This is a genomic window from Paenibacillus sp. LjRoot153 (assembly GCF_964253085.1).
Taxonomy (GTDB): Bacteria; Bacillota; Bacilli; order Paenibacillales; family NBRC-103111; genus Paenibacillus_E.
The window spans coordinates 2,363,529-2,421,199 of record NZ_CAXUQH020000001.1 but is presented as its reverse complement, the minus strand read 5'-3'; the positions used below and the strand labels follow the sequence as shown (position 1 = coordinate 2,421,199).

Genomic DNA, 57,671 nt, shown 5'->3' with positions numbered 1-57,671 from the left:
CGTTACACGATCCTCTGATTTATTAACTAGTATCTGCGACCGTAACATATTCATGCCTGGTATTACTTCGATTCGACATAATCGACTGCACAGCGAAAGCCCGTATTGCCCGACGAGCTATCCGGCGTATTGGCCGTTCTCGCAGCCACACGATACCGGTTGCAGTACGACTTATGGCACAGGTACGACCCGCCCCGCATCACTCTCGCCTGTCCGCTCGCTGGCCCCTTAGGGTTGACCGGCCTCTCTGTTAAGTGGAAATCCTTGTTGAACCAATCCGCACACCATTCCCACACATTGCCTGCGGTTTGGTACAAGCCATAGCCGTTCGGCGGAAAAGCATGCACCGGCGCTGTTCCGATGTAGCCGTCGCTGGCATTATTTTTTTCTGGGAATTTCCCCTGCCAAATATTGCACATATGTTTGCCGTCCGGCTTGAGCAAGTCTCCCCAAGCATACTTCTTCTGCACAAGTCCGCCTCGTGCGGCATACTCCCATTCCGCCTCCGTCAGAAGGCGCTTGCCTGACCACTTGCAGTAGGTCATTGCATCATTCCAAGAGACATGCACCACGGGATGGTCCAGCCGATCCTCGATGGTCGAATCCGATCCCTCCGGATGCCGCCAATCGGCGCCTTCTACGTACCACCACCATGGGGTCTTCTGCACCACTTGTGTAACCTTTTGGGCCGTTTCTTTTGAAAGCAATAGATGGAAGACAAAGGACCAGCCGTACTGCTCAGCCTCTGTTTTATACCCAGTAGTATCAACAAATTCCTTATACTCGGCATTCGTTACCGTATATGGCGACACATAAAACGGACTAACGGTTACACTGCGAATTGGCCCCTCGCCATCCGAAGGAAACCCATCCTTATCATCCGTGCCCATCAGAAAGGTGCCGCCTTCCAGTAAAATCATCCCTTCGTTTGGATTGGCTGTACGCTTCTTCGGTTCGGAAAACGAAGCTTCAATCGGGATGATTGGCCCTGAGGAAGCAGATCTTGAAGCCCCACAGCATGATGATTTTATCTCCATGAACAAAGTCCTCCCATATAAGCTAACTGTAGATTACGACGCTCGATAGTCCCGATATGACAATAACGTAAAAAGGATGCATGCGAAACCGGAGAAGGGCCACGAGGGACGCACCAAAAAATAGCATAGCCCCTAGCGTATCCATGCTCAGGTCGCCGAAAATATGGTTGCTTATCGCGAAGCGGATCGCACCGTAGAAAATAAGACCCGTAATAATAGGCCTTAGCCCGTAAAAAGCGGATTGTACCCACGGGTTTTTATCCAGCCTGCTGAAAAAGTTCCCGACGAGGACGACAATTATCAAGGAAGGAAGCACCATGCCTGCTGCCGCGAACACGGCTCCAGACAATCCGGCTACCTGGTAGCCGACAAAGATTGCGCTATTCGTCCCGATCGGCCCCGGCGACATGCCGGCTACCGCAATGACATCCGTAAAATCTTGAATGCCCATCCACCCGTGCTCGGTCACCTGGCGCTCGATGACGGGGATCATAGCGTAGCCGCCGCCGAAGGAGACAAAACCTATCATAAGAAAAGTAATAAATATGTCCCAATATATCATGTGTTTGCTAGCACCCTCTCCTAAATACCATCCCCTATATAATAATCCGTGTATTTATACCGAGGGACCTCCGATTCCTCATGATCCATATTCACCTGCATCCCGAGCTTTTTCTTCAGCCGGATGAGACCTATTCCCAAGGCAGCCCCAGCAACTATGATTACTATCGGATTCATATGACCAACCAACATTGTGATAACCGTCCCCATGACGACGAACAGGGTCGTTTTATCCAGTACGGCGGTTTTACCGATTTTAATACCTGCGTAGACGATCAGCGCTACCGTTGTCGCCCGTATCCCGCGAAAGGCAGCCTCAATCTTCGGATTGTGCTGAACCTCTAAGAAGGCTATGCAGAGGCCGATGACGATGGCGAAGGTCGGAAGGAGCACCCCGGTCAGCGCAGCGAGAGCTCCCCAGAAGCCAGCGATACGAAAACCGACGAAAGCTGCGGAGTTAATCGCAATCGCCCCCGGTATCGATTCGGAAATGGCGAAGATGTCGGCGATATCTTTATTTTTCACCCACTTACGCTTGTCTACGACTTCACGTTCAATTAACGGGATCATGGCATAGCCGCCGCCGAACGTCACCGGACCGATTTTGAAAAATGACCAAAAGATTTGTCCCAGCAGCGTCCAGGAAATGGATTTCATCTTAGCACCTCTATTCTATTCAACGACAGGCAGCCTAGTAGCCGATTCCGGCACCGGCCATCTCTCGTACTCCTTTACATCCGTGGCCAGTCCCCACTCCGCCAATAATCGATGATGCTCTACTCTTACTTGATGCTTCTCAATGATCGAGGGAATATCCCACGATACATCGAGCTCCGCTTGGAACTGCTTAGCGATGTCTGCTCTTTCGTGAATCACATTGTGCATCTCCAACGGATCGGAACTCAGATCGAATAATTGATTGTGCTCATCATGAAACGCATAGGCAACATACTTCCAGCTTCCCTCCCGCAGCATGCGCCCAGGAACGTGGCAACCTTCCAGCGTGGCTACATACTCACAGACAATGATGCGCTCCTCATCTTCCGCTCCTCCGCTCAGCAGCGGCTTCAAGCTGATACCATCCTGCCTCGGCGGCGTTTTCGCTCCGGCATACGCACAAAGCGTTGGTCCCAGATCCATGATGCTAACCGGCTGAGAAATGGTACGTCCTTGAGCGACTCCCTCTCCTTCAACAATCATAGGTATCTTCGCCGATCCCTCGTAAAAGGTGTTCTTCCCGATCAGTCCATGCTCCCCGGCTTGCTCGCCGTGATCAGACATGTAGACGAACACGCCAGGTCTGCCGCTGCGCTGCAGGTACTGGTTCCAAGCTCCTCGCACTTCCCCAACCTGACTGTCAATCGTTTCGATCATCCCCAGATAGGCTGCACGAAGCTTCTTGACATTTTCCTCCGTCAGCTGATGCTGTTGACGAAGCTTTCGCAGGAAGGGATGACCGTCATCGTGCAAGAACGACTCCGGAATGTCCACCTGCTCTTTGTAGTACGTGTAGCGTTCCGGCGGTGCAACAAAAGTATGGTGCGGGCCGTATGTCCCGACGACGATACATTGCGGCTTGCCATGGTCCTGCTGTAAATAGTCCAATGCCGCCTTGATGACGGCTTTATCGTATTCGAGCACAGGCGATGTCCCGCCGCCGATAATTTTCAAGCTTTGATTCGCCATCGTACCGACATATGGACCGAGGTCTGACCTTGCCGGGCCATAGCGTCCCCAGAACAACGGTGTCAGCTCCCCCATAATTCTGCGCGTAAACCCGTGCCGCTGATCCTCACCGAGAAAATGCATGCGCCCACACAGCACGGTCTCATAGCCTTGCGCAGCGATGCCGTGCAGAAAGGTTGTTTGATCGCTGCCAAGCGCTCCTTCATTCGTGTAAATGCCCGTTTTCTCCGGCAGCTGTCCGGTTAGCATGGACATTCTCGAAGGAACACAAATCGGGCATGAAGTATATGCCGAGCTCAACACAGTACCTTCCTTAGCCAATTGATCCAAGTGCGGCGTGCGCACCAGCGTATGTCCCTCATAACCAACGTACTGCGCGTGATGCTGATCACTTAAAAATACTAACATGTCTGGTTTACTGCTCATAATAATCTCACCTCATTGTTTAGCCCTTTACCGAGCCCATCAACATGCCTTTATTGAAATACTTTTGCATAAACGGATATACAGCCAGCAGCGGAGCTGCCGTAATCAGGACTGCCGCCATCTTAACGGCCGGGGTGTAAGCAAAGCCCCCTGCACCGTCTTCCATACTGGAATCTGACTCAAGCAGCATTTGTCGCAAAAACACTTGCAGCGGCATATCCGACGAGTTGTTAAGGAAAAGAACCGCGTGAAAGTAAGTGTTCCAGTTTTGAACCGCGTAGAACAGCGTAAATGTAGCGACAGCAGGCATCGACAACGGAATCACGATTTGCCAGAACAAGCGGAATTCGGAGCAGCCATCGATACGAGCCGATTCCTCCAGTTCGGAAGGAATATTTTGAAAGAAGCTGCGCATGACGATCAGGTTGAACGGTGCAATGGCTGTTGTCAGATACAGCGCCCAATAGCTATTGAGAAGCCCAAGCTCCTTTACAACGAGATACGTCGGAATCATACCTCCGGCGAAAATCATCGAGAACAGAATCATGAAATTCATGGTTCGGCGGCCCTTCAGCCAGCTTTTCGATAAGCCGTAAGCCATCAAGCTTGTAAGCAGGATGTTGATGGAAGTGCCGGTTACCGTAATGGTGACGGCATTTCCGAAGGCCCTCATAAAGTTTTCGTTGTTGAATAAATAACCGTAGGCTTCTATGGTCCATTCATGTGGTACGATGAAAAATCCACGGGACACAAATTCATGCTCTGTTGCAAAGGAGCTGGCAACCACATACACGAATGGCACTAGAATGGCTAATAGCGAAATGATAAGCAGGCTATAAATTAATCCGGTAAAAACGGGGTCCTTCCCACGCGAATCAAATGTATTCATTTTAGTAAACCCCCTCTTCTCCTGCTTTTTTGGAAAGCTTGTTAGCCAGCAAAATCAAGACTAAGCCTACGACCGATTTGAAAAGCCCCACAGCCGTTGTATAGCTGAATTCGCCTTGCAGAACGCCAGAGCGGTATACATACGTATCGAACACATCAGAAACCGACAGGTTAAGCGAATTTTGCATCAAGTAAATATGCTCGAAGCCAATGTCCATGATATGACCCAATCTTAGAATAAACAGGATGATAATCGTCCCTTTTAATGCAGGAAGGGTAATGTGCCAAAGCTGCTTCCAGCGGTTAGCACCGTCGACAACGGCTGCCTCATACAACGTAGGATCGATGGAGGCAAGCGCGGCCAGGAAGATCACCGCATTCCATCCAGCTTCCTTCCAAATGCTCTGCAAAATGTACACGATTCGGAAATAATTCGGGTCTGTCATAATCTCGATCCGTTCAAAGCCAGCTCCAGCTAATCCTTTGTTTATAGCTCCTTCTTGTGTCGCGAACAAAATCACGGTAATCCCCACGACGACAACCCATGACAGAAAGTGCGGCATGTAGATAGCCGTTTGCACAAATTTCTTAAACCATTTCATCCGCACCTCATTCAAGAAAACGGCGATCAGCACGGGAGCCGGGAAAAACAGGAACAAATTTAATGCACTTAAGATAAGGGTGTTCTTTAACAACGTCCAAAAATCCGGCTCTCCGAACAGCCGTTCAAAGTGGGCGAAGCCTACCCACTCGCTTCCCAAGAAACCGCCGAACGGATTGTACTCCTGAAAAGCAATAACGATTCCTCCCATCGGCAAATAGCGGAAAATGAGGAAAAATAACAATCCCGGCATAATCATCAGATATAACGGAAGACCTCTCTTCCATTCCTTTAACTGCGACTTTCTGAGCGCTGTCGCCTTAGGCTTCACAAGCTTTACTGTGGAATCCCCCTGCATGTTGTTTCCCTCCTGCATGAAGCATGTTATTTGATATAGCAACATCATAATAGTTCCGCTTTCATTCGTCGTTACACGATCCTCTGATTTCTAAACCACGCGACGATAAATCGGACAAGAAAAAGGCCGCCCTCCGGGTACATCCGGTGGAGCAGCCTTAGAATCAGCTCTGCAGTTGTGGGAATGTTGTTCGTCCTGAATCTAGCTCAAATCACTGATCTTTTCACAATGGCTGGCACCTTTATAGGTGAGAGGAATGCGAATCGAAATAACGGTGCCGCGGTCAGGAAAGGATGACAAGCTTAGACCGTAGCCTTCCCCGTATTTTAAATATAAGCGGGTGTGTACGTTGCGGATGCCAAGCGATTCCGTCTGTATGAACTCCTGATTGTTCACATGCTCCGATATTTTCTCCAGTTCTTGGGCAAGCTCGGCCATTTTCTCCTCCGAAATGCCTTGCCCATTGTCAGCAATTTCAATCACTAAGTCATCCTTATCGTCATACGCGCTGACCAAAATTGCAGCATCCCCTGCCCTCGGTTCAACCGCATATTTCACGGCATTTTCGACGAGCGGCTGGGCCGTGAGCTTCACAATCCGGCAATCATGGAATTTCGGATGCACCGTGATTTGGCTGAAAAACTTTTTCGGAAAGCGGATATGGGTAATCTCAAGGTACTTTTCCAAGATCATGAGCTCTTCCTTCAAGGTCACTTCATGATCCGAAATTTTGGCCGTATAGCGGTAAACATCTGCAAGATTGGCGGCCATATTCACGACGAGGTCATCCCCGTGGAGATACCCAATACTCTTGATGACATCCAGCGAATTATACAGCAGATGTGGATTGATTTGATTTTGGAGAGCCTTAATATAAGCCTCCTTCTGGCGCAGACGCGTATGCACATCCTGCAGCTTTAGGTCGGAAATCGTATTCAACTGTTCGTCCAGCTGCTCGACCATTTTATTAAAGCTGTAATTGAGCTTCTGGAATTCATTCTTCCCCTGCAAGAATTCAGCCCTTGTCTTATAATCGCCTTGAGACACCCGGTTCATATTCTGCTTAAGATGAAGTACCGGTCTAACGAATAGATTGGAGACGAGCGGTACCAGAAAAATGACCATAACCGCTATGAGCGCAAACGCAAGGAAGGTGGAATTGCGCGCCGCATAAAGACCGCTGGCCATCTCATCAAACGGCATGATAGCCATAACACGCCAACCTAACACTGTGGAGTTGCTTGTTGAGACGAGCACCTTTTCCCCGTTGTAAACTTGAGTGCTCACCCCGCCTTCGGACGGTGTGGCGATTTGACGCAAGGGCGTATCGACAAGCTTGCGGCCGCGCCATTCCTTTACAGGATGATAAACGATCGTATCGTCATGCGATAGCAGCATAAACTGTCCCGACTCACCTAATTTTGAGCGCTCAAAGGTAGCTTCTATTTCTTGAAGCCCTATATCCATAACGATAAAACCGAGCGGAGCCAGACTGGAGCTGCTGTAGACCGGATTCATCAGAGAAATGACAGACATGCCGGTTTGCTGCGGGTACGTAATGGTATGGGTCGGAATAAGGACGCGCTGCTCGGAAAAAGGGACGGAATACCAAGGCTCAGCACTAAAAACTACCGTTGATGACTGGAAGCTGCGCATAGCAAGTACCCGCTTGTCCGTCGACAGGAGGAACATCCCAGCCACTTCAGTGTAATTCAACGTTACATGACGCCGTAGCATGGCTTCAATTTCATCGGTCTCAAATATAGTGATGGGCCGGCTCCCTTCAAACCAGCTCTGAATGAGTTCCTCCTTCACTAGTGTCTTTGTTGTCTTGGACAGCTGCTCAATATAAAATTCGATATGATGATTCAGACGTTTCGTCGCTTCGTCCGTGACCGTATGGAAATCCTTCTTCACTGTGTTGCTGTAGTTGATGTGGGAGATGATCCCCATTAGAATCATTGACAACAGACTGATCGCCAAAAATAATACGACCATGCTCACTTTGATTGGAAAGCGAATCCAAAATTGTCTCATAGGAACCATACCTTTACTATTTTTCATTTAATACACGTCTATCTGTACATGTTCTTTCTACAACAAGCATATCCCTCTTTACACAATTGATTAACATTTATCCAATTTTCTGATAAGTTATCCCTGAAAAAATAAAAGATGTCATCGGTTAGGATAACATCCTTTCTGTCTATGAAGGGTTAGATCAGCCCTCCCCCCATTTACTCACGGTATCTTGAATCGGAGGCTTGGATAATCCTCCTGTCGCTTCCCACCAAGCATCAACGACTTGGCGAAGTGAACGGCGCGCCTCCTCCGCTTCCGGCCTTCCTGCCACGTTAACTAATTCGTCCGGATCCTGCTTAAGGTTGTACATCTCTTCTATATCCTCTTCATAGTAGTACACATACTTCCACTCCGGCGTTTGCGCGCCACGGAAAGGATGATATCCCCAATAGGCCTTATAATGCTCGAAGAAGACGAGCTGCTCTGACGGGGGCTGAGCCAGCGCAAGATGTGGCATCAGCGAGCCACCTTCGCATTCGGCTGGCACCTCAATGCCGACAGCATCCAGCAGCGTTCCGGTCACGGCGCTACTTGACACGAGATCTGGGATGACCTTGCGAGCAGGGTTAGCCCAGGGAACATGCAGAATAACAGGTACGTTATAAAGCTCTTTATACGGGAGAACACCCTTCAGCCTTAGCTTATGCGCTCCCTGCATATCGCCATGATCCGTTGTAAACAGAATAGCGGTGCTATCGAGCAGCCCCTTCGCTTCTAACTTTTCCATGATGCGGCCAAGGTTCTCATCCATCAGCTTCAGCATGGAACGATAATGCTGAGCGTCACGCCGCACCAACTCCTCCGTAAGATCGGACTCGCCAGTCCGGGAGCGTTCCTGCTGAAAGGCAGGCTTGGTCGACAGGTCATCCAGATAATAGCTGGTCGGGACGGGCATAACCTCCAGCGGGAACTGTTCCGCATATGGATCAATCCGCTCAAAAGGTCCGTCAACCGGTACGTTCGGATGCGGCATAAACCAGTTCAGTGCCATAAAGAACGGCTTACAGCCATCATAGTCCTCCAAATAATTCAGCGCCTTCGCAGTTGTCATCGCATCCTTATGGCTGTGATACCGGGGGTTCTTGTTCGCCACGCCCAGCTCAAAGCCGTCCAACCCGTAATCTGTTATTTGGAATTCGTGATCCGCCGGAGACAACCCCAAATGCCACTTGCCTAGGTAAACGGTCTCATAACCGGCCTGATTAAAGTCTTTCGCGATGCCCCATTCCTTAGGATCTAGCACATGACCTATATTATTGACGCCAACCTGATGTGGGTATTTCCCCGTCATCCACGTGGCCCGTGACGGCGAGCACTGTGCAGAGGTAGAAATTACGCCCGTGAATCGTACGCTGCGATCTACAAATCTATCCAGATTTGGGGTATAGTAACTGGGATTGACACAGCCCATAGCATCTAAATTTTGTTGATCTGTCGTGATCATCATGACATTTTTCATAAACGGTTCCTCTTTTCTTCGAAAGTAGTAATAACTGCAGCTTGCTCTGACTTCATGATATTGATTCCGCTTCCATATGTCGTTACACAATCCTCTGATTTGCGATACCGGGATAATCCAAAAAGGCTGCTCCGCCAGCCCTGAGCCGGTTGAACAGCCCGCCTTTTCATCACTCTTTCAGGATGGTCGTACGGCCAGCCTCTCCTTCGAAGAGCGCCCCTTCATTTGATCGTAAGCTTTTCGCTCATCTCGTTTGCCGCAGCGGCATCTTCAACTACCTTGCAGGCGCTTTCGATACTAATTTGATAGCGTGTACCAAGAAACAAGGGATGCCAGCAGCAGTAAAGCGCAACATACCTGCCATCTCTTCTTCATAGGTGTCATATCCCCATGCCTTTTCTATATTCATTCGGCGATAAGCCTGTTAAATTTTTGAATACCCGATTAAAATAAGGCATTGACGAAAAGCCGACCATATCTGCCACCTGGTATACTTTCAGATCCGGCTCAAGCAGCAGCTGCTTTGCCTTCTCGATGCGGAATTTGTTCATATAGCTGACGAACGAATCCCCTGTATGCTGCTTGAACAAAGCGCTGAAATGCGACACGCTAAGGCCGGAGTAGTCCGCGATCTGCGTTAGACTGATCTCCTGCATGTAGCTCCTCTCTGCGTAATCACTTGCCTTCTTAATCACGAGCCGGAAGGATCGTTTATGATGCTGATGCTGGTCGAATTGGCACCAAGTCTCTGTTAGATGCTGAATAAGCTTTTTCAGCGTTTCCTCCGTGCGCTCTTCGTGCACAGCCGATTTCTGATATTCAGGATACGTGTACTCTAGCAAATCATTCAGCTTACCGGCCAAGATGCTAAGCAAGCCGAGCTTAGAGCTGGGATGATAACTTTTATTTTTCAAAATGGATTGCACCAGCTGCCCCTGCTCCGCCATCATCTGCTGAACATCCATCGTTGGAATCCGGTCCATAAACGTGTTAATGCCCATCAGTTGATCATGGACAGGATGCATCCACTCCAGCCGCTGCAGAGATCTCTCCAGCGCTTCCTTTAGCACGTCTTCCCGTACCGGCTTTAGCAAATATTCCGATACACCGTAACGAATGCCCTGCTGAGCATAAGAGAAGTTATCGTAGCCACTAATAATAATACTAATTATAGGGAATTTGATTTCATCGATTTGTTTGATCAAAGACAGCCCATCCATCTTCGGCATCATAATATCGGTAATAAGGACTGTTGGACACAACTCATGAATCATGTTCCAAGCCTCTACTCCATCTCCTGCCTCACCGATTACCTTAAAGCCCCCGCCGATCCGGTCCACCATCTCGACGATACCGCTGCGGATCCAATGCTCATCCTCTGCCACAAGCACATTGTACATTTGAGAGCCTCCTCTCACCTTTTTTCTATGAATTATATCTTCGTTCCCCGAGGAGCATTTCCTTTCAAACTAGCGAGTTGAAAATTATCCAATTCTCTGAAAGCTTACCCTTGCAGAAGTAACAAACAATGTTAATTTGAGCAATCTTCTTGCCAACCAAAAAGTCTTTAACCTAAATTTCTCAATAACGAGCTACGACCATTTTTTTCCTTGTATAAAATTCAACGCCGTCTCTTCCATTTGCATGTAAATCACCGTAGAACGATTTCTTATAGCCCGAGAACGGGAAAAATGCCATCGGAGCTGGAACGCCTACGTTCAAACCAAGCATACCCGCATCCATGTTTTCCCTGAAGTAACGGATTGCTTTGGCACTATTGGAATAAAGACAAGCCCCATTTGCAAATTCAGAACGGTTTGCCAAATCAACCGCCTCTTCTATACTTTCCACCCGAACAACGGATAAAACAGGTGCAAAAATTTCATCCTGCCATATCGTCATCTCTGGCTTCACATGATCGAAAATGGTCGGTCCCACAAAATAACCCACTCTATTCGCTTCGTTGGCGGTACGTCCGTCCAAAATCAATGCCGCATTTTCGTTTTCCCCTTGTTCAATGTAGGAAATGGTTTTTTCCTTATGTGACTGTCTGATGACTGGACCCAAAAACACATTGGGTTCTAATCCGTTACCGATTAGGATTTGACTTGCCGCTTCTTTCAAACCTTGAACAAGCGATTCGGCAACTTCACCCACGGCTACTACGACCGAACATGCCATACAGCGTTCACCCGCAGACCCGAAGGCAGCACTAGTAATTTCTTTAATCGTAAGCCCCAGATCAGCATCCGGCAATACAATTGAATGGTTCTTGGCTCCTCCGAGCGCCTGCACCCTTTTGCCAGATGCCGCAGCGGTTTTATATACGTATTCCGCCACAGATTGGGAACCAACAAAAGAAATCGCGCTAATCCCGGAATTGCTCAATAGTTCGTTGACTACGTCCTTCCCGCCATTAATGATATTCAGTACGCCATCCGGCAGGCCAGCAGCTGTAAATAATTCAGCAAGACGGGCGGCGAGTAGCGGTGTCCGTTCCGAAGGCTTCAAAATAAATGTATTGCCGCATGCAATAGCTAAAGGAAACATCCAACACGGAACCATCATTGGGAAATTGAAAGGTGTGATTCCGCCAACAACGCCAATCGGATAACGATACATGCTCGATTCTATACCTGTCGCGATATCAGGCAGCACGCTGCCCATCATGAGTGTAGGGACGCCGCATGCGAATTCAACACATTCAATCCCCCTCTGAACCTCACCGTATGCTTCACTATAGCTTTTTCCGTTCTCTTGGGTTATTAACCGAGCGAGTTCATCCCAATGCTGGATGAGTATATTTTGATATTTAAATAAGATTCTGGCACGACGAGGAACAGGCACTTTGCTCCATTCAAGAAAAGCCTCATTTGCTGCACATACTGCCAACTGCACATCTTCAGCTGATGAAAGAGGGACATATGCCAATGGCTCTTCCGTAGCAGGGTTGGTAACGAGTTCATGTTGTTCGGAGGAAGAAGGAATCCATTTGCCTCCGATATAATTGGCCAGCCTATTTATTTTTGTCATTAGAGCACCATCCTATATGTTAGAATTTGTAATCATAGCAAATGTGATAAAGATCAATAATTTCTTCAATCAACGGGATGCGCGGATTGTTTCTGGGGCTTCCACTTGCCAACGCATCCGCTGCCATTTTGTAAACGGATTCTTGGAATATCCCCTTATCGATACCCCAGTTTTCCAAATTAGGTATTTGCAAGTCCTTGCATAGCCGTTTCACTGCTTGGACCGCAACATCTGCCATTACTTGATCAGACAGCTGCGATTGCTCTGGACAGAATAAACGACCGATAACAGCCAATTTTTCCAGTGCAAATTCTTTGCTAAATGCTAATACTGCTGGAAGAAGCATCGCGTTGGAGATGCCATGCGGCACATGGAATAGTGCTCCAATGGGTCGGGACATCCCATGAACTAAAGTGACTGACGCGTTCGAGAAAGCAGCTCCCGCCTGCATGGAAGCAAGTGTCATTTTTTCTCTGGCATCCAGGTCTGAGCCTTCCATATAAGCTTTAAGTAAATTCCGGGAAATCAATTCTATTGCAGATAGGGCAAGGTTATCTGTCATAGGCTGCGCTTTGCGGGAGATGTAGGCTTCTATCGCATGGCAAAGTGCATCTATACCAGTGGCAGCGGTTATGCTTGGCGGTGTTGAAACAGTTAGCGTTGGATCCACTATAGCTACGCTAGGAAGAAAAGCCGCGTGTTTCACCATCATTTTCACATCGTTTCGAGTGTTGATGATGACCGTTACATCGGTCATTTCCGACCCGGTTCCAGCCGTCGTCGGAATCGCAATCAGCGGTATTGGTGCTGCTGAAAGCAATGCTTCGCCACCCATATAATCTCCAATGTCTCCACCGTTCGCGGCGATGACGGAGACTGCCTTAGCAGTATCTATACAACTCCCTCCTCCAACCGCAATAATAACATCGCATTGGTGCTCCAAGCATATAGCAAGAGCTTCGGATACATGAACATCATTCGGTTCAGAATTAACATCCAAATAGCATGCAGAGACAATCCCAGCTTCCTCCAAATACTGTCGGCAAAGCAAAACATTCCCGATTTGCTCCATGATGCGATCACTTATTAACAAAGCCTTCTTACCAAGCCTTCTGGTTTGGCATCCTAGTTGGGTTAGAGCATCCCGACCATAAATAACATTTTGTGGCAGATGGAACGTGGAAAAAGTTTTCATTACAGACACCTCTTTTTAATTTTTTTCCCAGGCATTCATGTAAATACGCGTAATATCGTTCAAAGTATACGGCATAGGACTTCGATCTAATAACCGGGTTTGTTTGATTGCGTCCTTTGCCAGAAGCTCGATATCTTCCCTTCGAATGCCGTAATCCTGAAGTGAAAGCGACAGCCCTACATCCCGAACCATTTCTTGAAAGCAGGTAACCGTTGCAAGCGCTACTTTTCTTTTCGTTAATCCTTCGGTCGGAACACCCAGCGCTTCCGCCATCATTTGCATTTTGTCCAGACATGCCGGCCATATGAAGTCGAACACATAAGGTAGTAAAACAGCGTTGGATTCACCATGAGAAATTTTGAAATGTCCACCCAAAGGGTACGCTAGAGCATGAACTCCGGAAACTCCCGCATTGTAAAAGCTAAGTCCTGCAAGCAAACTCCCATATGACATTTCTGACCTGGCAGCTTTATTAGCACCATGCCATACGGCTGTACGAATACTTGAACTTATCTTTCTGATTGCCTCCAAAGCAAGCAAATCTGTTAAAGGGGAGGCATTTACGGAAATGAAGGCTTCAACTGCATGCGTCAATGCGTCAATTCCGGTTGATGCCGTAATTTTAGGAGGGAGTGAATAAGTCAGTTCAGGATCTAAGATAGCTGTATCTGCCAATAAATAAGGGTGTGTCAAAACATCTTTCGTCGCTTCCAAAGAGAATACGGCGATATCGGTAACTTCCGCTCCTGTCCCGGATGTAGTCGGAATTAATATTTTTGGAATACCTTTATCCGTTAGCCTCATGGTTCCCGTCAAGTTCAAATAGTCTGCAGTGGTTCCATCGTGTCTACAAAGAACAGCCGCAGCTTTTGCAATATCCAAACAACTGCCTCCGCCTATCCCTATTACGAGTTCTGCTTGGCTGTCCCTCAGTGCTGCAACAGCCCGATCGGCTGTATGTAGAGGCGGCTCCGGTTGTATTTCACTGTAAATTGTATAATCCAAATTGATGTCGTTTAGTATGCGGGTTAATGAATCTAGAATTCCTGTTTTGAGTACTCCAGGATCGGCAAACACCATCACTCTCGACGCATTGAAGGATTTAATCTCATCAGGAAGGCGCGACAAGCTTCCCACACCCATTATTATTTTCACAGGAGATATAAATGTTCTTATTTCATGATTCAAAAGCATTCGCCCCCTAAATGATTACGTATTCATTTTTCACAGTAAAATTCCTCTGTCGAACTATATTTGATAACGAAGACTGATCAATTTCAATTCGGTCATTTCTTCGACCGCATATTTGACGCCCTCAAGGCCATAACCAGAATCTTTCAACCCGCCGTAAGGCATATGATCGAAACGGATACTTGGAATATCGTTGACCAAAACTTGACCGACCTCCAAGTCTGTGCCCATTTGCATCGCTTGTATCAGATCATTCGTAAATACACCGGCATTTAACCCATATCGGCTGCGGTTCATCAAGGAAACTGCTTCACGACTGTCAGTAACGCTATGAACGATGACCACCGGACCAAATACCTCTTGGCACGATACTTTCATTCTCGGTGAAACGCTGGTCAATAGGGTTGGGAGCATGATCCCGTCTTTAACGTAGCCACCCGTGAGTACCTCGGCACCTTCAGCTTTCGCTTCTTCCACCCATGAAATAATGCGACTTTGCGATCTTGTATTAATTAAGGAGCTTACAACCGTCTGTTCATCTAATGGATCACCGACTGGAATGCAATTAATTTCCTCGCTAAGCATTTGAATAAACTCGGGATAAAGTTCCTGATGAACATATATTCGCTGTGTGCTAATGCATACTTGACCGCTGTAACCGAAAGCTCCGAGTGCTGCTTGCTTCGCAATCGATAACAGATGATCACGCACGGACTTGTCAATGTACATGGCGGAGTTGCTTCCAAGTTCTAACGTTATTTTTTTCAACCCAGCCATGCTTTTTATTGCAATCCCGACTTCGGGGCTTCCTGTAAATGATATTTTTCGGATTCTGTCATCACTAAGCAGCACCTTGCCAAGAACAGGACCTTCGCCTGACACGATGCTTATCGCACCTCGTGGCGCACCCGATTCCGTGAGCAGTTCCGCTAGATAAAAAGCGGAAAGCGGAGTTTGCTCTGCCGGCTTAACGACAATGCTATTTCCGGCGGCAAGGGCTGGCCCGACTTTATGAACCAAGAGATTCAGAGGGAAGTTAAAAGGTGTAATGGCACCTACAACACCGATCGGTTGACGTATCGTAAACGCATAGCGCCCTTCACCGCCAACAGCGGCATCCATGGGTACGTTCTCACCGCAGACTCGCTTTGCTTCTTCTGCCGAAAAAAGAAGTGTTTGAATTGCCCGATCTATTTCCACTCTTGCAGCGCTTATTGGTTTTGCTGCTTCCTCACTTAAGATGCGCGCGGCTTCCTCTCTTTTCTGCCTATACAACTCCGCGGTCCGATATAAAATTTCTGCCCTTCGATGTGCAGGAAGGCTCCTCATGCGATAGAAACCTTCTTGAGCGGAGGCAATTGCGCCGGTCATCTCCACTGGCGATGATAACGCTACGTCCGCTAACTTCGCTCCGGAATATGGATTGAACAGCTCATAGTATCGTTTTGCCTCAACATAATGTCCGTCTATAAAAATTCCCTTGTTCATCTCTCCCCATCAACCTTCCTTTTTATCTATGCAATTTTCGGAATTTTTCCAGATGCCGGTTTGTATAGCTGATTAGTTATGAATACGTATTCATTTAAGATCAAAAAAATTATGTCAAACTCGATGTACTTTTTCTTTTAATTAATACTGGTTCTAATGTATATTGTTTAGGTGTTTGACGGGACTCCTCCTGTTCAATCATTTCAATGAGGCGTTCAATCGCAAGTTCACCCATGCTTATTTGGGATTGGCCACCGACTGTTGTCAATTGTATGGCGTTATGAGCAGAAATTTTTATATTATCAATCCCGCAAAGGCTCATCTGGTCTGGGACACGGATCCCGAGCTGAAGCAGATGATCCAGACATTCGAGCGCAATTGCATCCGTTGCCGCAACAATCGCTGTAGGTCTTTCCATATCCTGAAGATTGACTAAATCATCTAAAGCCTCTTTGATAGCATCCTCTCTCGTATCGGTAATCTTGACCCACTCATTCAAAACCTCTAGAGAATGACGGCTCATTGCTTCCAAATAACCTTCTTGCCGGCCAAAAAAAGTGGATGCGTACTGTGACCCACCTATGTAAGCGATCCTCTGATGGTCCAGCGAAACAAGGTGATCGACAGCAATGCCTGAAGCTTTCCCATTATTCAACTCAATGTAATTACCGCCCTCTCGATGCTTTCGATTGAATGTGACAACCGGAATGCCCAGATCTTCAAGCTCTGAATAGATCGGGTCATCGATGAGAATGGAGGACATGACAATCCCATCCACACGATGGCTTAAAACCGAATGATACAAGCTGGCGTCATCGCCAATATGGTGAAAATAAACAGACACGTTGTAACCTTTCTCGGTAGCAATGTTTACGATCTTGGTAGTCGTCTCCACATAGAAAGGGTTATTTAAGTGCTCAGAGATCAAAGCAATTGTATTGGTTTTATTCTTAACAAGACTTCGAGCAACAAGGTTCGGACGAAATTGAAGTTCTTTCATTGCTCTTTCCACTTTTTCCACTGTTGCTGATTTCACTAAACTAGACCCATTTAGTACTCTGGAAACCGTGGATTGTGATACACCTGCTAATTTTGCAACATCATGAGAAGAAACCACTATATCACCTACTTTAATTTTGAATACGTATTCATATGTTCATCATAATTTGAACCAGTTTTCTTGTCAATGAAGTTTTTTTATTGCTCTAACGGGGAAATTCATGCTACTGTGAGATCGGAGAACAAAATCAGACTCGTTACAGGGACGTAACGGAAGCGAGGGAATGGATATGCTATATGAGCTGCGCATTTATACGATGCATGAGGGGAAAATGGACGCAATTCAACAGCGTTTCGACCAGCACACGCTCGTAATTTTCGAGCGGTTGGGGATGAAAGTGAACGATTTCTGGATCGATCAGACTGGCCTTTCGAAGCTGTATTACGTAATGGAATATAGAAATAAGGAAGAACGGCAACGGCAGTGGGATACATTTCGGCAAGACCCGGAGTGGATCAAGGTGAAACGCAAGTCAGAGGAAAATGGGCCGATTGTGGAGAAAATCGAAGAGATTCTCATGAATCGGGCAGCATTTTTTAAGCGTTAGCCTTGATTTGGTAGTTTCTCCTCAAAGCTGGTATATACAGGAAAGGAGCCTCGCTAGACTAGTTACGGGGATCCTTTTCGTTTGCGAATAGATGCCACCGACCTTTTGGCAACCTTCTGGTGTTTACAATTACATTCCTTCATAGTCAATTTGCACTTCTACTTTGTCATCTATAGCACTATAATGGATAATTGTCTGACGACGACTAGAGAAAATCTTTGACGACTTTTATGTCAGTTCTCTAAACTCTTGTGTTCCTCTGGTCTCCGTGTTAATTTCACCTTTGGAGAAATTCCTATACAGAATATCCTTATGAAACAGATTAACAACCTCCCCGAAACCCTTTATTTCTCAAGGAGTCCCTGTCTTATAAATCACCAATTAATCATCTTTATATAACCGCTCATCCCGAAACCTCACAATCCGCTTCGCCTGCTGCGCAATCAATAATTCATGCGTAATCAAAATGATCGTCCGACCTTGTACATTTAATCTCTTTAAAATGTTTAAAATCTCCACACCTGTTTTTGAATCTAACGCTCCCGTAGGCTCATCCACCAAAATAATCGATGGATCTCCCGCCAACGCCTGTGCAATAGCAATACGTTGCTGCTGCCCTCCTAATAACTCCGCAGGAAAGTGCTTCCTCCGATCAAGCAAATCTACTGCTTCCAACGCTTACAAAACAAGTGGCTCCCGCTGCTTTTTAGTCAACCCGCGATAAATCAACGGTAACTCCAGGATGTCTCTTGGCCCACGATGCCTTAAACAACCATAAGAATGGCGCCGATCAGGGAACCTCCACAAAGCAAGCTATTTATATTTCTTCCGCTATGCGCCCCATATCTGGTCCGCGAACTCATTAGCCACGTTCTTAGTTAACTCATTAATTTATTGTTTATAGAATTAACTTTGCAGTACTATTTCATAATACTTAGCTCTTTTCCATTAGGGTCTCGTCGTAAATTTTGTTGTATCCTAAGTGGGCGCCAAATCTCCCTCTCGTTTTTTGTTAGGGAGACTTGTTCACTCGGTTTCCTTTCAATCACTATATTTTAACTACCAATATACATTAAAAATAAACCCGCGCAATTTGCACGGGTTTTACAGTGTAAGAACGTATTATTATGTTTTAATGAGTCTCTAACCAAACAATCGATCAAGAAGTACTTGCCCGATATCTTTTCATTCCGAACTCAATGAACCAATCTTCCATCCCGAAACCTTACAACCCGCTTCGCCTGCTCTGCTACCTGCCAATCATGCGTAATCACAATAATCGTCCGTCCCTGCTCGTTCAATCGCCTGAAAATATCCATGATCTCCGCGCCCATCTTCGAATCCAGTGCACCTGTAGGCTCATCCGCCAAAATGATCGGCGGATCGCCAGCCAATGTACGTGCAATTGCGACACGCTGTTGTTGTCCGCCAGATAGCTCCGAAGGAAAGTGCTTCTTTCGATCCAACAAATCCACCGCTTCCAGTGCCTGTAAAACTAACGGCTCTCGCTGTTTTCTCGATAATCCCCTATAAATCAAAGGTAACTCCACATTCTCATAAGCGTTTAATCTCGGCAGCAGATTGAAGCTCTGGAAAACGAACCCTATTTTCCGATTCCGTATCTCGGCCAGCTGTGAATCACTCATGGCGTGAATTTGCTTCCCATCGAGGGTGTAGATACCTTCGTCCGATACGTCCAAGCAGCCGATGATATTCATCAGCGTGGACTTTCCGGATCCCGACGGCCCCATTATGGCGACATATTCACCCTGAACAATGTCTAACGTAATATCATCCAACGCACGGATCGTTTCGCCGCCCATATGATAAAATTTACTAACATGCTCAATTTGGATTAAGGCTGTCATTGTCTTCGCCTCCATTATTTGATGCCAAATGAATGAAGAATGCGATTCAATTCCCCTTACCTCTTCGCCTTATAAAACTCATGATACAGCTTCATGAGCGCCCGCTTCTCAATCCGCGACACATAGGACCGGCTAATCCCCAGCTCCTTCGCAATTTCCCGCTGCGTCCGCTCTTCGCCACCAAGCTCCAATCCGAATCGGCCAACAACAACTTCCTTCTCTCGATCGTCCAGAATTTCCAGATTTCTGTAAATTTTCGACTTCTCGATCTTCAGCTGCACCGCGTCCACCACATCGTCCGCCTCGCTGCCGAGTATGTCGATGAGCGTAATTTCATTCCCCTCTTTATCCGTTCCAATAGGATCATGCAGAGATACATCTTTACGTGTTTTCTTCAAGGAGCGCAGATGCATCAGAATCTCATTCTCGATACAACGTGCCGCAAAAGTCGCCAACTTTGTCCCTTTGTTTGGGGAGAAGGATTCGATGGCTTTGATCAATCCGATGGTCCCAATGGAGATCAAATCCTCAAGATCTTCCCCTGTATTGTCGAATTTTTTGAGGTTGTGAACACGAAGCAACGTAATTTAATTCCAAGGTCAGTGTTCTCCTGCCTAACGCATTTTACTACGAAAATGTAAATAGCGTGACAGGCATTAAAAACTGCCGAACATATAGCGCTTCAGGCACAAATAAATCCCCATTTTCTGGGTTCTGGCTCTAGCGAAATTTTATAAATTAAGTTTAAGCAAAGGAAAAGATATCATCACCATTCAAGAAGATATCGAACTGACCCTCTCTTATATACCAACAAATTAAACCTGCACATCGCGCTAGACGAACATATTGGTACATATAACACCCAAAATAACGCTGCAGCCGCTCGTGGAGAATGCCATTCTTCATGGCATTCTTGCCAAAGATAACCAGGAAGGTGCGATCCTGATTGGGGGAAACATAGCAAACAAGGTGATCACCATTACGGTACAAGTACAACTGGGGGATATTGAAATTCCAGATATCATAATTTCTTCCAAATAATACCCCCCTGCACTTCAGCTTAGTGACAAGGCCCCTCCTGCCGGCCGCGGCAAATCCCGGTTCCCTCCATTTCAGTCAAACTAGAAGAGGCTTTCCCGAGTAATCAATCTCTTGGGAAAGCCTCTTCTTGGCAAAACAACGATTTGGTTACGTTGACAATCATCGTATCACTGCATGTGGCGCCTATTATTATATTGTCAATGATAATAGCGATCCCGATATTCCTGGGGTGTGCAGCCCACGTTCTTCTTGAATTGATAAGTAAAGTAAGCGGGAGTTTGAAAACCCACTCGCTCCGTTACTTCGTAAATCTTTATGCTTGGGTCCTGAAGCAATTCCTTTGCCTTTTTCATTCGTAAACTCTTGACGAAGTCAGAAATTGTCTGGCCTGTTTCCTTTTTAAATAAGACGCTTAAATGACCAGCGCTAATATGAAATTTATCCGAAAGTTGTTTAACCGTTACACTAGTTGGTAGTTGTTCTTCGATATAAGTAGCGATATTATTGATGAGATGATGCTGCTGTATCGTACGTTCCTTCCGAGCAATGATGAACGCCGAATCCATATATTCAAGGACGATGTCTTTAAGTAGATGGGCTGTTCTGCATTCCAATAGCCGGTGCAATGCACGATTACTGAGATGGGAAATCCCCTCCACATCGTCCCACATTTTGCGTGAAAGCTCCCCAAGCAAACTGACACTAAATGATTGCATATAGCCGAACGAGTGGGCATTTCCCTCCATTTCATTGAACACCCTCCCTACCTCGATCATTAACTGCTCCTTATTGTCAGTTTCTGCGAGTGCAAGCAAATTGGGAAGTATGGTTTCACGCTGCGTAAAGTTTTCATATACCTTTCGTTCTTCATTACCGACATGCACAAGTAAGCCGTTCTCACTCCGCCGTGCATCAGCGACAGTATACTTAATCTCTCGGTAAAGCTGTCCCACTTCAGTCCAATGACGCCCTTCCCGACTGACACCAATCGTGACCGAGACTTGATACGTATTTCGCATATAGTCTTGAACAAAACCCATTTGTTTATCCAGGTTCATCCTTGTATCGGTAGATGGATTTAACAAAATACCCGCGACTCCTTCTGATTTCAGCGGCGCAACTAAAACGAAACCCATTTCATTTAACGAAACAGAAATCGATTGCTGAAGCACTGAACTGAGCAACAGCTTACTTTTGACATCACGACTCTGACTATTCTGATGATCGAGTGAGGCTATGATTAACAGAATTCGATCGGTCACACTCGGTAGTTCAAGAAGATGAAACCACGATGTTAGCGTATCCTCCTCAATCGGCTCATCAGCAAGCAACTCAAGAACAAAAGATTCCTTTAATAACACCTGACTCTCCAATACGACGGATTTAAGATGCAGCGTCTGTTCATTGATTTGCTTCACGTTCTCAAGTGTTTGACGAAATATGTTAAGTTTTCGCTCGATTTCGCCTAATTTAAGGGGCTTTAATACATATCCATTAGCGCCTACTTCAATGGCATCCTGTGCGAATTCGAATTCATTATACCCGCTGATGATGAGAATCTGAATTTCTGAATGTATGGATTTCGCTAGGCCAGCGAGTTCGATTCCATTCATGCCTGGCATGGATATATCCGTGATTAGTACATCTACTTTATTGCTTTCAAGAATAGGAATTGCCATTTCGCCTGTTTCAGCGGTAAATGGAATCGTATAACCCAAACTCGCCCAATTGATATGTCGAATTAGTCCTTGAATCTGTGTCGGCTCGTCATCTACGATTAATGCCTGCAGCAATTGTCATCCCTCCCATCGAATATTTGGTTTTTCCGCGTAGACAGGCAATTGGATTGTGACTACCGTTCCTACTCCAAGCGTGCTCTCGATCTCAAACTTGCCTTTATTGCCAAAATATAAAGAAAGCCGTTCACTTATATTTAACAAACCGTACCCATTTCCTTTGCCAGCTTGTTCACCATTGTGGATACGTGCCAATGTAGCCGGTTCTATACCGCTGCCATTGTCTCTCACTTGGAAATGAATCATATGATGATATCGCTTAATTGAAATAGAAATACATGCATCCGAACGTGTAAATATGCGCCCATGGATATAAGAATTTTCAACGATGGGCTGCAAAATAAGCTTTATGGAATAGAGCTCTAACACTTCCTCCTCTATCTCCCATTCAATACGGACACGTTCCGGATACCTGAGCTGTTGAATGTCCAAATAAGCACGTACATGCTCAAGCTCATTCTTGATAAACGTAATATTGGACTTATTATCCAGTGCGAATCTGTAAAAAGTCGTCAATGCTTCAACTGCTTCCACTTGAACTTGATCTCCCTGATCAAGCGCTCGCCACTGAAGCAAACTGAGTGAATTATAAATAAAATGAGGATTGATCTGCGCTTGAAGAGCCTGAAACGATGACTCTTTCTCTTTTAACTTTGCACTGCTTAGTAGTTCAATTAAGTTTCCAAGTCTACCTGCCATCTGATTAAACATGATCTCGAGGTCACCGAGTTCGTCTCTATTCCGATTCTCAAGCCAGACATTGAAATCACCCTCGGCGATATTACTCATCCGGGTACCTAATTTACGAATTCGTATCACAATATTCTTAAACACAATCATGACAAGGAACAAAGAAAGTAACAGAAAAAAGATGGTAATTGCCACGATGCTGTACACAATAATGGAGGATTGTTTCTCCAATTGGCGCATCTGGACTAGCGCTGCAACTTTCCATTCACCGTTCAAATGTCGGACTGCAAAATAATTGCCCTCATAAGTAATGTTATCGTTATCTCCAATATTTTCCCAAAATTTAGATATAGTCGTATTTGCAACGTCTTGGCCAATCATCCCTCGGTTGGAGGCTGCAACAATGCGATTATGCTCGTCCAAGAGGTATAAGCTCCCCGCACCGTTAAAGGGACGATCCATTAATTCACCGAATACGCTTCCATAATCCAAAAGCATATAGATCGCACCAAAGACATACCCACTGGTATTCGTTATTTTTCTCGAAACGACCAGCTTTGTGTTCTCACCTGGTACTTCTGACCATTGCAAGGAGATAGGTGATTCCATTACACTATCATACCATACCCCTTCATCACCCCCAGTAAATGGACGATGAGCGGGCTTTCGCAGAAGTCTGCCATCTTCAACAAGCGTTGGATTAACATGATAAATTGTAAAATCGTCGATCCCTGGCAAATAACGGCTCATAACTTGAAATGATCGGTCGACATAGTTCACCGATTCAATCCTTTCCGACCAATTCTCGTAGGTACGTGCTAACCTTGAGATCAGTTCTCCGTCTGTTCCTGTCCGGTTTACAAGGAGATCATAGCTTTGCTTTCGGAATCCAACACTCTGCGTCGTCTGTCGAATGGCTTCATTAATAGTAAGCATATAGTTCGCCCTGACGTTCTGAAGAGCCAGGTAACCTGCACCTAATCCCAATATCACTGTAGGAATAAATACAACCAATCCGTAAAAAACGACAAATTTACGGCGAAGATTCATTGTACGGGTCAAATGAATAATATATCTTTCAATCCAGTGTCGCACTAGGCATTCTCCTATTATTCAGCCAAAATATTACACGTTAGAAACTACAAAAGGGAGCGCCCACGTAGAATGGGCTGCTCCGCTTTATGCGTTGATTTCAGTTTACATGATTCTGCTACTTAGCGTATAGGTCTGTAGCAACCTATTCGCATGTAGGCTTACTTCTTGTTCATCCCGTTGTACTGTTCATTCCATTCCTGCTTAAGCTCACTCCAGTGTCCACGTTTCTCAAGTGCTGCAGTGAAATCACTCCAAGCTTTTTCGAATTGCGCATCGTCTTTTGCCATCAACAGCTTAGCCCGGTATTCTTTATATACCGAATCTAATTCTGGAGCATACTTTTCCCAAGCCCCTCCTGTCTTCGCCTTCACCATGTCATAATTTTCTGCAACTCGGGTAGTACCCATTTTAGAGATCTGTTGGGAAAACTCTCCGGTCTTAGCTCCACCGGCATGAATATTCTCTGATGTCCACCATGCGTACCATTTATTGCTAAACGTTGATGTTGAATATAGCTCTGGTGTCACTTGTGCTTTTTTGGCATTATCGCCAGAGTTGCGCAGTTCTTTGTATTGCGGGTCTGTAAATTTCCATTTACCAAGTGGTTGATCGACCCAGTTCCAATATTTACCTGCAGGTCCTTCGTTAATGACCATGTTCATCTCTGGTTTCGGTGTTAACGTATAGTTGTAGAATGATAGAATAGCATCTAGGTTCTTCGTACTTTTACTAATATACGTATCGTATTGCGGATAAGGGTTAATAATCTGAGTATAACCAAGCTGGCTGACGCCATCAACTTTAGGGAAAGGAATTGGTTCATAGAACCAGCCAGGTGCTGTTGGGCCATCAAGTTGTTCCCAAAGCGAACTGTTTAAGTTCCAAAAACTTCCAACGTTCATTGCAAAACGGCCGCTTTTGTTCTTCTCGACATATCTTTCACCTTTATCAGTAAGTGCTTCTGGATCTATGAGATTTTTCTTGTACAAACTATTCATCCATTTATAAGCAGCCTTAAACCCTGGGTTGTCATACTTAAAAATAAAATCGCTACCGTCTTTTTTAACTTGAGTAACACCACCTGCTGAAGCGACGGTCACGCCGAATGCGGCAAGCACAGCATTCTCTTCATTCTTATCTGTAAGAATCCCCATTGGTAGAAGCGGCTTACCTGACTCATCCTTTAATTGTGAAGCCTTCTCCAAATAAGTCTCGATGCCTTGAAGTGTTGAGAGATCTGCTACTTTCATTCCTACTTTGTCGAGAACATCCTTTCGAATGAACCACGCATTGGAGGACCAACCTGGCCATGGATCTGTCGGATTCACATCAAAGAAGGAAGGAAGTGACCAAATATGTCCATCCCCATCCTTCATCTGATCCAGATATACTTTTGGAATTGCTGCCAAATTGGGATACTTATCTGGCATACTAAAGTATTTCTCGAGTGGTTGAATAACATTGGAGCGCTTCATAGCATCATTAACTACTTGTTTTCTCTCAAAAATAGCAGCATCATCAAAACCGCCAGTACTCAGCTTTAGATTAAGTGCGGTAACGGCATCCCCTTGTGTTGCTTCAATCTGAACATCAACTTTAGGTTCTTCCGTTTTCCAATATTTTTGTACCCAGCTATCATTATTAACCGTTGCTGTCCAACCGAGCCAAAGCTTAAAGTTAGCTGCAGTAGCTGTTTTAGAAGTTTCCTTAGCCGGTGATGTACTACTTTGTCCAGTACTGCTGCTATCTGAACACCCCGCCGTAATACCCAACGTGGCAACCAACCCCAGCACCAAAGAACTTTTTAACCCACCTGATTTCATTTTCATTTTTATGCCTCCCTTTTTTTACTAACTTAGCTGGTATATATAAAATGCCTAATACCCTGGAGTTATCCCTTGACTGAACCGACCATTACACCTTTGACAAAGTATTTCTGCAGGAAAGGGTAAACAGCTAGAATCGGAAGTGCGCTGATCATAACCGTGGCCATTTTGATTGACATGAGTGTAATATTGCTCAAGGAGCTTCGTGCAAGCGCTTCTTGGTTTTGATTTGAACTCATAACGGCTGACAAATCTTGGGCAGTTAGTAGTTGCTGCAGGAATGTCTGAACCGGGATCAAATTCTGTTTGCTAACATAAAAAGCACCTGAAAACCAATCATTCCAATGCCCTACAGCCGTAAAAAGTCCTAACGCGGCTAACATTGGCTTTGAAAGCGGAACGATAATTTGAAAGAGAATACGGAACGGACCCGCACCGTCTAGTTCGGCTGATTCTATCAATGCTTCGGGAATGCCCTGTATAAATTTCTGCATGACGAACATATTCCATGCGGAGAATAGACCAGGGATAACATAGACCCAAAAGGTATTCGTTAGTCCGAGACTATACAATTGAATATAGTAGGGTATCAATCCCCCACTGAACAGCATTGTGAGTAGTACATACATTAGAATGCCATTCCGAAATGGAAGTTGTTTATATGATAACCCGTACGCGGCCAACATGGTAACAGCCAATCCGCCTACTGTGCCTAAAACTGTTCTTGCAATGGTAATCAGATAAGCATGTCGAATAACTGAATTACCTAGAACGATCTCGTAGTTGATCCAAGTGAACGAACGGGGCCAGAGATACACCCCTCCCTTTGCTGCATCTGCCCCGGTATTAAGAGAAATTGCCAGCATGTATAGGAATGGATAAATGATTGACACGCATAATACCAGTAGCAAGACAACAATGAAGGCTTGTCCCACACGTTCAAACCCATTTGATTTCATGTGTTACCACAGCCCCTCGCCGTTGAGTTTCTTGGATGCCGAGTTCGTAGCTACGACAAGCAGCAGGCTAATGACTGAAGAGATTAAACCAACAGCGGTTGCCATGCCGAAATAACCTTGTTTAAGTCCATTACGAAGCACGTAAGTATCAAGAACATCCGCCACATCTTGATTCGCGGAATTCATCATTGGATAAATCTGATCCATGCCAACATTGATTAAACTCGGAATGCTTAATATCAACACGATGGATATCGTCGGCAACATACCCGGCAGCGTAATGTGTCGTATTTGAGCGAGTTTGCCCGCTCCTTCAACTTTCGCCGCTTCGTAGAGTTGAGGATCTATCGTCGTGATTGCCGCTAAATAGAGAATTGTATTCCAACCAACTTCTTTCCACAATCCACTTGAAACGATCATAGGGCGGAACCATTCTGTAGAGCCTAGGAAGAAAATGGGATCTCCTCCTAACCGCCCGATCAAATCGTTCGCAAGCCCGCCATCTAATGTAAGGAATGATTGCAGGATATAGGCTACGACGATCCAAGAGAAAAAGTGAGGCAGATAGCTAACCGACTGCACAAACCTCTTAAAAGTCGAATTTTTAACCTCATTGATCATGAGAGCGAGCAGAATTGGCATAGGAAATCCGAAAACAAATTTCAAAACCGAAATGTAAAGCGTGTTTTGAACCACTTTCCAAAATTGAGGCTCAGTAAAAAATGAAAAATTGTCCAAGCCAACCCAACTACTTCCCCAAATAGAAGAGCCTATCTTAAAGTCTCTAAAGGCAATTTGGATACCGGCCATAGGGATATAATTAAACAGAAACAGCAACACGACTGCTGGTAAAATCATCATATATTGCCAGCGATATTTATATAACGTTGAAATCATATGCTCCCTCCTTTTCTATATCATTATTCTACTTGGGAAGGAGAGAACTTAACATGTAACAACGATTAGATTTCTATCGATTTCATATGATGTTTTAAGTAAGCGCTATCATCCTCAAAAGAAGACATCAACCAATATGGAAGATATCTTCTTTTATTGTAAGAACAATGTACGAGGATTCGCGTATTAACCTGCCAACCTACACAAAATCAGCCATCGATTGTACCGTCAGCTTACCGGGGTTTCCTGGGATAAAAGCCTCTCCCTCTCCGTTGTTGCGCTGGCGAAACTCCACCGTGACCGGTATTCCTGGGATTAGATCAAAATAGTTGTCAGAGAAAATCCCTTCCACCTCTGCAGAGATCCAAACTTGCCGAGCCAACACGCTGCTCTGTAGATTATAGCGAGTGCCACCGCTGCCTGAAACCTCCTGCACTGAGATCTGCGTCATTGGAAGCACAAACTCCTTCGCAGAGACAAAATAGTACGGTTTGCTATCTACCGAATTTCCATCAACATGAAACATGGCTTGCAAAACAACCTGCCGTGGATCGCAGCCTTGGAGCCACTGCTCTCGGTTCAGTACCGTCGCTTCAGTGACCGAATCCGCTGCCACTTCAACCTGAAGTGTCTCCTCTTTAATCAGACCTCCCTGAATGTCATACAGAGATAAACATAGCGAGCCCATTACCCGTTCTCTCTTATCCGAAATGAGATTAACGGCAATCGAACGATCTGCCATTTCGTATATCGTCAATATGACGTCCCGGAAGCTTCTGCGAACCGTATATTGCAGCGCTTTCCAGCGTCCATAGTAGTCGATGCCAGCCCAGGAAGCGACCGGCCAGCAATCGTTCATCTGCCAGTACAGCGTGCCCATACAATAAGGCTTGTTCCGGCGATGCGCTTCAATTGCAATACGGATTGCTTCCGCTTGGAGTACCTGGCTCATATACAGGAACGATCTGAAGTCCTTAGGCACAGGTAAGTACATGTCCATGTATTCCTTGATCAACTGGTTGCCACGCCCATTTTTCTGATGGGCCATCATGATATCAGATTCCAGCGCCAGCTCACTTTCTGGTGCATACTTCAACACGGAATCCAGCTCCGGGAACGACTGGAATCCGTATTCACTCATAAACCGACCGATATGCGTATTGTAGTTAGCGAACGGTTCCGAAGCATGCCACACGCCCCAGTAGTGGATATCACCTTCGCCGGATAGGCTAAAGGCATGCTGGTTCTCATCTCCCGTAAGACCACGCATAGGCGAGGATGACCAATACGCCACATCGGCCGCCAGTCGTGCCACGGCTTTTGGCAAGATATCATGGAACACCGACTCGTAGTCTGCCCATATTTGTTCACGCTGCTCCGCTGTGTAGTTTCGCTTCCAGCCCCAGCCTTTATTCTCCACATAATTCGACCACGCTGAATCAATCTCATTATTACCGCACCATAGCGCAATGCAGGGATGACGGCGCAATCGCTTAATATTATGATCAGCTTCAAATGCAACATTCATGAGGAAAGCTTCATCCCCAGGATACATGCTGCAAGCGAACATAAAATCCTGCCAAACCAGAATGCCATATTCATCGCATAGATCATAGAAAATGTCTTGTTCGTATATCCCCCCGCCCCATACCCGCAACATATTCATGCCGCTTTCGGCTGCTGAAGCAATTTCGTGGCGATAACGCTCCGCCGTCACCTCAGTCAGAAAGCTATCATTAGGAATATGGTTAGCCCCTTTGGCGAAAAGTGGAATCCCATTCAGTTCGAAACGAAAAGAAGCTCCAGCTTCATCCTTTTCCCGAATCAGCTTAATATCCCTCAGTCCAGTTGTCACCGTTACCACATGGGTACTCCCATCCTCACCAACTAGCTCCGCGTTAAATTCATACATATTCGGTTCGCCCAGCCCCCGGCACCACCACAATGCGGGCTCAGAGATCTTCACCTCTATCGCCACTTCTTGTACACCTGGCTCAAGCGTAATTCCCTTTTCCAACACTTGCTCACCCGTAGATACACGCAGATGGCCTGACCAAGATTCAACTGCTTCGATCTCTAATATGGCCGTCAGCTCTGCTACTTCAAGATTGACACGGTCCTGACGAATGTAAAGATCGCGTATAACAGGACCCGCACAGCCCTCCAAGCGAACCTCACGCCAGATACCGCTTGTCACAAAGCGCGGCCCCCAGTCCCAGCCGTAATGATAGGGTGCTTTGCGAGCAAATACGCTAATACGATGATCACCTAAACCACCAAGCTCGGACTGATCATTCGCAGCAGGCAGACTGTAACCTAGCTTCTCTAGCTTTGGTAAATCTTCAGCTATCGGCGAACAAAAACGTACAGTCAATTCATTCAAACCTGGACGCAGCAGCGGCTTGACATCAGCCCTCCATACACGGAACATATTATCGGCCGAAAGCACGTGCCTCCCGTTCAATGTGACGTCAGCGTACGTATCCAATCCCTCGAACACGATTTCGATTGCCGGTAGATCCAACCAGGCATTCTCTAATTCAAAGGTGCTTTCGTACTCCCAATCTTTTTTGTCAATCCACTGCTGTTCGTGCTCATTTATCCCGTAGAACGGATCAGCGATACAACCGTTTCTAAATAAATCGGTATGCACGGTACCGGGAACCTGAGCTGGCATCCAATCCATCTCATCACACGCCTTGAATTTCCAGTTGCTTATTACAAAATGTTTGTTGTTCATAGTTCCTCCAATGTGATTACAAAAGAATACGTTGCAATTGCTCAAGTTCAATTTCTACTGTAGGATCGAAAGCCTCTGATTTTATATAGCTAATCATGCTAAACAGTAACTGTCTGCCTTCAAGCGTAGCTACGACATTGTCGTAATCTATTGCGCACATTAAAACTCTTCCGTTTAAAACGCGAGCTTCGAATAACAAGCCCAGTTTATGATTACGCTCAAAATTATCGATCGTTTGGACGATAGGCTGCAAAGATTGCGGTAAATCGTCCAGAATAACTGAGCTGGAGTGGGTAACGATCTCCCACCATGGATAGGTGGAGTATTCTTCTGTGAGAAAATAGTTAAACACGGCATGGTCTTTGTCAATCACTAGCCCCATTGTCCCGATTGGTACAGGTTTATTCATACTTTCGGAAATGGAACGAAACATCGGATAACACCAGAAGTCGGTACAATATGTGCCAGAAACCGCTCCGGTCAATCCGTCCGGTTTAGCAAGAAGCAGCACACTCTCGCCCTGCTCAAGCAAATTGACCGCTTTCTCATCAAGCGAATGGAACAAATGAATGTCTGAAACATCGAGTGCGACATTTCCAGGATATATCCAGAAATCATAGGTTTTGCTCAAGCCTGCTTGCTCGACCTTCAGAAGAAGGGTTACTTTCGTCATACTAGTTACGCTTGGAAGCTGCATGCGGATCTCGCAAATATCAATATGATTATCGCTTGTTTTCACTGAAATAATGGCTTCACCTTCGGCAATTATGGTGATACCATCTCTCAATTCCCATTGCATAATCATCCCATTAGGTGAATGTTCACGATAATAGCTAAGCTCGACTTGAGCTTGGAGTACTTCTCCTGATTGATAGTTGTACTTCTCAAACCGGGCTAGCAGAACGGCATCCCCACAGAAGCTGCGCCACTCTTCAGGGGTGATAAGTCCTTTGGAATCCATAAAGGCATCCAGAATACCAACCAACGCTGTCCCTTGTCCACTGAAGTCCTGAATATCCAGAAGCTGAAAGCCCGCAAGACGCTTCGAGCGGAATGCGGCTTCCAATTCTTCCTTATAGCACGCAACTGCCAATTTTCCAGAGCAATAGAAGTACTTTTCCGCCAGATGGCCAAGCCCTTTCGCTTCAAGTCTATTCCGAAACTCCTCAAAATTCTTAGCCTTCAGGGAGCCTTTGTATTTACCGATCTCCTCGAAATTAGGATACATGGCAAACTGCCCAATCTCATGAGAAATGACTGGAACCTGAGGAATGAGTTCACTACCCGTATGATTCGTCTCTACCGTCTTGACGCCTGTGCCGTACTGGATTTGAATCGTGGCTCCGCTGCCGTTCTCCGCTTCATTGAAAGAAAGCTGTTGAGGCACGATCATGTCGTCATAATCCATGATCGTGTTAGGCCGGTCCGTCTGAATATGTCCCTGAGGACTGTCACACATCGCATAAGACCCCCTGATCAGTCGGTCTTTCGAGAACCTCACGCCGCAAAAAAAATCATCGTTCCTCAAAATGTCCGGAGCAAACTGAAAGTTATTGGACCCTTGCGTATACAAATGGCGATCATCGAATGATTTATAAGCTTTTAAAATATCATCGAGCCTTACTTTACTGCCCCAAAGTTCATTCCCAAGTGACATTATGACGAAGGAAGGATGATTCCCGTAAGCTTCCAGCATGGCATACCCTTCGCTGATCAAATAATCCTGCTCAACCTGATCATGATTCTCATAGGTTTCATCGGTGACGGTTCCCCAGAATGGCAGCTCGGGTGCCATGTAGATGCCGAGTAGATCTGCAGCAATAAATGCGGCTTCGGGCGGACAGCAGGTATGGAACCGGTAGTGATTGATCCCGTACGATTTTGAAATGCCCATGATCCTTAGCCATTCATCTACTTCAGTAGGTGCATATCCGGTAAGCGGGAAGATTAAGCCATCGTGTTTTCCGCGCAGGAGTGTATTCGCCCCGTTAATCGTGAATTTGTCCCTGTTCGTCTTAAATTCCCGTAATCCCGCGATCAACTCTTGCACATCCAGTACTTCTCCACTTTCTCTTTTCAAACGAATGTTCAAGGTATAAAGGTTCGGCTGCGCATCACTCCACAGTAAGGCGTCCTCCCCTAGCTCATAGTTCACTGAGACAACTTTAGAGGATAGTTCAAAAACCTGCACCGGTGCCTCATATTTTATTTCCCCATTGAAACTTTCCGCTGTGACGGTCAATGCCATCTTGGCCCAATCTCCGACTATGTTCCCGGTAATCGTGAATGAGCGCTTCGGAAGATCGGGATAAATTCCCACATTATTCAGGAAAGCCTCACCGTAAAACTGCAGCTCGATCCGGCCGGTAATCCCGTTCCAATTGGTTTGCGTGTCGCCGGAAGTGAGATGCCCTCCTTTGCTCGGATACCCGGTATTATCCACTCGTATTATAATTTCATGTCTGCCCGAGCTAAGTCCATCATGAAGCTCATAGCGATGCGGAGTGCTCAAGCTGTTCTGCGTTCCAATCTCCCGCCCATCAATCCAGACTGTTGTTATCCTTGTTCGTTCAAGAAATAGAATGCAGTTTTTTCCGCTAAACTCTTCCGGGATTTCAACTTCTCTGGCGAACCAAGCACTTCCTTCAAACGCATATTCATCTGTCAGAGCCCCGATTATAATGCTGTCGAGTTTCTCTCCTTTTCGGGCATTTGAAGTAGTATTAGGCAACACAATCGAATCTTCGTATGGTAATTGTAGCCCTTGCTTATGCTTATCCAACTGCAGCTTCCAGTTTCCTTCCAAACCTATCTTACCCAACATGTGAAATCCACATCTCCTTGCAATTAATGGTACAAAACTCTTCTTTATACCACTATTGTACATAGGGTTCAGAAAACGGGATATGTAACAACGATCAGATTTCTATCGATTTGAGAAGATGTTAACGATTAAAACCGGAATTTATCACCTAAATCATTACAATAATTCAAAATAAATAAATAAATAAATAAATAAATAAATAAATAAATAAATAAATAAATAAATAAATAAATAAATAAATAAATAAATAAATAACAAAACACCCCCCTAGTTACCAAAGCGTCGACTTAGGAGTGGTGTTTGAATTGGAATTATGTCTTCAAAAGTACATGCGCCGCATAAGGCGCGAGAACGATTTGCCTTTGAACATCCGTCTCACTTAACGCATCGCGATACGAGCCGTTAAGTTCCATTTTTATTTCTGCATTATTATGATTTAGCAACATAAGATACGATTGCCCGTCCTTAGATCTTTCTATCGCTTCTACTCCTTCGTACGACTTAGGTAAGATAGTCGATATCTTCTCACGTTGTACGATGAGACTCATCAGATTACTCATAGCCTCATCGTTCAAGTCGCAAGCGACATAATAGACTCTGCCCTTTCCAAAGGTGTTCACGGTTACGGCTGGTGTGCCTTTATAGTAATGGCTATCATAATCGGCCAGCGCCTCTGCACCGGTAAGCTTCAGAACGTCGCACCAAGTTGATGACGTGCCTTCACCGAACGAGCCGTCAATTGTGACGGTGCGACCAAAGTTAATGGAATCGAATTCCTCGAGCTCTACACCAGCTAATTCGCGAAATAATCCTGGAAACGTCATGGTGGTTATCTGATTATTCCAGGTTCTGGTACCTGAACGGAACGTGATAAGCAACGAGCCTCCATTCTTCACATAAGTCTCGCACTTATCTGAGATTTCTTCCGTCATTAGGTTAAATGCCGGCATTATAACAAGTTTATAGGGAGCAAAGTCGATCTCCACGCTAGTTACGTCCATACCGATATGCTGGTTAGTGACAGCCTTGTAATAGGAATCGAGCAGTCCGCCATAAGTGAATTTGTGGTTGTGGGGCTGGGCGCGATGGCTCCATACATTGTCATAGCTTTTAATAAGTGCGACGGGGCTAGCGTTCTTCGCATCTACAAAGAGTCTCGATAGCTTCATGAGTTCTTGTCCGATTTGCTTAACTTCCCGATACCGCCTGCGACCGAGGCCATCGTGATCGAGAATACCATGCCAGTACTGTTCAATACCTACGGTACAAGCCCGCCAGCGGAAGTAAACCATGGCTTCGGCTCCATGTGCAATCGCTTGATATGTCCATAAGCGTACTTGTCCTGGTTCAGGCGTATCCCCCATTGAATGCCATCCGCAAGGTCCACTTTGCTGCTCCATCATCCAGAAGTTGCTGTTCTTGATACCTCGCATGAGATCGTGCGCCATAGCGGTATTCGTTGGCTTGGATTTCGCCCACATATTGTTCGGATAGTTATCCCAACTGATGAAGTCGAGATCCTTGCCCAAGTCGTAATAATCCAGTTCGTTGAAGTGACCCATCAGGTTGTGCGTGATCGGCAAAGAGCTGAAGGCGCGAATTTCCTCTATTTGTAGGCGTTGATAGTCAGCTGTGGAATCTGAGAAAAAGCGTTGATAGTCGAGCTGCAAACCTGGATTATGATTAAACGGCGTTAACATCCTGTTACTTCCATCTCCACTTTGGCTGAAGCCATCGCTGGACGAGTAGACAGGTAGGATAATTTCTTCCCACGTTCGATAAGTCTGGCTCCAGAAGATCGTACCCCATTCTTGGTTCAGCTTATCAAGCGCTCCATACTTCTTGCGAAGCCAAATTTGGAAAGCATGTAGATCGCTTTGGCAATAACAGGCTCCGCCAAACTCGTTGTCAATCTGCCAGGCGACGATATTTTCGTTATCTTTGTAGTGAGCAGCCATAGCGCGTGTAATCTTCTTGGAGTAGTCCCGATAAACAGGGTGATTTAGACAATAATGCCTTCTCGTACCGAATCCTTTGCTTAATCCATACACGTCCTTGGGATACATGTCCGGGTGCTTATCCATCAACCATTTGGGAGCGGCAGCAGTTGGTGTCCCTAGAACGACCTTGATTTTCTCGCTACTAAATACCTCGATGGAACGATCCAACCACGAAAAATCGTAAGTTCCCTCCTCTGGTTCCATCTTCGCCCAAGCAAACTCCGCCAACCTTACGATATTAATATGAGCTTCCCTCATCATCTTCGCATCGATCGACCAACGCTCCTCTGGCCAATGCTCTGGGTAATAGTCTACGCCAAAATACATCTTGAATTCCCCTCTTCAAATGAGTATGTTGTTATTATGCTGATTTATATCTTGATAGGCTTATTATAGGTACAGTCAATAGGATGGTAAATCCTAATATTTTGATTATCATATCAATATTATGCTATAAACGGAGGGGAACATGAGAATTAACCATTTTATTGCACAACCCCGGTTTAAGCGATTCGTATGTTATCCTGAGTCATTCGGACATTACTACAATGACCCCTCTCATAGCGAGAACAGGGGAATTGGGCAATTCAAGTCATATAATTGGCACATTATCCGTAGCGGGACAGGTTATGTAAAGATTGGTGACAATACCATAACGCTCCATGCCGGATCCGGTTTTCTGTTTGGTCCAGGTGTCGAACAAATCTATTATGCGGATCATGAGGATCCTTGGGACATTCGATGGGTACATTTTCAAGGAGAAGGGATTGATGAATTACTGCAAGGCAAAGGGGCGCAAGAGGTTTGGACGTTTTCTTGGAAAGACGCTGAGGGACTAGACGAACTTTGGAGTGAATTACTCTCGTATGGGGTTCCTTCTTTGGAAAGAGGCGAGGTTCGCCTGTCGGCACTGCTCTACGAAATGATAGCTGAGCTTGCAAACCATGCAGGGAACTCACAAGTTACGCCGGGCAACGGAAAGCGACACACAATCATTGCTGCCTCGGAATGGATCCGATTGCACAGCGAGGAGTTCCTCACACTGGAACTAATGGCGGAGAGGGCAGGCTACAGCGTCTCCCATTTCAGTAGACAATTCCATCTACTCATCGGTCAAACACCGATCGAGTTCCTGACCGATTGCCGCATTCTGCAATCAAAAAAATTGTTGGTATCCACCGATCTATCCGTTAAGGATGTATCCGAGAAGGTCGGCTTTTCTAGCAGCGCCTATTACATCCAACGGTTCAAAAAATTTGAGAATATGACGCCGGAACAGTTTCGCAGGTTAAGAAGAGGTTGATTACGTAAAAATAAAGCGCTAAGCAGCGGCATCGCCGCAACTTAGGCTATAACAATTTCATAACTGGCTTTGAGGCTATTGCACCACTCCAGCGTTAAGCGTCACGATTTCATTTTGATTCCCCAAGTACGTCATTTGGTTAATTTGCATTGCAATACCTAAAATAACAAAGAAGAAAAAACGATGTAACCTTAACCGGTTTCTAGCATAAATACACGCCTCCATCGCGGAGAATAAGTTGCAAATCATAGTAGAAACGCCCTGTAAAAAATAAATTTTTATAGAGAGAACAAAATAATTTTCCTTTTTCAATCATTACCAGGAAGCTAAGCTTTCAACATGCAACTGTTTCGCAGGGACGTCATTCCTTATTACATCGACGGGAGGAATAAATGCCTCTCGTCCCGTAGTTCCTAAATCACCTTCATGAACATAGCCAATGGTTGCTAGCCTTTGAATGGCAGTTAGGACATCCGACTGCGTAGACACCACCACGTCTATATCAATAATCGGTTTCGCTGCTAACCCCGGAACGGATGTACTGCCAACGTGTTCTATTGTAACTGCAAAATCGCTTATAACAGGATGTACAAAGCCTCGTAACTGTTCAAACAAATGAATCCAACTAGGGTCATATTCACGTACATAAGACTGGAACCCATTCAAACTCCTCCTGACAGTACCAACATGATTACATGTAAATTCGTAGATGATTCTGCTTGATAGTTGAGAAGGCTACCGAACAATGATCTCGGCAGCCTTCTCATGTTTATTATTGAACAAACGTTCTTACGTTAGATTAGTAATTCAACTTACGAACAAACCTGCTACCTCTTGGTGAAAACACCCACAACGGTTAATAAAAAACCAAATAAAACGATAATGACTTCGGTACCATATAGCTTTATTCCAGGTTCACCCTGAATATATAGACCGATTAACATAAAAGAAATTCCCAACAACATAATTTTAATTGAACGCTCCACAAACCACACCTCCACGATTTACTTTACTATAAAACGAAAAATTACGTCCGTTATCACAAAAGGCTACATGCGGTAGCCTATTTAGGTTTTGTTCAACTTAGTTACCCATTAACTTAATCAACTCATGTCAAATGTGGTCCAACCAACTTCAAGTATTTTGGTTTGAAAACCCGAATTCTTTCTGTGCGTTAAAATTCGTGAATTCAATTTTAGTAAAGGGCTTTGTAAAGAATGTAAAACACCATGGCTTTGCACAGATATCCCGTTCTCCGACACATTTACTTTTGGTACGAAAAGCTTGAACTTCATCATCCGTCCAACTATTTTTCCTCTTGTTATACATAACCCAATTTTCATTACACACTATAAAGTCGACGAAAGTTTCTCCATCTGAATTAATGAAGGTAAAGCCCTCTGATGTTACCTCACGGATTCTCAAAAATTTCTCACCCCACTTAAATACATACTACGTACTTTTAATCGCTTCCTGCAATTATTAGTTCTACTTGACGAACAAAATCTTCCGCAAGTTCTAACTGTCTAGTGGCAAATTCCAAATCTCCTTGGCCCGAAAAGGAGAAATCCAAGTTTCCTAGCGTGGACATTAGTGTACGTGCAGTAATAGCAAGTCCAAAAGATTTTAGATCGGTGCCGTTATCGAAATGGTCCAATATGTATCTAAAAGTTGGCTCCTGTATTCCGCCGAATAATGCTTGATTACTAACAAATGAAGCCAAGTCCCAGTATGCTGGCATCAATGATACATCCTCAAAGTCCGACCAGATCCATCCCTCTGGACTTGGTAATAAGTTTCTTGCATGCGCATCGCCATGACACGGTATTAATAAACTTGGTTCGATGCGCATCTGTTTATTTACCCTTTGAAATACACTTAGTAATGCTTGTATGCGCTGATCGGGATTACTCCTTAATTTATTAGCCGATTGACATGTTCGTTCCCAAACTCCAAGCACAGGAAGGTCGCCTGAGAAGTCTTTCATTGCTATTGAAAGTCCGTTTACCAATTCAACAGCTTCACTCGGTGAAGGAGGTTGTAATTGTGTAGGAGCAACATATCTCCAAAGTGTCATCCATGCACCACCAACATCGTACGGTCCTGCATCAGTAAGTTCAGAAGGCAATAACGCGGGGATGCCCTTGGATTGTAAGTGACTTGCTACCCGTAACTCTCGAACAAGTATCTTATTTGCATACTCTGAATCTTCTTTTGAACTGACAGTCGCTATTCGGGCCACAATCGGATAAGGAGACAAGTGAATGATCAGGTTCCCACCAATACTAAGCTCGATAGGCGTAATTTCAGTTAAACCAGTTTTTTCTGCAATTAATAACACTTGTGAGACAAGTTTGCCTTTCTCTGACACTACAACAGCTCCTTAACTAAGGTATAAAATTGTCTTAGCACCATGGCTGTACTCCTCATAGGTACAAAACCTTTAATAATCAACTCTTCTCCCGTTACTTCAGCGAAATAGGGATCGTCAAACTTCACTGCAGCCGGCGATCCCTATTTATGTAAAGTTACTCGTTAGAGCAACGAATCTTTGTGAGAATAAAGTTATCCAATCCACAAAATGGTGTTTTCCGTTTTAAAAGCTAAAGGTAACTTTTTATTAAGCAAATCAATCCTTGTCACCATATATTCCAGATCATTATTCTCTAGATTAGCATGTGCCCATATTCTTAAATTTTTTAGTTCCAGAAGTGTAGAATTCTTCGTTAGAAATTGGCATTTCAAAACCTAGTTCAAATGAATTATCTTCTTGATTCATTCTAAACACACTAACAGACATTAACTAGCCTCCAAACTCCGCGCTATATTCTAGAAATGATTAGGCTATCGTGTCCAGTTACTTTAATGAACCTAGTCAATTTATTTATCAGACGTTCCTGGCTTCCATCCCACTTCTTGCGACCATCTATGAGCTCTTTGTATGATATCCCAAACGATCGGCCCTTTTCCTTCAACGTATTTTAGTCGTTCACTTTTAAACAGTTCCATTAATCGATGTTTTTCATCAGCATACCTTAAACAATCCTGAGGGTGCTCACGTAAATAGTCTCTAAAGAGCAAAGTCATTTGCTCAGAAAACTACCAACTTGTCTAACATGAATATGTGTTCTTCGAGTGCCCGGCTGTTCTCGAAAATACCTCTTAGTCTTGTCTAGATTATCATCACGAAATACAAAACCAACGCTCTCTATCTTGGTCTTATATTTAGTTATGTCATCGTAATTTAGAACAGATATTTGGATATCTATTTTGGTTTTGCATCCAGACCAACTATCGATGTAGAACCTACATGATCGATCCGAATTGCTAAATCTCCTAATGAATCTCTCAATTTTAAAGCAATATCATTGAACAGATCCGTCCACCCACTATCATGTTTGGATATCCTCCATTGATCTTCCATCTAATCTAAACTCCTTAAATTCAGACTTTATATTTACCCTTATTTTACCATAACTAGATTTCCAACTTGATAAATTATTTCTTTCCTCAATACAGCAATTCTGCTTGCTCATACACTTCTTTTTCTTGGAGTAAATTGATAGGACTTAATACGTAAGCGGATACGCCATCTAGGGAGAAAGACCTCGAAAGCAGTGCATCCGACCTCCATACCCTCTCTGAAAGTCCATTCGGTATTATGCTCCCATCAATAGGTTGAGTCAAATAAAGAAATTGTATATCTACGTTCATCTTTACAAAAATCTGTCTGCCGAGCACTTACAGGAATCCGTTTGAAACCTGCTTCTATAAGTGCTTGTTCGAGATGCTCTGGATGCCGTAGCCATGTAACCAGATCTATGTCCTCATCAAGTCGGGTACTCCAATAAAAATTTTAAAAATAAAAAGTATACGGTACCCTGTCGAATTCCATGCAATTATACACACTTCGAGATGAAATGAACCGAGACGCCACAAGCCGTTATGTCGTCTGCCCAGGAATCAATCAAGAGCAGCGACAGGCACTTCCCGAAACTGTTGCTTTTTTCAACAAGTGCAGCGAGCAGTTTAGAAGAAATGGCATCGAATTTGGCTTTCATAATCACTCCGTTGAATTCACCGAAGCTTATGGGGATCGTATTTGGTTTGATGCATTTTTGGGACATACATCCTCAGAGGATATGAAGAGTGAGCTCGATGTGTGTTGGGTACATCATGCTGGCTGCATTAATAGCGAAAAGCGGGGTAGAATGAATACGAACACCTTTGATTTAAGTGCAGGAGGCGTCGCTTTTTTTGAAGGCAAAGAAGAGAGTTCAAGCGATTTGGAAGCTCGTTTGTGGCTCGAATGCATTCTTCATGATACCAAACCCTTGGTAAAACCGGAGCAAGCGCTTGTTGTCACGCAAATTTTAGAAGCCATCTATGAGTCTTCGAGGACTGGGAAAGCCATTTATTTTGAACCGTAGGCACTTCCCTCGGCTGTATTAAGCTTTCGATCTGACTATACATAAAATTGATAGTTACAAAGGCAAAGAAGCAGGGCAACTCTTCAACAGAAATCTGCTGCTGTTGGAAGATTGCCCTGCTTATGTTACCTATGACTATACAAGAAATAAATCAGTTCTAATTTATTTAGAAGTTGTTTCACAATCGTTGCAACCTCTGCCCTTGTCATATGGTCCTTCAGTGCAAGTTTTCTGTTGCTTACTCCCGATACAACGCCAGAATCTGCCTCACCTGCTGGCGGGGTGAATTGAACTTACACTAAGTACGTTATTAACCCACTCTCTATTCTATCTACGTAATTCTAGGCCATCTGTCACAAATGAAGATTTCTTGTACGAAGTCATCATTTCCTTCTCACCAATATAAGAGGGCATTCCCCACTGAAAAGTAAAAGAATAACACCAGTTTTCCAGACATAAAAAACAGAACCCCACGTATATCCCATGGAGTCCCGGTCTTCACCATCTTATTCTAAACATTCTCCAACAACCGCCCATCCCGAAACCTCACAACCCGCTTCCCCTGCTGCGCTATCGCATGGTCATGCGTGATCAAAATTATCGTTCTACCTTGATCATTTAACCTAGCGAATATATCCATAATCTCAATCCCCGTCTTCGAGTCCAAAGCACCAGTCGGTTCATCCGCCAAAATAATCGCAGGATCTCCTGCGAGCGTTCGTGCGATCGCAACCCGTTGCTGCTGCCCGCCAGACAACTCCGAAGGCAGATGCTTCCTGCGATCCACCAAATCGACCGCTTCCAAAGCTTTCAATACAAGTGGCTCTCGTTCTTTCCGCGTCATCCCCCGATAAATTAAAGGTAACTCTACGTTCTCATATGCACTTAATCGGGGTAGTAAATTAAAGTTTTGAAACACGAATCCGATTTTTCGATTCCGTATCTCGGCCAGCTGCCAATCCATCATCTGGTTAATCGCTTTGCCGTCAAGAACGTATGATCCCGTGTCAGACACATCCAAACACCCGATGATATTCATCAGTGTCGACTTCCCCGAACCTGAAGGCCCCATAATCGCGACAAATTCTCCTTGTTCAATTACTAATGACACATCATCCAACGCGCGGATCGTTTCCCCACCCATCACATATTGCTTACAGACATGATCAATTTGAATTAGGCTCATATCCTTCGCCTCCATTTTGCGATCCCAAGATCCCTAACAATGAAGAATGCGATTATACGAAACGTGTTAAAAATGGGAACCTTAACCTAGCAGTCTTACCGCTTCGCCTTATAAAATTCATGATATAGCTTCATCAACGCCCGCTTCTCAATACGCGATACATACGAACGTGAAATCCCCAGCTCTTTCGCAATCTCCCGCTGTGTCCGCTCTTCTCCGCCAAGCTCCAAACCAAACCGACCGACAACAACTTCCTTCTCGCGGTCGTCCAAAATCTCCAAATTCCTGTAAATCTTCGACTTCTCAATTTTCAGCTGAACCGCATCCACCACATCGTCCGCCTCGCTGCCGAGGATGTCAATCAACGTAATTTCATTCCCCTCTTTGTCCGTACCTATGGGGTCATGCAAGGATACATCTTTCCGCGTTTTCTTCAATGAGCGCAGATGCATCAGGATCTCATTTTCAATACAACGTGCAGCAAAAGTCGCCAACTTCGTGCCCTTGTTCGGGGAGAAGGATTCGATGGCTTTGATCAGACCGATCGTCCCAATGGAGATCAAATCTTCCAAATCTTCCCCTGTGTTATCGAATTTTTTGAGGTTGTGAACACGAAGCAACGTAAAATCCCTATAATACAGAAAAAAGAACTGCCGAATGACAGTTCATTGAAGTTGAACTATAGTTCTCCAATTAACGTAATGAACTCATCTGTCCTCTAAGTTACGGTTCACCGTATCTCTCTAACGGCGAAAGCCTGCCGATGGCATTTCAAAACGAGATCGTTTCCGGCTGGATACGAATACGCCCAATCCGACGACCAAACCGATATTCGTTAACGAAGCAAAATGGTTTAAGTTAACTGGCTCGATCGAGAACACTATGGTTCCGCTACCAATCATGGCGCAAAGCAGTGTGCCGAATGTCGTCTGATACATCGTTACTCCCTTTAGCCGCTTTGACAACCGTGAACCTGTCGCATAGCACAACGTGGCTGCCAACATACAAATAAATCCGACGATATCAACTGACACGATTGAATGCGCGTTAATGTCAAGCAGATGCTTAATGAAGAAAAAGGAGCCTTCCCAGATGAGACTTAGCATCAATAACGCCGAAAAAAGCAAACGATTCATAACTAATCCATCTTCCTGCCGATTTTATTTTTAGCCTTCCAGTTGACCAAGAATATGCCAATGAAGATACCAATCCCCCCGACATAAACATACCAGTGGATAACCTCACCCAGAATCAGCCATCCGGACAGGACGCCAAAGAACGGAGCTAAAAACAGTAAAGCGCTTGTTTTGCCCGGGTCTCCTTTGCTGAGCAGATAATACCATGTTGCAAACTGGACGATCGATCCTAGTATCACTAAATAGAGGATGACTCCGGATGAGGTCCAGTTGAGAATAAGACGCGGGGTTTCCATACTTAGGCTTAACACTAGGAGGAGCAATCCTCCAAACAACATTTGATACGCCGTCAACACCCAGTTGTCGAATCGCCCCCCCCATTTTTTGACCAATAAGGTAGCAATCGCCCATGCTAGCGCGGATCCTAGCCCGAGTAACGTTCCTATCGAGAATTGCATGTGGAATCCCAGCGTTACGAATACGCCGGCAAATCCGACGATTACGCCTATCCATTGATACAGTCGGTATCTCAAGCCCATAAACACTCTTCCTAAGACCACGACAAGTAGCGGATTTACGAACGTTAAAATCGAGGTTTCCCCCGACGGAATCGTTCGCATACTCAAGAATATACAACCCATTACCGCTGTCGTCTGAAAAACACCAATAAGCAGAAGTCTAGCCCAATCCTGGGTGATTACAGGCAAACGCCTGTTTTTTAATGTTACGGCCAGCGCCATAATAGCACCTGCCAGCGTAAAGCGTATGCCTACGAGCAGCAGGGGAGAGACGTACGACAGTCCAACCTTGCCGACCGCAAAAGATGAGCCCATTAGAGATGTGGCAAGCACGACAAGTAATCCGAAAGCATAACGATTCATAAACTTCTCCTCTTCCTTTGTTTTGTTTCTCTATGCTACCATGAAATTACTTCGGTCGCGGTCGAATCATAATAACAAAGGGATTGGAGTGAATTGATTATGAACCCAAACGTCACGGAGACCGCTCAATTAATTGGCGACCCCTCTCGTCTTGCGATGTTATTGAGTTTGCTTGAAGGAAAAGCATTGCCCGCCAGCGATCTGGCTCGAGCCGCACGAATATCGCCGCAGACGGCAAGTTCGCACTTAGCCAAGTTGGTCGAGGGCGGCCTGCTGCTACACGAGAATTACGGCAGACATAAGTACTTCCGTCTTGCCAATCAGGAAGTCGCGCACGCTCTAGAATCGCTCCTTGCGATTTCCCCTCCTAAGCCGATTCGTTCTTTGCGCGAATCGGACGAGCTTAATCACTTACGGCATGCCCGAACTTGTTACGATCATCTGGCCGGCAAGATCGGGGTCGCTCTTACGGATCGACTAGTCGATATGCGATGGCTGGAAGAGTCGGAGAAAGATTATGCGCTAAGCTCGGAGGGTAAGGAAAAGTTGCAGAACTGGAGCGTGGGAATCGAAGTTATTCCCGAGAAACGTCGGTATTTTGCTCGACAATGCTTAGATTGGAGCGAGCGACGTCATCACTTGGCAGGAAGTCTAGGATCCGCGATAACCACTCGATTGTTCGAGTTGAAGTGGATTGAGAGACTTCCTAACGGACGGGCAGTCCGCGTAACGAACGAAGGAATACAGGGACTTAGAAGCGAATTCGGACTCACTATTCCTCCTTCCTTCTGAATAACCAAGAACCTCTCCGAAACTTTACACTGGTACCCACAGTCTGGACACTTTTAAAAAGTGTCCAGACTGTGGGTACCAGTGTAGAGAACTACAGGGGCTTATTTGGCCTCCAACCTATGTTTTTTGGATGAGATCGGCAAAATAGCAGACTACAGATTCCCTTAACCTCGGAAAATGCAACTTTTCCAAGAAATAGCGGACCATTGTTCCCTCCCCCATAAACAAAGCTGTCTCCCTCAGGTCTATCCAGACCATGGGAGACAGCTTTGAAAGAAGTACCGCTATTCCACAATTTTTCTCTCAATATCTTTTCCATCTTTATTTCCTTTGCAAATTAACACCGATCTTGCCGTCAAGCTCGCTGACTTCAAACGTTTTCAACCAGATTTTCTCACTGAACAGCGACTTGCCGGTTCGAATATCGAACTCCCAGCCATGCCAAGGACAGCGCAAGATCTCGCCTTTTTTCCCATATTCGTATTCATATACGTCAGACGGGAGCGTCGTTCCTGAGACGAGTCCAGCACACATCGGCGCACCTTGGTGCGGACAATAATTGTTGATCGCATAGAAGGCACCGTTAATCCGATAGATACCGATACTTTTCCCCTCGATTGTGACGACTGCGTGGCCGCCTTCAGGAACTGCGTCTGCCTCCAACACATAGTGTACCGTCATAAGCTCCTCCATCACTTAAAGGTTATATAAGCTTTTGGCGTTTTCATAAAAGATTTTCCTCTTGGCTTCGGGTTTTAATCTTCGTAGGATCATATCTGGAGAGTCAAAATCCCAATGCGGATAATCGCTTGAATAGAGAATCATATTCTCTGCATCGATCATATTAAATAAATCAATCAAATGCTGCGGGTTGTCCGGCTCCTCGATCGGCTGCGTAGTCAAATAGCAATGCTCGCGGATGTATTGGCTAGGCATCTTCTTGAGCCAAGGGACTGTGGAGCGCAGCGCTTTGTAGTTTTTATCCAACCTCCACATGAGATGCGGGAGCCAAGCAATACCACCTTCGGTTAGCACCACTTTCAGACGCGGGAATTTCTCGAACACTCCTTCGCATACCATCGACACGAGATGAGCCATGAACATCTGGGACAAACACGTGTGCCACTCGATGTAACGGGACGGATACCCTGCCGCCGTAGGCGCGGTTGAACCGCCGCCGCCTTCCGCTCCAGGATGGAGCGCAATGGGCAGACCATTACGTTCTGCAGCCTCATAAATGGGATGAAACTGCCGTTGACCAAGAGGCGCACGCGCTGCACTGGAAATCATCACCTCAACGATGTCCGGGTGCCCTCCCATGCGGTCAATTTCTCGTGCAGCGAGATACGGATCTTGCGTGGCGACTGCCAAAGCGCCCTTAAAAGCCTTATGCTTGCCAAGCCACTTATCGGCTAAAAAGTCGTTGTAAGCCGAACAGATCACTGCTGCAAAATCAGCATCATGCGTCGTTGATATGTTATACACGACACCAGTTAATACGCAGTATTCGACGTTATAATCTTCTAGCAGCTGTTTGATCATCAGATCTGGGTCAGAGCCAGCTTTGCCCCCGCCTGGCGGTATAGCGTCTTTCTTCATGACGCCAACCGGCGAGTAGTAACCGGAACCGGCATATCCGATTCCTGAAGCAGCCACGCGTGAGCGCCATGGTTCAGCCAAGTACGGCAGCAAATCAGAATCATTCTGCTCATTGTGGACATCCACATCAATGACCTTCATCTTTTCGGCCATAATCATCCCTCCATTTCGGAGGCCTGTTCTGGGTGAATGGGCCTCCGTGCAGCGCCAACGCGTTTATTTTTTACCGTATGTGCGAGTGTAAGCGGCATTGTACATATTCAACAGTTCATCTGCGCCTAGCTTTTTCGTTTGATCAATAAATTCTTGCCATGTTTTATCGTTAATCGGCGTTTTACCAGACACGAATTCAGTCAATTTTTGCTCCAAATACTTGTTCAAATTGTTCAGTTTTGATTTTTCCAGCTCCAGCTCTTCACTTGTTTTAACAATCTGCTTCGGTGCCGGGATAATAACCGGTGCATAGAGCTTGTTAATCGCTTTGCTCTTATCGCTTAAGCCGCTTTCCCATACAGCACGGGATTTGGCATTGTCCAGGGTGACCATGTCATACCAGACGCCCCAATCTTTCCGCAGTGTAGTAAATGGCGACGCGCCGAAATCCTTGTTGTACACAGGTACGCCGTTTTCCTTCGTATACGTTTTGCCTTCGATTCCGAGGGATAAGTAATTCGAACCTTCTTCACTAAGCAGGTAGTCGAGGAACTGAACCGCTCTGTCTTTATCTTTGACCTTGGCGGAAATCGCACGACCCGTAGCCCCTACAACAGAACGCGAGAATTGATAGTTCTTAATGCCATCAGCAGCGAACTGTGGAATTGCATCCAGCGTGTAATCAGCCGTTCCTGCTTTGCGCCCCTTATCCATAAGAGTCTCTAGATCAGCCTTCCAGAAGAAAGTAACCAGTGATTTCCCCTTAAGAATCCGCTCCTCCCACTGCGCTTGCGTGATCATTGAGAATTCAGGATCCAATAATTTCTCGTTAAACAGTTTGTTGAGGAAGATGAGAGAATCCTTATACCCTTTATGATAAGGCGCAAATGCATATTTATCCGTAGCAGGATCAACGTTATAGAAGCCGTGAATACCTGTGAAGGCTCTGCCGAACGTCGTGAATAGCCCTGTATCGCCAACGATTGCATTATTGATCAATGGGTACGTATCTGGCTGTTTTTCTTTCAGAGTTTTTAGATACTGGTAGAATTCTTCCAGTGTCGTCGGCGCTTTCAAACCGTATTTATCCATAATGTCCTTACGGGTATACCAGATAAAGTTGAATCCTTTGCCTTCGGCATCACCCTCGATAACTGGCACAGTGTAAATCCCTCCGTCTGCTCCTGTGGCAACGGCCTTGGCTTCCGGATATTTATCGAAAAACGCCTTCATATTCGGGGATTTATCCATGTAATCCTTCAGGTTCAGAAACACTTTGTCTGGCCCATGCTGTCTGCCTTCTAGTGTATCGACCTGAATGAAGTCTGTAACCGCGTTGGTCGCGATCATGATCTGTTTCTTCTCTTTCAGGCCTTCCTGACTAACCACTTGAAACTCCACTTTCACGCCAGTTTTCGCTTCAATTTCCTTGAAAATTTCCCAGTCTTGACGCACTTTCCCCTCCGGACGGTCATAAGCCAGCCAGGAAAAGGTGATCGGCTTCTTCGCCACTTCCCCTTTCTTCGTATCCCCTGATGCCGGTGTATCCTTGGATTCACTCGTACAACCTGCGACCAAGCTGGAAAGCATTACGGCCGATAGTGCTGCTGCTACTGTTCTTTTTTTCATGAAAAAACCTCCCCAATGTGTTTAAAAGGCTGCTTTACTACCGTAGTCACTAGCACAAGTCGCAATCGGATCTTACCCTTTTATACCGCCGATCATTGTCCCCTGAACGAAATATTTCTGGATGAAGGGATACACACATAGGATCGGGAGCGTAGCCATCATAATGATGGCGTACTTCATCGTTTGGAGCAGGCTCATATCGCCTTCACCTTGAATCGTTGTACCGGCTATCAGAATGTTCCGAAGCATAATTTGCAGCGGATACATAGAGCGGTCGTTCAAATAAATGAGGGCATCGAAGAAGGCGTTCCACTGGTTCACAGCTGTGAATAGTCCGATTGTAGCCATGACGGGCATCGAGAGTGGCATGACGACTCGCAGCAGCACCTGCAAGGAGGAACAACCGTCGATCGTTGCTGCATCCTCTAGTTCTTCTGGCAAAGCTTCGAAAAATGTCCGCATGATAAATAAATACCAAGTACTAATCATCGAAGGCAGAACGATGGCCCATATCGAATTCAACAAGCCGAGCTTCTGCACAACGAGAAACGTTGGGATCATCCCTCCGCTGAACAGTAGTGTAAACGCGGCCATCATCAGGATTAATTTTCGGCCGGGCAGCCATTTCTTCGCTAACGGATAGGCCATAGCTGCCGTAGTAATCAAGGTCAGAATGACATGAACGACCGTATAGCGGATCGTATTCCAGTAGCTGACCCATAGATCTGAGTTAGCTGCCAACTGTTTATAGGCTACCAGCGTTACTTTTTTGGGCAAAAGAAGGACATCACCGCTTGACACCAGTGCATTGTCGCTAATCGAGGCACTGAACACATAGACTAATGGATATATCATCACAATCATAAGAAGGATCATAACCGTATAGTTCAATGTGTCAAAAATTCTGGAGGCTATAGACTGTTTAATTTTCAAATAGGATTCCTCCTTTACCACAGGCTTGTTTCTGAGTGTTTCCTAGCTATACGATTTGCACCAATGACGAGAATAAGACCGATAACGGACTGAAATAATCCGACCGCTGTTGCGAAGCTGAAATCTGCATCCAGGATCCCGCGCCGATAGACGAACGTGTTAATCACATCTGAAGTTTCGTAGTTCATGGAGTTGTATAACAGCAAGATTTTCTGAAAGCCTGTTTCCATAAAATGTCCCAGAGTCAGAACGAACAGAATTATCATCACAGGTACCATACCAATGAAGGTAATATGGCGCATTTGGTGATAACGGTTCGCCCCATCCATTTTCGCCGCCTCATACAGGGTTGGATCAATCCCAGCGATAGCTGCCAAGTACAGAATCGTTCCCCACCCGATTTTTTGCCATATTTCTGAGGAGACATAGATTGCTCTGAACCATTCAGGCAGCCCAAGAAATAGAATCGGTTCCATCCCAAACACCTTCACCAGCAAAAAATTAATGATACCGGTTTGTGGCGACAGGAACGTGACCAGAATTCCAGCAATAACGACTGTTGATAGAAAGTGCGGCATGTAACTGATGCTCTGTGCGATGCGTTTAAACATTTTGTTCTTAAGTTCATGAAATAAAATAGCCAGAATGATCGGCGCCGGAAAATGAAAGAGGAGATCATAGACATTCAACATGACCGTATTACGAATCAGCTTCCAGGAATCCGGATTCACATAAAAAAATTCAATAAAGTGTTTAAAGCCTACAAATTTACTGTCCAAAACGCCTCTGCCGATCGAATAATCCTGAAAGGCAATGATGACTCCATACATAGGCACGTATTTGAAAATGATGTAGTATAAAATCCCCGGCAGCATTAACAAATATAGCGCTCTATGCTTCTTCAATACGTACCCTATCCCATTTTGCTGAATCATACTGCCTCCCCCCTCCTCCTTGCGGAAGTTGATGGCCTTACTATACAAAGAGCGGGGCTTAACCGTAAAGCACGCATAATTACCTCATGTCTCTTTTTTTGCAAGCCCGATTTCATGCGGTTTTCCGGCCGTTTAATGGTGCTGGAAGAAAAAATAGAGACTTCGAAAAAAATGAAGTCTCTATCCTTTAATGATGCATCGTACGATATTTGGCCGGCGTGATGCCTTCATATTTGCGAAAAGTTCGGATAAACGAATTTCGGCCCCAGTAGCCAACTTTCTCCGCGATGTCATCGATTTTCATATCTGTCTCCAGCAAAAATTGCTTCGCTTTCATAAGCCTGTACTTAGCAATATACTCCACATACTTCTCGCCCACTGCTTCTTTAAAGGTTCGGCTGAAATGCCCGTTCGACATGTTGAGGAGCCCTGCAAAATATTCAATCGAAAGCTCCTCGTTATAATGCTCGTGAATATAAGCCAGAATCTCCGAAAACTGCTGTGTGCGTTGATGGGGTTCTTCCGTTCGGAATAAAACACAATGGATGTCAAAGAAACTTTGCTCTAATTCGTCCCACGTCATGCAGCTATGGAGCCGATCGTACAAGCTAGAAAAAAAAGGCACATTAAAATCGTTGTGCTCCGTTTCAACAGCACGAATCCATGTGTTCAGTACGTCCGTACTTAAGTATTTTACCTGCATGGCGGTCGCATTCTTGTGTTTCCCATCCTCCAGCTTCTCGCGCACAGACTCCAGCAACCGCTCATATTCCTTGGTTTTATGCTGGTTGAAGATGCGGTTCACTTCCTGTACGGATAAAAAGCTTTCCCACTGCGTCCGTTCCCCTACCAGAGGTCCCCGGCATATTTCCACATCGGCATCCAATCCGCGATTCTGCAGTACAGATAAGGCTTGTTCATACGATTCATGCAGCTCTTCTGCCGCGTTCACGGTTTTCCCGATGCCAATCGTTGCTTTGAAATATTGGCTGTACGATTCCAGCACCAATTTCGTGATATCTGCAGCCTCTTCCGCCCCTAGATGCAGGAACGTATCATGGGTGACAACGCATGCTAACACATCCGGTTTCGTCTGACATAACCAGACCATCGAAGGGGTGGACTTGCGAATCAATTCTTTGATTTCCACGAACATGAATGACTTCGTCGTCTCCGACAGCCGGTCATACACCTCCGCATTGTAGTGGAATGCAATACATAGCACTGTACGCATCGCCTGCTTGTCATAGGTAAAATCAATTTCCTTCGCATAATAAGCGATGGACAGCTCGTCTTGATATTCTCCCTGCAAAATTTTGGTAATAAAAAACTCCTGCATCAAGGGGAACATGCCGTTCATCCGTTGTGACAGTTCTTTATTTTCATCGGTAATTTCTTGAATAGGACGATACAACCGTCGGCTCAAATAATACGAGACAACGCTGCCTACTACGAGAAAAAAGACGAGAAACGCCCAACTTATCAATCTTGTCATATAAGCTGGTTTCATCAAGGTACGAAGATCTGCGATCGTAACATAATACCAAGCATCGTTGAACCGGGATTTCACCAGTGACATGGCGATTTCATCCGTAACCAGAAATTGTGATTCAATCACCTTTGAACGCGTATGCGCCAGCACAGCTTTAACTTCTTTATCCGTCAGGCCGTGCTGATTCAAAATTTCACCTTGGCTAGTAGCAATCGCCGTACCTGTAACCCATTTCTCAGGAATGGAAATTTGTTCTTTCAGCTTGTCTTGATCAAAATGCACGACCAAATAAACCTCTGGATTTTCCGTATTAAACGGATAGCTCATAACGGCCGACATGCCGAGCGAGCTCGAGTCCACGATATCCATCATTTTTTTACCGGTAAAATGGGAAAGATAATCTACTTTCTGCTGCTCATCGAGCGGGTAAGTCATATTAAAATAGTAGGATTTATCCGTATAAATATCGACATCCGCTACCAGGTCATGATTGGAAAAATATAAAAACACCTTAGATACCAACTTGTCCGACTGTAGCTTCATCAACTGTTCTCTAAGGGCATGAAACTGATCGGAGCGCTGCTGATTTTCCCTGGAATCGTCAACGACTCTGAGAAGACCTGTTAAATTCGAGGAGCTGAGCATGTTGATCATATTGGTTTTGAGTGAATCTAAAGCTGTATCGGTTTGCTTGGAGAAATGGCTAATGACGACATCATTGAGCTTTTCGGCATCCTTCTCAATCGTACGAACTGCTAGCACATGAGCAAGGATGCTGGCAACAATAACGGGAATCAAAATAACAATGAAATAGTTGGTGAAAAGCCGCCAAAAAAGGGCTAATCGGAACTTATGCACCTTAGAAATGGCCATCTCGATCGCCCCCTCCCCTGTTAAGTTGTCATCCTTGTATCCAATTATTAGAATGACTATTGTTTTATACTATTGAAAAAGAATTAGAGGGTCAATAGATTTTGAAATTTTATTTTATTGCACAATTAACAGTATGAATTTTTATTTCTTTTTACGACAAAATAAGACATTTCTTTTTCATGTAAGAAAAAAGCACTCGAACTCCGAAATGGGCGTACACAGAAAGAGCCTTACGATTTATCGCAAGGCTCTTTCCATTTCTTTTATATTTCGTACACTATTTAATGAACTAACTGCCCATCTCTGAACCTCACAACCCGCTTCCCCTGCTCCGCAACCTGCCGATCATGCGTAATCACAATAATCGTCCGCCCCTGTTCATTCAGCCGCCTGAAAATATCCATGATCTCCGCACCCGTCTTCGAATCCAGTGCCCCTGTTGGCTCATCCGCCAAAATAATCGGCGGATCTCCTGCCAGCGTGCGTGCAATCGCAACACGTTGCTGTTGTCCTCCTGAGAGCTCAGACGGAAAATGCTTCCGACGATCAAGCAAATCTGCAGCTTCCAACGCCTTTAATATAAGCGGCTCTCGTTGTTTCCTTGTCATTCCCCGGTAGATCAATGGTAACTCCACATTCTCATATGCGCTTAACCTCGGTAATAGATTAAAGCTTTGGAAAACAAACCCGATCTTCCGATTCCTAATCTCTGCCAATTGTGAATCCTTCAGCGAGTGAATCTGCTTCCCATCCAGGACGTACAGACCTTCGTCCGAAACATCCAAGCAGCCAATAATATTCATCAGAGTGGACTTGCCTGAGCCGGATGGGCCCATAATAGCGACAAACTCACCCTGAGCGATGTCTAGCGAAATGTCATCCAACGCTCGAATCGTCTCGTTGCCCATATAGTAAAATTTACTGACATGCTCAATTTGGATTAAGGCTGCCATTGTCTTCGCCTCCATTATTTGATACCAAATGAATGAAGAATGCGATTCAATTCTATTGAATTCTTTTACCGCTTCGCCTTATAAAATTCATGATACAGCTTCATTAACGCCCGCTTCTCAATCCGCGACACATACGAACGCGAAATACCCAGCTCCTTCGCAATCTCCCGCTGCGTCCGCTCCTCGCCGCCAAGCTCCAACCCGAACCTTCCGACTACGACTTCTTTCTCCCGGTCGTCCAATATCTCCAGATTCCGATAAATTTTCGACTTCTCAATCTTGAGTTGCACCGCGTCCACCACATCATCTGCCTCGCTGCCGAGGATATCAATCAGCGTAATTTCATTCCCCTCTTTATCCGTTCCGATCGGATCATGCAGAGACACATCTTTCCGCGTTTTCTTCAAAGAACGCAGATGCATCAGAATCTCATTCTCAATACAACGTGCAGCAAAAGTCGCCAGCTTTGTCCCTTTGTTTGGGGAGAAGGATTCGATGGCTTTGATCAAACCGATTGTCCCGATGGAGATCAAATCTTCCAAATCTTCCCCTGTGTTGTCGAATTTTTTGAGGTTGTGTACACGAAGCAAGGTAACCTAATAAATTAAGTCACCAGATTAATTCCCAAAAACCAAAAAGCCCTGCGATTTCTCGCAAGGCTTCCCCATATGCTTAATTTATTCATTCAACTGAGATTTTACATAACCGAAACATCATCGATCCCAACCCATCCACTTGCTGTTTGAGGGGCACTGATCCAAACCTTGATCGTTTGACCAGCTAAAGCTGTAACTGTGAATGTATTTTTTTTGTATCCTCCCGTTGTAACGGTTGACTGTGCTTGATTAATGCCTGCTACATCCACTCCAACCTTCACATTACTTGCAATATTCGTAATTACGTACGCTGTAACTGTGTAAGTTGCTGTCGTTGGCGCAGTTATGGTCTGGGACAACTTAGTGAGTGCTGTTGTGTTGAAGGCAGCTTTATAGGTTCCCGTGTAAGAACCTGTGTTTTGAATTGAAATGCCTGAGCTATTCTGCTCTTTCACCCAGCCTCCATTCGCGTTACCCCACTCAAAGCTCGGATTGCCAATCAAATTTTGACTCTCATAGGCACCTCTATCAGGCCCCGCTCCTCTTGGCCGCGTGTTGGAGTTGAAGTCATTGGCCGGTGCTAACGTACTCGAACCCGTATCAATCGCCTTCGAACCGATATGTACCTGAAAATCTCCTCCTATCGCGTTTTCAAAGAGGGGATCTGCCCAAATGTCGTTAGGTCCACTTACAACTGGGTTTCCATTGGCATAAATATTATAGTTTGTAACCACATTGGTATTGCTAAAGTTTGTATTTATATTTCGCCCCGTTCTTGCAACAAGAATATTATTAAAAAGATTAACATGATCGGAGGATTGGGCGAATATTTCCCCATAATCCAGTTGGGCAGAATTGTTATAGGCTGTATTGTTGATGATATCCACATCAGCACTATGATATGCGTGTATACCTGAACCCCCATTTAAGTAGGAAAGATTGTTCGTTACCAACGTCTTTCCGGTATAAGCCGGCTCTTTCAAGGTACTGTCAATAATAATGCCATTGCCATCCGAATAATCTTGTGTTTGTTCCCATTTCACCAATGTTTTATTGTTATACACCCGGTTGTTTCGGATTACGTTACGATAGGTCGTTGTATTGGTATCCGCATCTTTCGGAGTAAGGATGGAGATACCGCTGGTCGCATAGAGTGTGTACCATGAGTTATTGTAAACCGTATTATGCTCAATGGTCACATAATCAGACTTTTCAACACTTATGCCTCCCCCAGGCACATCATGAACAATCGTATTGGAAACTACAACGTGGTGGGGATAACTCGTCGTCCCGGTTGCAGGCTTAATATAGATGCCATTCGTTTGTGTTTTACGTACATAGTTCCAATCAATGGTAGCTGTTGGTTCGTTCTGTATAAAGTGATTGTATCTCGCTTCGCCATCGCTGAGGGTTAGATTGGCGTTATCTCCTTCGATTTCGAAGCCATCGATTTTGATATAGGAAGCGTTCACAACAATGTGGTTCCACGCATCAATGGCTTTGAGCTTCGGATGATGTCCAGGATAGGCCAGGAAATTGATGTCCCCCCCGGTGGAACTGGCATTACCGGAACGTGTAACTTGAAATACAAACTGATCATTGGTCTTGTAGTAGGTTCCATTCATGACATATACGGTATCACCCGGATTCGTTAAATCAGCGGCATATTGAATATTCTTGAAAGGTGTACTGGGACTGGTTCCATAACCGCTGGCATCCACACCCGTATCAATATCGACATAATAGGTTTGCGTTGCGGCATGGGCTGATTTCACAAATGAAAATGTCGTACATGCCAGCAGCAGAGAGAGTAAGCCAACTAGCCATATTGACTTTTTAAACCCAAATCCTAATCCCATTGATATCTCCTCCTTGCATATATTCGTTTTCTACATCGAAGTAATAACGAAGGTCAACCTGCCCGTAGCGGCATCATAGACCCCTTTGGTCTCTTTAACCACCTTGCCATCCCCATCGATATAATAGACTGTAATGTGCTCAGGTTTCTTTAATTCCTCAGGTGTGGGCTGATACATAACGGATACCGAAACCGGAGCTTGATTGTTTTTCCAATCCAATCGTTTACCGTCCACTAGAATGGATAATGCCAATACCGGATTCTCTCCGGCCTTCAGCTTCTTCTCCTTCTTTAAGTTGGAGGTATCTGCCGTAGCCATACGGATCTCAACGTTAGAGGCTTCTGCTAGATCTTTGTTCTTCAGCATATCATCCGGAACGGTGACGGTAGCCAGGTCGGTCTGAATAGCCAGTTTGTCCAATCCGGTGCCCTCCTTGAACAGCTGCGTAGGCAGGCCCACTGCATAGGATTTCGCGCCTGTTATCGGCTTTATTGCCATTGTTGCCAGCTTAGTTCCTGTCCCCTCACTTGTAGTTTGGGCAAACAATTGCTGAAGGAGTTGTTGCGATACCTCTGCTTTAGCAGCCGTATTGACAAGAATTGGCGTTACTTTAATGGTGGATCCTTCTATGACAGGTCCTGTATCTTCTAGCTTCACTGTAAGGGTAATTCCTTCAGATATGGTCACTGAGCCCTTATCATCATATGCTTTGGCAGTAATGCTATAAGTACCTACCGGAAGTTGAATCAGGTTATAGATATAGCTGCCTTCCGAACTCGGTAACCCGATACCTAATAAGCTGCTGCTATTGTAGAACTCTACCTTGCTGATAATGCCGTCATTGTCCGATGCCACTGCCGTTAACTGCACATTAACCGGAGCCGTGTACAGGGAGCCATTAGCAGGTCCCGTTAAGCTGACCGTGGGCGGGGAATTAGGTATTTCTATTACCGTTATTGTAGCAATAGCCTTTATTGAGGTGTCTTGCACTACACCATTGACCGTATAGGTTCCCGCACTTGCAAAACTACTAGGATCCATGGCATCCCAAGTCACATTCACAGGAGATGTTGAGGCATTACTATATACCGCTGTTACAACAGAAGGCAGCGTTGGAGCCATGCCGGCTGTTGTAGTTACCGTAATGGGGGTAATGATTGTAATCGTTGGTGCTGCGACGAACGTAACATTACCATACCATTGTGTAGAAGCATTGGAATTAATTCTTCGGTTACTCCACATGGTTGCATTATCCCGAATTCCATCATAATTACTGTCATCGCTCGCACCTGCGTCGAAACCAATTACCGTTCCTACAGAGCCAGTTATGCTTGTCAAAGGAAGTGCCGCTTCGATGATATAACCGCCATCCACTACTCTCGCTGCAGAAGTAAAGATGCCAGGAGTAACATTGGTCCCACCACTTTTCAAATTCAAATAATTAACACGATAATGTCTATCGTCTACTTGGAAAGAAGTCGTTTTAGCATCATTTTCATCCACGAAAAATTCCATGGAATCATGCTCCCACAAGTTTCCGCCTGTTGCATTTAGATCAGCGTCCTGTACTTCT

General features: G+C 45.2%; 49 protein-coding genes and 2 pseudogenes (1 of these 51 only partly in view). 5 read left to right on the top strand and 46 right to left on the bottom strand.

All coding sequences use genetic code 11. From position 1 onward, the window contains the following. Positions 1-62 precede the first annotated feature (62 nt). From ACSQ8P_RS10660 to ACSQ8P_RS10590, 15 genes are all read right to left on the bottom strand, one after another. Entirely contained in the window at positions 63-1,037 is a 975-nt protein-coding gene (locus tag ACSQ8P_RS10660) for a formylglycine-generating enzyme family protein (RefSeq protein WP_436235150.1), read from the bottom strand. Positions 1,038-1,059: 22 nt separating this feature from the next. Beyond that, positions 1,060-1,599, bottom strand: a complete 540-nt coding sequence (locus tag ACSQ8P_RS10655; RefSeq protein ID WP_436235149.1) for a chromate transporter — start codon at positions 1,597-1,599, stop codon at positions 1,060-1,062. A 20-nt stretch (positions 1,600-1,619) separates the two neighbouring features. Next, entirely contained in the window at positions 1,620-2,255 is a 636-nt protein-coding gene (locus tag ACSQ8P_RS10650) for a chromate transporter (protein ID WP_436235148.1), read from the bottom strand. 15 nt (positions 2,256-2,270) lie between these two features. After that, positions 2,271-3,710: a sulfatase-like hydrolase/transferase gene (locus ACSQ8P_RS10645; RefSeq protein ID WP_436235147.1), complete on the bottom strand. Its 1,440-nt coding sequence runs from the start codon at positions 3,708-3,710 to the stop codon at positions 2,271-2,273. Between the two features lie 19 nt (positions 3,711-3,729). Continuing rightward, positions 3,730-4,599, bottom strand: coding sequence for a carbohydrate ABC transporter permease (locus ACSQ8P_RS10640; protein WP_436235146.1), 870 nt, complete (start codon positions 4,597-4,599; stop codon positions 3,730-3,732). 1 nt (position 4,600) lies between these two features. Further along, complete coding sequence (locus tag ACSQ8P_RS10635; protein ID WP_436235145.1) at positions 4,601-5,557, bottom strand: ABC transporter permease; 957 nt, start codon at positions 5,555-5,557, stop codon at positions 4,601-4,603. 201 nt (positions 5,558-5,758) lie between these two features. Continuing rightward, a complete protein-coding gene (locus ACSQ8P_RS10630) occupies positions 5,759-7,594 on the bottom strand; it encodes a cache domain-containing sensor histidine kinase (RefSeq protein WP_436235144.1) in 1,836 nt (611 codons plus the stop codon). A 184-nt stretch (positions 7,595-7,778) separates the two neighbouring features. Next, positions 7,779-9,098 (bottom strand): sulfatase-like hydrolase/transferase, encoded by a 1,320-nt coding sequence (locus tag ACSQ8P_RS10625; RefSeq protein WP_436235143.1) that lies wholly within the window; start codon positions 9,096-9,098, stop codon positions 7,779-7,781. Further along, on the bottom strand, positions 9,095-9,268 hold the full coding sequence (locus ACSQ8P_RS10620; protein ID WP_436235142.1) for a hypothetical protein: 174 nt from the start codon (positions 9,266-9,268) through the stop codon (positions 9,095-9,097). The genes ACSQ8P_RS10625 and ACSQ8P_RS10620 overlap by 4 nt, the downstream gene beginning before the upstream one ends. A gap of 210 nt (positions 9,269-9,478) precedes the next feature. Next, positions 9,479-10,498 carry a response regulator transcription factor gene (locus tag ACSQ8P_RS10615; protein WP_436235141.1) on the bottom strand — a complete coding sequence of 340 codons (1,020 nt, stop codon included), beginning with the start codon at positions 10,496-10,498 and terminating at the stop codon, positions 9,479-9,481. A gap of 181 nt (positions 10,499-10,679) precedes the next feature. Further along, positions 10,680-12,131, bottom strand: coding sequence for a CoA-acylating methylmalonate-semialdehyde dehydrogenase (locus tag ACSQ8P_RS10610; RefSeq protein ID WP_436235140.1), 1,452 nt, complete (start codon positions 12,129-12,131; stop codon positions 10,680-10,682). 19 nt (positions 12,132-12,150) lie between these two features. Next, the gene (locus ACSQ8P_RS10605; protein ID WP_436235139.1) at positions 12,151-13,326 is read right to left on the bottom strand and encodes an iron-containing alcohol dehydrogenase; all 1,176 of its coding nucleotides are present in this window, start codon (positions 13,324-13,326) and stop codon (positions 12,151-12,153) included. 15 nt (positions 13,327-13,341) lie between these two features. Next, positions 13,342-14,469 carry an iron-containing alcohol dehydrogenase gene (locus ACSQ8P_RS10600; RefSeq protein WP_436239494.1) on the bottom strand — a complete coding sequence of 376 codons (1,128 nt, stop codon included), beginning with the start codon at positions 14,467-14,469 and terminating at the stop codon, positions 13,342-13,344. A 105-nt stretch (positions 14,470-14,574) separates the two neighbouring features. Further along, positions 14,575-16,005 (bottom strand): aldehyde dehydrogenase family protein, encoded by a 1,431-nt coding sequence (locus ACSQ8P_RS10595; protein ID WP_436235138.1) that lies wholly within the window; start codon positions 16,003-16,005, stop codon positions 14,575-14,577. 109 nt (positions 16,006-16,114) lie between these two features. After that, the gene (locus tag ACSQ8P_RS10590; RefSeq protein ID WP_436235137.1) at positions 16,115-17,122 is read right to left on the bottom strand and encodes a LacI family DNA-binding transcriptional regulator; all 1,008 of its coding nucleotides are present in this window, start codon (positions 17,120-17,122) and stop codon (positions 16,115-16,117) included. Positions 17,123-17,288: 166 nt separating this feature from the next. Here ACSQ8P_RS10590 and ACSQ8P_RS10585 point away from each other — a divergent pair, with 166 nt between their 5' ends. Next, positions 17,289-17,612 (top strand): NIPSNAP family protein, encoded by a 324-nt coding sequence (locus ACSQ8P_RS10585; RefSeq protein ID WP_436235136.1) that lies wholly within the window; start codon positions 17,289-17,291, stop codon positions 17,610-17,612. Between the two features lie 381 nt (positions 17,613-17,993). Here ACSQ8P_RS10585 and ACSQ8P_RS10580 read toward each other — a convergent pair whose 3' ends face one another. The 3 genes from ACSQ8P_RS10580 to sigK (ACSQ8P_RS10570) form a co-directional block, all read right to left on the bottom strand. Continuing rightward, the gene (locus tag ACSQ8P_RS10580) at positions 17,994-18,287 is read right to left on the bottom strand and encodes an ATP-binding cassette domain-containing protein (protein WP_436235135.1); all 294 of its coding nucleotides are present in this window, start codon (positions 18,285-18,287) and stop codon (positions 17,994-17,996) included. 521 nt (positions 18,288-18,808) lie between these two features. Then, positions 18,809-19,480 (bottom strand): ABC transporter ATP-binding protein, encoded by a 672-nt coding sequence (locus ACSQ8P_RS10575; protein ID WP_436235134.1) that lies wholly within the window; start codon positions 19,478-19,480, stop codon positions 18,809-18,811. Positions 19,481-19,536: 56 nt separating this feature from the next. Further along, positions 19,537-20,067: an RNA polymerase sporulation sigma factor SigK gene (sigK, locus tag ACSQ8P_RS10570; protein WP_436239493.1), complete on the bottom strand. Its 531-nt coding sequence runs from the start codon at positions 20,065-20,067 to the stop codon at positions 19,537-19,539. Between the two features lie 259 nt (positions 20,068-20,326). Between sigK (ACSQ8P_RS10570) and ACSQ8P_RS10565 the strand changes: the two genes are divergently transcribed. Further along, positions 20,327-20,521, top strand: coding sequence for a hypothetical protein (locus ACSQ8P_RS10565; RefSeq protein ID WP_436235133.1), 195 nt, complete (start codon positions 20,327-20,329; stop codon positions 20,519-20,521). Positions 20,522-20,718: 197 nt separating this feature from the next. Here the strand turns inward: ACSQ8P_RS10565 and ACSQ8P_RS10560 are convergent, their stop codons facing one another. The 8 genes from ACSQ8P_RS10560 to ACSQ8P_RS10525 form a co-directional block, all read right to left on the bottom strand. After that, a complete protein-coding gene (locus ACSQ8P_RS10560) occupies positions 20,719-22,314 on the bottom strand; it encodes a response regulator (protein ID WP_436235132.1) in 1,596 nt (531 codons plus the stop codon). A gap of 3 nt (positions 22,315-22,317) precedes the next feature. After that, positions 22,318-24,102 (bottom strand): sensor histidine kinase, encoded by a 1,785-nt coding sequence (locus tag ACSQ8P_RS10555; protein ID WP_436235131.1) that lies wholly within the window; start codon positions 24,100-24,102, stop codon positions 22,318-22,320. A 158-nt stretch (positions 24,103-24,260) separates the two neighbouring features. Further along, positions 24,261-25,931 (bottom strand): hypothetical protein, encoded by a 1,671-nt coding sequence (locus ACSQ8P_RS10550; protein ID WP_436235130.1) that lies wholly within the window; start codon positions 25,929-25,931, stop codon positions 24,261-24,263. A 62-nt stretch (positions 25,932-25,993) separates the two neighbouring features. Next, complete coding sequence (locus ACSQ8P_RS10545) at positions 25,994-26,887, bottom strand: carbohydrate ABC transporter permease (protein ID WP_436235129.1); 894 nt, start codon at positions 26,885-26,887, stop codon at positions 25,994-25,996. Between the two features lie 3 nt (positions 26,888-26,890). After that, a complete protein-coding gene (locus ACSQ8P_RS10540) occupies positions 26,891-27,784 on the bottom strand; it encodes an ABC transporter permease (protein ID WP_436235128.1) in 894 nt (297 codons plus the stop codon). A gap of 199 nt (positions 27,785-27,983) precedes the next feature. Beyond that, positions 27,984-30,524, bottom strand: a complete 2,541-nt coding sequence (locus tag ACSQ8P_RS10535) for a beta-mannosidase (RefSeq protein WP_436235127.1) — start codon at positions 30,522-30,524, stop codon at positions 27,984-27,986. A 16-nt stretch (positions 30,525-30,540) separates the two neighbouring features. Next, positions 30,541-33,348 carry a glycoside hydrolase family 2 TIM barrel-domain containing protein gene (locus ACSQ8P_RS10530; RefSeq protein WP_436235126.1) on the bottom strand — a complete coding sequence of 936 codons (2,808 nt, stop codon included), beginning with the start codon at positions 33,346-33,348 and terminating at the stop codon, positions 30,541-30,543. Positions 33,349-33,659: 311 nt separating this feature from the next. Then, entirely contained in the window at positions 33,660-35,675 is a 2,016-nt protein-coding gene (locus ACSQ8P_RS10525; RefSeq protein ID WP_436235125.1) for a beta-galactosidase, read from the bottom strand. Between the two features lie 142 nt (positions 35,676-35,817). On the opposite strand from ACSQ8P_RS10525, the gene ACSQ8P_RS10520 reads away from it, so the two are divergent. Further along, the gene (locus ACSQ8P_RS10520) at positions 35,818-36,651 is read left to right on the top strand and encodes an AraC family transcriptional regulator (protein ID WP_436235124.1); all 834 of its coding nucleotides are present in this window, start codon (positions 35,818-35,820) and stop codon (positions 36,649-36,651) included. A 315-nt stretch (positions 36,652-36,966) separates the two neighbouring features. On the opposite strand, the gene ACSQ8P_RS10515 is transcribed toward ACSQ8P_RS10520, so the two are convergent. The 6 genes and pseudogenes from ACSQ8P_RS10515 to ACSQ8P_RS10490 all read right to left on the bottom strand — a co-directional run bounded on the left by ACSQ8P_RS10515 (position 36,967) and on the right by ACSQ8P_RS10490 (position 40,365). Beyond that, on the bottom strand, positions 36,967-37,317 hold the full coding sequence (locus ACSQ8P_RS10515; RefSeq protein ID WP_436235123.1) for a GrpB family protein: 351 nt from the start codon (positions 37,315-37,317) through the stop codon (positions 36,967-36,969). Between the two features lie 161 nt (positions 37,318-37,478). Further along, complete coding sequence (locus ACSQ8P_RS10510) at positions 37,479-37,637, bottom strand: hypothetical protein (RefSeq protein WP_436235122.1); 159 nt, start codon at positions 37,635-37,637, stop codon at positions 37,479-37,481. 476 nt (positions 37,638-38,113) lie between these two features. Further along, complete coding sequence (locus tag ACSQ8P_RS10505; protein WP_436235121.1) at positions 38,114-39,022, bottom strand: phosphotransferase family protein; 909 nt, start codon at positions 39,020-39,022, stop codon at positions 38,114-38,116. Positions 39,023-39,531: 509 nt separating this feature from the next. Continuing rightward, positions 39,532-39,738, bottom strand: coding sequence for a GrpB family protein (locus ACSQ8P_RS10500; protein WP_436235120.1), 207 nt, complete (start codon positions 39,736-39,738; stop codon positions 39,532-39,534). Next, a pseudogene (locus tag ACSQ8P_RS10495) lies at positions 39,735-40,075 on the bottom strand (GrpB family protein). The gene ACSQ8P_RS10500 and the pseudogene ACSQ8P_RS10495 overlap by 4 nt, the downstream one beginning before the upstream one ends. An 86-nt stretch (positions 40,076-40,161) precedes the next feature. Further along, positions 40,162-40,365 (bottom strand): hypothetical protein, encoded by a 204-nt coding sequence (locus tag ACSQ8P_RS10490; RefSeq protein WP_436235119.1) that lies wholly within the window; start codon positions 40,363-40,365, stop codon positions 40,162-40,164. A 473-nt stretch (positions 40,366-40,838) separates the two neighbouring features. Between ACSQ8P_RS10490 and ACSQ8P_RS10485 the strand changes: the two are divergent. Next, positions 40,839-41,081 (top strand): annotated as a pseudogene (locus tag ACSQ8P_RS10485) (gfo/Idh/MocA family oxidoreductase); the annotation flags it as partial. Between the two features lie 511 nt (positions 41,082-41,592). Here ACSQ8P_RS10485 and ACSQ8P_RS10480 read toward each other — a convergent pair. The 4 genes from ACSQ8P_RS10480 to ACSQ8P_RS10465 form a co-directional block, all read right to left on the bottom strand. Next, positions 41,593-42,267, bottom strand: a complete 675-nt coding sequence (locus tag ACSQ8P_RS10480) for an ABC transporter ATP-binding protein (RefSeq protein WP_436235118.1) — start codon at positions 42,265-42,267, stop codon at positions 41,593-41,595. 95 nt (positions 42,268-42,362) lie between these two features. Beyond that, a complete protein-coding gene (gene sigK / locus ACSQ8P_RS10475) occupies positions 42,363-42,926 on the bottom strand; it encodes an RNA polymerase sporulation sigma factor SigK (RefSeq protein WP_436239492.1) in 564 nt (187 codons plus the stop codon). A gap of 84 nt (positions 42,927-43,010) precedes the next feature. Beyond that, complete coding sequence (locus ACSQ8P_RS10470; RefSeq protein ID WP_436235117.1) at positions 43,011-43,403, bottom strand: hypothetical protein; 393 nt, start codon at positions 43,401-43,403, stop codon at positions 43,011-43,013. Positions 43,404-43,405: 2 nt separating this feature from the next. After that, positions 43,406-44,284, bottom strand: coding sequence for a DMT family transporter (locus tag ACSQ8P_RS10465; protein WP_436235116.1), 879 nt, complete (start codon positions 44,282-44,284; stop codon positions 43,406-43,408). 93 nt (positions 44,285-44,377) lie between these two features. Between ACSQ8P_RS10465 and ACSQ8P_RS10460 the strand changes: the two genes are divergently transcribed. Continuing rightward, entirely contained in the window at positions 44,378-45,076 is a 699-nt protein-coding gene (locus tag ACSQ8P_RS10460; protein WP_200963400.1) for an ArsR/SmtB family transcription factor, read from the top strand. 321 nt (positions 45,077-45,397) lie between these two features. Here ACSQ8P_RS10460 and ACSQ8P_RS10455 read toward each other — a convergent pair whose 3' ends face one another. The 10 genes from ACSQ8P_RS10455 to ACSQ8P_RS10410 form a co-directional block, all read right to left on the bottom strand. Then, a complete protein-coding gene (locus ACSQ8P_RS10455; protein WP_436235115.1) occupies positions 45,398-45,757 on the bottom strand; it encodes a Rieske (2Fe-2S) protein in 360 nt (119 codons plus the stop codon). 15 nt (positions 45,758-45,772) lie between these two features. Beyond that, the gene (locus ACSQ8P_RS10450; protein WP_057308453.1) at positions 45,773-46,834 is read right to left on the bottom strand and encodes an amidohydrolase family protein; all 1,062 of its coding nucleotides are present in this window, start codon (positions 46,832-46,834) and stop codon (positions 45,773-45,775) included. A gap of 57 nt (positions 46,835-46,891) precedes the next feature. Continuing rightward, positions 46,892-48,457, bottom strand: coding sequence for an extracellular solute-binding protein (locus tag ACSQ8P_RS10445; protein ID WP_436235114.1), 1,566 nt, complete (start codon positions 48,455-48,457; stop codon positions 46,892-46,894). 72 nt (positions 48,458-48,529) lie between these two features. After that, positions 48,530-49,390: a carbohydrate ABC transporter permease gene (locus ACSQ8P_RS10440; protein ID WP_057308455.1), complete on the bottom strand. Its 861-nt coding sequence runs from the start codon at positions 49,388-49,390 to the stop codon at positions 48,530-48,532. 14 nt (positions 49,391-49,404) lie between these two features. After that, positions 49,405-50,325: an ABC transporter permease gene (locus ACSQ8P_RS10435; RefSeq protein ID WP_436235113.1), complete on the bottom strand. Its 921-nt coding sequence runs from the start codon at positions 50,323-50,325 to the stop codon at positions 49,405-49,407. A 187-nt stretch (positions 50,326-50,512) separates the two neighbouring features. Next, a complete protein-coding gene (locus ACSQ8P_RS10430) occupies positions 50,513-52,690 on the bottom strand; it encodes a helix-turn-helix domain-containing protein (protein WP_436235112.1) in 2,178 nt (725 codons plus the stop codon). Between the two features lie 281 nt (positions 52,691-52,971). Then, the gene (locus tag ACSQ8P_RS10425) at positions 52,972-53,643 is read right to left on the bottom strand and encodes an ABC transporter ATP-binding protein (protein ID WP_436235111.1); all 672 of its coding nucleotides are present in this window, start codon (positions 53,641-53,643) and stop codon (positions 52,972-52,974) included. A gap of 65 nt (positions 53,644-53,708) precedes the next feature. Continuing rightward, positions 53,709-54,233 carry an RNA polymerase sporulation sigma factor SigK gene (gene sigK / locus ACSQ8P_RS10420; RefSeq protein WP_173115694.1) on the bottom strand — a complete coding sequence of 175 codons (525 nt, stop codon included), beginning with the start codon at positions 54,231-54,233 and terminating at the stop codon, positions 53,709-53,711. 107 nt (positions 54,234-54,340) lie between these two features. Next, entirely contained in the window at positions 54,341-56,098 is a 1,758-nt protein-coding gene (locus tag ACSQ8P_RS10415) for a right-handed parallel beta-helix repeat-containing protein (RefSeq protein ID WP_436235110.1), read from the bottom strand. Between the two features lie 30 nt (positions 56,099-56,128). Further along, positions 56,129-57,671: the 3' portion of a sugar-binding protein gene (locus ACSQ8P_RS10410; RefSeq protein WP_436235109.1), read on the bottom strand. The gene runs 3,101 nt beyond the window's last position; 1,543 of the gene's 4,644 nt are visible here — the last part of the coding sequence; its start codon lies off the right edge, out of view — the gene reads right to left on this strand; the stop codon is at positions 56,129-56,131.

Coding starts and splice junctions, on each gene's coding strand:
- ACSQ8P_RS10595 (WP_436235138.1), bottom strand. CDS start 16,005: ATGAACAAGGGAATTTTTATAGACGGACATTATGTTGAGGCAAAACGA.
- ACSQ8P_RS10490 (WP_436235119.1), bottom strand. CDS start 40,365: ATGAACGTAGATATACAATTTCTTTATTTGACTCAACCTATTGATGGG.
- ACSQ8P_RS10520 (WP_436235124.1), top strand. CDS start 35,818: ATGAGAATTAACCATTTTATTGCACAACCCCGGTTTAAGCGATTCGTA.
- ACSQ8P_RS10610 (WP_436235140.1), bottom strand. CDS start 12,131: ATGACAAAAATAAATAGGCTGGCCAATTATATCGGAGGCAAATGGATT.
- ACSQ8P_RS10450 (WP_057308453.1), bottom strand. CDS start 46,834: ATGATTATGGCCGAAAAGATGAAGGTCATTGATGTGGATGTCCACAAT.
- ACSQ8P_RS10535 (WP_436235127.1), bottom strand. CDS start 30,524: ATGAACAACAAACATTTTGTAATAAGCAACTGGAAATTCAAGGCGTGT.
- ACSQ8P_RS10530 (WP_436235126.1), bottom strand. CDS start 33,348: ATGTTGGGTAAGATAGGTTTGGAAGGAAACTGGAAGCTGCAGTTGGAT.
- ACSQ8P_RS10605 (WP_436235139.1), bottom strand. CDS start 13,326: ATGAAAACTTTTTCCACGTTCCATCTGCCACAAAATGTTATTTATGGT.
- ACSQ8P_RS10645 (WP_436235147.1), bottom strand. CDS start 3,710: ATGAGCAGTAAACCAGACATGTTAGTATTTTTAAGTGATCAGCATCAC.
- ACSQ8P_RS10650 (WP_436235148.1), bottom strand. CDS start 2,255: ATGAAATCCATTTCCTGGACGCTGCTGGGACAAATCTTTTGGTCATTT.
- ACSQ8P_RS10415 (WP_436235110.1), bottom strand. CDS start 56,098: ATGGGATTAGGATTTGGGTTTAAAAAGTCAATATGGCTAGTTGGCTTA.
- ACSQ8P_RS10635 (WP_436235145.1), bottom strand. CDS start 5,557: ATGCAGGGGGATTCCACAGTAAAGCTTGTGAAGCCTAAGGCGACAGCG.
- ACSQ8P_RS10425 (WP_436235111.1), bottom strand. CDS start 53,643: ATGGCAGCCTTAATCCAAATTGAGCATGTCAGTAAATTTTACTATATG.
- ACSQ8P_RS10465 (WP_436235116.1), bottom strand. CDS start 44,284: ATGAATCGTTATGCTTTCGGATTACTTGTCGTGCTTGCCACATCTCTA.
- ACSQ8P_RS10640 (WP_436235146.1), bottom strand. CDS start 4,599: ATGAATACATTTGATTCGCGTGGGAAGGACCCCGTTTTTACCGGATTA.
- ACSQ8P_RS10585 (WP_436235136.1), top strand. CDS start 17,289: ATGGATATGCTATATGAGCTGCGCATTTATACGATGCATGAGGGGAAA.
- ACSQ8P_RS10525 (WP_436235125.1), bottom strand. CDS start 35,675: ATGTATTTTGGCGTAGACTATTACCCAGAGCATTGGCCAGAGGAGCGT.
- ACSQ8P_RS10655 (WP_436235149.1), bottom strand. CDS start 1,599: ATGATATATTGGGACATATTTATTACTTTTCTTATGATAGGTTTTGTC.
- ACSQ8P_RS10445 (WP_436235114.1), bottom strand. CDS start 48,457: ATGAAAAAAAGAACAGTAGCAGCAGCACTATCGGCCGTAATGCTTTCC.
- ACSQ8P_RS10660 (WP_436235150.1), bottom strand. CDS start 1,037: ATGGAGATAAAATCATCATGCTGTGGGGCTTCAAGATCTGCTTCCTCA.
- ACSQ8P_RS10540 (WP_436235128.1), bottom strand. CDS start 27,784: ATGATTTCAACGTTATATAAATATCGCTGGCAATATATGATGATTTTA.
- ACSQ8P_RS10625 (WP_436235143.1), bottom strand. CDS start 9,098: ATGAAAAATGTCATGATGATCACGACAGATCAACAAAATTTAGATGCT.
- ACSQ8P_RS10615 (WP_436235141.1), bottom strand. CDS start 10,498: ATGTACAATGTGCTTGTGGCAGAGGATGAGCATTGGATCCGCAGCGGT.
- ACSQ8P_RS10435 (WP_436235113.1), bottom strand. CDS start 50,325: ATGATTCAGCAAAATGGGATAGGGTACGTATTGAAGAAGCATAGAGCG.
- ACSQ8P_RS10480 (WP_436235118.1), bottom strand. CDS start 42,267: ATGAGCCTAATTCAAATTGATCATGTCTGTAAGCAATATGTGATGGGT.
- ACSQ8P_RS10500 (WP_436235120.1), bottom strand. CDS start 39,738: ATGACTTTGCTCTTTAGAGACTATTTACGTGAGCACCCTCAGGATTGT.
- ACSQ8P_RS10545 (WP_436235129.1), bottom strand. CDS start 26,887: ATGAAATCAAATGGGTTTGAACGTGTGGGACAAGCCTTCATTGTTGTC.
- ACSQ8P_RS10630 (WP_436235144.1), bottom strand. CDS start 7,594: ATGAGACAATTTTGGATTCGCTTTCCAATCAAAGTGAGCATGGTCGTA.
- ACSQ8P_RS10430 (WP_436235112.1), bottom strand. CDS start 52,690: ATGGCCATTTCTAAGGTGCATAAGTTCCGATTAGCCCTTTTTTGGCGG.
- ACSQ8P_RS10455 (WP_436235115.1), bottom strand. CDS start 45,757: ATGACGGTACACTATGTGTTGGAGGCAGACGCAGTTCCTGAAGGCGGC.
- ACSQ8P_RS10550 (WP_436235130.1), bottom strand. CDS start 25,931: ATGAAAATGAAATCAGGTGGGTTAAAAAGTTCTTTGGTGCTGGGGTTG.
- ACSQ8P_RS10575 (WP_436235134.1), bottom strand. CDS start 19,480: ATGACAGCCTTAATCCAAATTGAGCATGTTAGTAAATTTTATCATATG.
- ACSQ8P_RS10620 (WP_436235142.1), bottom strand. CDS start 9,268: ATGAAAAGGCGGGCTGTTCAACCGGCTCAGGGCTGGCGGAGCAGCCTT.
- ACSQ8P_RS10600 (WP_436239494.1), bottom strand. CDS start 14,469: ATGGGTGTGGGAAGCTTGTCGCGCCTTCCTGATGAGATTAAATCCTTC.
- ACSQ8P_RS10470 (WP_436235117.1), bottom strand. CDS start 43,403: ATGAATCGTTTGCTTTTTTCGGCGTTATTGATGCTAAGTCTCATCTGG.